This window comes from Ruminococcus sp. YRD2003 (assembly GCA_900109435.1).
GTDB lineage: Bacteria > Bacillota > Clostridia > Oscillospirales > Ruminococcaceae > Ruminococcus > Ruminococcus flavefaciens_G.
Map to the genome: position 1 here is coordinate 1 of FNZT01000008.1, position 57,671 is coordinate 57,671.

General features: G+C 52.4%; 52 protein-coding genes and 1 pseudogene. 13 read left to right on the top strand and 40 right to left on the bottom strand.

Translation table 11 applies throughout. From position 1 onward, the window contains the following. Positions 1–369 (top strand): hypothetical protein (locus tag BMX22_RS07210; RefSeq protein WP_074741810.1); only part of this gene is annotated, 369 nt, incomplete at its 5' end. Positions 370–627: 258 nt separating this feature from the next. On the opposite strand, the gene BMX22_RS07215 is transcribed toward BMX22_RS07210, so the two are convergent. Then, a complete protein-coding gene (locus BMX22_RS07215) occupies positions 628–1,809 on the bottom strand; it encodes a DUF6076 domain-containing protein (RefSeq protein ID WP_074741811.1) in 1,182 nt (393 codons plus the stop codon). Between the two features lie 261 nt (positions 1,810–2,070). Here BMX22_RS07215 and BMX22_RS07220 point away from each other — a divergent pair, with 261 nt between their 5' ends. Next, positions 2,071–2,298, top strand: coding sequence for a hypothetical protein (locus BMX22_RS07220; RefSeq protein WP_074741812.1), 228 nt, complete (start codon positions 2,071–2,073; stop codon positions 2,296–2,298). Continuing rightward, a complete protein-coding gene (locus tag BMX22_RS07225) occupies positions 2,255–3,625 on the top strand; it encodes a recombinase family protein (RefSeq protein ID WP_318259705.1) in 1,371 nt (456 codons plus the stop codon). Before BMX22_RS07220 ends, BMX22_RS07225 begins: the two co-directional genes overlap by 44 nt. A gap of 369 nt (positions 3,626–3,994) precedes the next feature. Here the strand turns inward: BMX22_RS07225 and BMX22_RS07230 are convergent, their stop codons facing one another. The 30 genes and pseudogenes from BMX22_RS07230 to BMX22_RS07375 form a co-directional block, all read right to left on the bottom strand. Then, positions 3,995–4,972 carry an ion transporter gene (locus BMX22_RS07230; RefSeq protein ID WP_074741814.1) on the bottom strand — a complete coding sequence of 326 codons (978 nt, stop codon included), beginning with the start codon at positions 4,970–4,972 and terminating at the stop codon, positions 3,995–3,997. 80 nt (positions 4,973–5,052) lie between these two features. Then, entirely contained in the window at positions 5,053–5,526 is a 474-nt protein-coding gene (locus BMX22_RS07235) for a CD1247 N-terminal domain-containing protein (protein ID WP_074741815.1), read from the bottom strand. A 39-nt stretch (positions 5,527–5,565) separates the two neighbouring features. Further along, a complete protein-coding gene (gene efp / locus BMX22_RS07240; protein WP_074741816.1) occupies positions 5,566–6,123 on the bottom strand; it encodes an elongation factor P in 558 nt (185 codons plus the stop codon). 87 nt (positions 6,124–6,210) lie between these two features. After that, complete coding sequence (locus tag BMX22_RS07245; protein ID WP_074741817.1) at positions 6,211–7,278, bottom strand: aminopeptidase P family protein; 1,068 nt, start codon at positions 7,276–7,278, stop codon at positions 6,211–6,213. Positions 7,279–7,287: 9 nt separating this feature from the next. Next, entirely contained in the window at positions 7,288–7,719 is a 432-nt protein-coding gene (gene aroQ / locus BMX22_RS07250) for a type II 3-dehydroquinate dehydratase (protein ID WP_074741818.1), read from the bottom strand. 2 nt (positions 7,720–7,721) lie between these two features. After that, entirely contained in the window at positions 7,722–8,270 is a 549-nt protein-coding gene (locus BMX22_RS07255; RefSeq protein ID WP_074741819.1) for a YqeG family HAD IIIA-type phosphatase, read from the bottom strand. A 151-nt stretch (positions 8,271–8,421) separates the two neighbouring features. Continuing rightward, positions 8,422–8,595: a 30S ribosomal protein S21 gene (rpsU, locus tag BMX22_RS07260; RefSeq protein ID WP_031561728.1), complete on the bottom strand. Its 174-nt coding sequence runs from the start codon at positions 8,593–8,595 to the stop codon at positions 8,422–8,424. Between the two features lie 186 nt (positions 8,596–8,781). After that, a complete protein-coding gene (gene leuS, locus BMX22_RS07265; protein ID WP_074741820.1) occupies positions 8,782–11,214 on the bottom strand; it encodes a leucine--tRNA ligase in 2,433 nt (810 codons plus the stop codon). Positions 11,215–11,241: 27 nt separating this feature from the next. Next, positions 11,242–11,625, bottom strand: coding sequence for a hypothetical protein (locus BMX22_RS07270; protein WP_074741821.1), 384 nt, complete (start codon positions 11,623–11,625; stop codon positions 11,242–11,244). Continuing rightward, entirely contained in the window at positions 11,612–11,989 is a 378-nt protein-coding gene (gene rsfS, locus BMX22_RS07275) for a ribosome silencing factor (RefSeq protein WP_074741822.1), read from the bottom strand. The genes BMX22_RS07270 and rsfS overlap by 14 nt, the downstream gene beginning before the upstream one ends. A 3-nt stretch (positions 11,990–11,992) precedes the next feature. Continuing rightward, a complete protein-coding gene (locus tag BMX22_RS07280; protein WP_074741823.1) occupies positions 11,993–13,579 on the bottom strand; it encodes an LCP family protein in 1,587 nt (528 codons plus the stop codon). Positions 13,580–13,621: 42 nt separating this feature from the next. After that, positions 13,622–14,221, bottom strand: a complete 600-nt coding sequence (yqeK, locus tag BMX22_RS16835; RefSeq protein WP_074741824.1) for a bis(5'-nucleosyl)-tetraphosphatase (symmetrical) YqeK — start codon at positions 14,219–14,221, stop codon at positions 13,622–13,624. 9 nt (positions 14,222–14,230) lie between these two features. Beyond that, entirely contained in the window at positions 14,231–14,827 is a 597-nt protein-coding gene (gene nadD / locus BMX22_RS16840; RefSeq protein WP_074741825.1) for a nicotinate (nicotinamide) nucleotide adenylyltransferase, read from the bottom strand. Positions 14,828–14,833: 6 nt separating this feature from the next. Next, complete coding sequence (locus BMX22_RS07295) at positions 14,834–15,529, bottom strand: NAD(P)H-dependent oxidoreductase (protein WP_074741826.1); 696 nt, start codon at positions 15,527–15,529, stop codon at positions 14,834–14,836. Beyond that, complete coding sequence (yhbY, locus tag BMX22_RS07300) at positions 15,529–15,831, bottom strand: ribosome assembly RNA-binding protein YhbY (RefSeq protein ID WP_074741827.1); 303 nt, start codon at positions 15,829–15,831, stop codon at positions 15,529–15,531. Before yhbY ends, BMX22_RS07295 begins: the two co-directional genes overlap by 1 nt. Beyond that, complete coding sequence (gene rdgB, locus BMX22_RS07305) at positions 15,831–16,415, bottom strand: RdgB/HAM1 family non-canonical purine NTP pyrophosphatase (RefSeq protein ID WP_074741828.1); 585 nt, start codon at positions 16,413–16,415, stop codon at positions 15,831–15,833. Before rdgB ends, yhbY begins: the two co-directional genes overlap by 1 nt. Positions 16,416–16,950: 535 nt before the next feature. Further along, positions 16,951–17,853: pseudogene (gene ftsY / locus BMX22_RS16845) on the bottom strand (signal recognition particle-docking protein FtsY); the annotation flags it as partial. Between the two features lie 22 nt (positions 17,854–17,875). Beyond that, positions 17,876–21,448, bottom strand: coding sequence for a chromosome segregation protein SMC (gene smc, locus BMX22_RS07315; protein ID WP_074741829.1), 3,573 nt, complete (start codon positions 21,446–21,448; stop codon positions 17,876–17,878). A gap of 4 nt (positions 21,449–21,452) precedes the next feature. Continuing rightward, positions 21,453–22,448: an elongator complex protein 3 gene (locus BMX22_RS07320; RefSeq protein WP_143055493.1), complete on the bottom strand. Its 996-nt coding sequence runs from the start codon at positions 22,446–22,448 to the stop codon at positions 21,453–21,455. Further along, positions 22,435–23,127, bottom strand: a complete 693-nt coding sequence (gene rnc / locus BMX22_RS07325) for a ribonuclease III (protein WP_177172985.1) — start codon at positions 23,125–23,127, stop codon at positions 22,435–22,437. The genes BMX22_RS07320 and rnc overlap by 14 nt, the downstream gene beginning before the upstream one ends. Continuing rightward, positions 23,120–24,139: a phosphate acyltransferase PlsX gene (gene plsX / locus BMX22_RS07330; RefSeq protein WP_074741830.1), complete on the bottom strand. Its 1,020-nt coding sequence runs from the start codon at positions 24,137–24,139 to the stop codon at positions 23,120–23,122. Before plsX ends, rnc begins: the two co-directional genes overlap by 8 nt. Next, a complete protein-coding gene (gene trmFO, locus BMX22_RS07335; RefSeq protein WP_074741831.1) occupies positions 24,117–25,442 on the bottom strand; it encodes a methylenetetrahydrofolate--tRNA-(uracil(54)-C(5))-methyltransferase (FADH(2)-oxidizing) TrmFO in 1,326 nt (441 codons plus the stop codon). The genes plsX and trmFO overlap by 23 nt, the downstream gene beginning before the upstream one ends. Next, on the bottom strand, positions 25,439–27,520 hold the full coding sequence (topA, locus tag BMX22_RS07340; RefSeq protein ID WP_074741832.1) for a type I DNA topoisomerase: 2,082 nt from the start codon (positions 27,518–27,520) through the stop codon (positions 25,439–25,441). The genes trmFO and topA overlap by 4 nt, the downstream gene beginning before the upstream one ends. Positions 27,521–27,538: 18 nt before the next feature. After that, complete coding sequence (dprA, locus tag BMX22_RS07345; protein WP_074741833.1) at positions 27,539–28,774, bottom strand: DNA-processing protein DprA; 1,236 nt, start codon at positions 28,772–28,774, stop codon at positions 27,539–27,541. Positions 28,775–28,797: 23 nt separating this feature from the next. After that, positions 28,798–29,595 (bottom strand): TrmH family RNA methyltransferase, encoded by a 798-nt coding sequence (locus BMX22_RS07350; protein WP_143055494.1) that lies wholly within the window; start codon positions 29,593–29,595, stop codon positions 28,798–28,800. 110 nt (positions 29,596–29,705) lie between these two features. After that, entirely contained in the window at positions 29,706–30,059 is a 354-nt protein-coding gene (rplT, locus tag BMX22_RS07355) for a 50S ribosomal protein L20 (protein ID WP_074741834.1), read from the bottom strand. Positions 30,060–30,118: 59 nt separating this feature from the next. After that, the gene (rpmI, locus tag BMX22_RS07360; protein ID WP_031561753.1) at positions 30,119–30,322 is read right to left on the bottom strand and encodes a 50S ribosomal protein L35; all 204 of its coding nucleotides are present in this window, start codon (positions 30,320–30,322) and stop codon (positions 30,119–30,121) included. Positions 30,323–30,358: 36 nt separating this feature from the next. Next, a complete protein-coding gene (gene infC / locus BMX22_RS07365) occupies positions 30,359–30,883 on the bottom strand; it encodes a translation initiation factor IF-3 (protein WP_074741835.1) in 525 nt (174 codons plus the stop codon). Between the two features lie 189 nt (positions 30,884–31,072). Further along, entirely contained in the window at positions 31,073–31,720 is a 648-nt protein-coding gene (locus BMX22_RS07370) for a stage II sporulation protein R (protein WP_074741836.1), read from the bottom strand. A gap of 158 nt (positions 31,721–31,878) precedes the next feature. Next, positions 31,879–32,109 carry a hypothetical protein gene (locus BMX22_RS07375; protein ID WP_074741837.1) on the bottom strand — a complete coding sequence of 77 codons (231 nt, stop codon included), beginning with the start codon at positions 32,107–32,109 and terminating at the stop codon, positions 31,879–31,881. Between the two features lie 273 nt (positions 32,110–32,382). Between BMX22_RS07375 and BMX22_RS07380 the strand changes: the two genes are divergently transcribed. Beyond that, entirely contained in the window at positions 32,383–33,297 is a 915-nt protein-coding gene (locus BMX22_RS07380) for a leucine-rich repeat domain-containing protein (RefSeq protein ID WP_074741838.1), read from the top strand. A 126-nt stretch (positions 33,298–33,423) separates the two neighbouring features. Beyond that, the gene (locus tag BMX22_RS07385; protein WP_177172986.1) at positions 33,424–36,069 is read left to right on the top strand and encodes a glycoside hydrolase family 9 protein; all 2,646 of its coding nucleotides are present in this window, start codon (positions 33,424–33,426) and stop codon (positions 36,067–36,069) included. A gap of 209 nt (positions 36,070–36,278) precedes the next feature. On the opposite strand, the gene BMX22_RS07390 is transcribed toward BMX22_RS07385, so the two are convergent. From BMX22_RS07390 to BMX22_RS07430, 9 genes are all read right to left on the bottom strand, one after another. Continuing rightward, on the bottom strand, positions 36,279–38,201 hold the full coding sequence (locus BMX22_RS07390; RefSeq protein WP_074741839.1) for a serine hydrolase domain-containing protein: 1,923 nt from the start codon (positions 38,199–38,201) through the stop codon (positions 36,279–36,281). 13 nt (positions 38,202–38,214) lie between these two features. Beyond that, positions 38,215–38,964 carry an ABC-2 transporter permease gene (locus BMX22_RS07395; protein ID WP_074741840.1) on the bottom strand — a complete coding sequence of 250 codons (750 nt, stop codon included), beginning with the start codon at positions 38,962–38,964 and terminating at the stop codon, positions 38,215–38,217. Between the two features lie 11 nt (positions 38,965–38,975). Then, a complete protein-coding gene (locus BMX22_RS07400) occupies positions 38,976–39,728 on the bottom strand; it encodes an ABC-2 transporter permease (protein WP_074741841.1) in 753 nt (250 codons plus the stop codon). Beyond that, positions 39,697–40,581, bottom strand: a complete 885-nt coding sequence (locus tag BMX22_RS07405) for an ABC transporter ATP-binding protein (protein WP_074741842.1) — start codon at positions 40,579–40,581, stop codon at positions 39,697–39,699. The genes BMX22_RS07400 and BMX22_RS07405 overlap by 32 nt, the downstream gene beginning before the upstream one ends. Before the next feature lies 1 nt (position 40,582). Then, positions 40,583–40,954 carry a GntR family transcriptional regulator gene (locus BMX22_RS07410; protein ID WP_074741843.1) on the bottom strand — a complete coding sequence of 124 codons (372 nt, stop codon included), beginning with the start codon at positions 40,952–40,954 and terminating at the stop codon, positions 40,583–40,585. A 308-nt stretch (positions 40,955–41,262) separates the two neighbouring features. Then, complete coding sequence (gene cysK, locus BMX22_RS07415; protein WP_074741844.1) at positions 41,263–42,192, bottom strand: cysteine synthase A; 930 nt, start codon at positions 42,190–42,192, stop codon at positions 41,263–41,265. A gap of 404 nt (positions 42,193–42,596) precedes the next feature. Beyond that, the gene (locus tag BMX22_RS07420; RefSeq protein WP_074741845.1) at positions 42,597–43,349 is read right to left on the bottom strand and encodes a tRNA threonylcarbamoyladenosine dehydratase; all 753 of its coding nucleotides are present in this window, start codon (positions 43,347–43,349) and stop codon (positions 42,597–42,599) included. Between the two features lie 10 nt (positions 43,350–43,359). After that, the gene (locus BMX22_RS07425) at positions 43,360–43,881 is read right to left on the bottom strand and encodes an ECF transporter S component (RefSeq protein ID WP_074741846.1); all 522 of its coding nucleotides are present in this window, start codon (positions 43,879–43,881) and stop codon (positions 43,360–43,362) included. A 436-nt stretch (positions 43,882–44,317) separates the two neighbouring features. Further along, positions 44,318–45,598, bottom strand: coding sequence for an O-acetylhomoserine aminocarboxypropyltransferase/cysteine synthase family protein (locus BMX22_RS07430; protein WP_074741847.1), 1,281 nt, complete (start codon positions 45,596–45,598; stop codon positions 44,318–44,320). Positions 45,599–45,854: 256 nt separating this feature from the next. On the opposite strand from BMX22_RS07430, the gene BMX22_RS07435 reads away from it, so the two are divergent. From BMX22_RS07435 to rlmD, 8 genes are all read left to right on the top strand, one after another. Beyond that, on the top strand, positions 45,855–47,582 hold the full coding sequence (locus tag BMX22_RS07435; protein ID WP_074741848.1) for a DEAD/DEAH box helicase: 1,728 nt from the start codon (positions 45,855–45,857) through the stop codon (positions 47,580–47,582). A gap of 499 nt (positions 47,583–48,081) precedes the next feature. Then, positions 48,082–48,864 carry a sigma-E processing peptidase SpoIIGA gene (locus BMX22_RS07440; RefSeq protein WP_074741849.1) on the top strand — a complete coding sequence of 261 codons (783 nt, stop codon included), beginning with the start codon at positions 48,082–48,084 and terminating at the stop codon, positions 48,862–48,864. Between the two features lie 13 nt (positions 48,865–48,877). Further along, the gene (sigE, locus tag BMX22_RS07445; RefSeq protein WP_074741850.1) at positions 48,878–49,576 is read left to right on the top strand and encodes an RNA polymerase sporulation sigma factor SigE; all 699 of its coding nucleotides are present in this window, start codon (positions 48,878–48,880) and stop codon (positions 49,574–49,576) included. A gap of 229 nt (positions 49,577–49,805) precedes the next feature. After that, positions 49,806–51,863 (top strand): single-stranded-DNA-specific exonuclease RecJ, encoded by a 2,058-nt coding sequence (gene recJ / locus BMX22_RS07450; RefSeq protein ID WP_074741851.1) that lies wholly within the window; start codon positions 49,806–49,808, stop codon positions 51,861–51,863. After that, positions 51,860–54,157 (top strand): RelA/SpoT family protein, encoded by a 2,298-nt coding sequence (locus tag BMX22_RS07455; protein WP_081349128.1) that lies wholly within the window; start codon positions 51,860–51,862, stop codon positions 54,155–54,157. Before recJ ends, BMX22_RS07455 begins: the two co-directional genes overlap by 4 nt. Positions 54,158–54,169: 12 nt before the next feature. Continuing rightward, on the top strand, positions 54,170–54,787 hold the full coding sequence (locus BMX22_RS07460; RefSeq protein WP_074741852.1) for an MBL fold metallo-hydrolase: 618 nt from the start codon (positions 54,170–54,172) through the stop codon (positions 54,785–54,787). Positions 54,788–54,791: 4 nt separating this feature from the next. Beyond that, positions 54,792–56,264 (top strand): coproporphyrinogen dehydrogenase HemZ, encoded by a 1,473-nt coding sequence (gene hemZ, locus BMX22_RS07465; RefSeq protein ID WP_318259708.1) that lies wholly within the window; start codon positions 54,792–54,794, stop codon positions 56,262–56,264. Beyond that, positions 56,228–57,586, top strand: a complete 1,359-nt coding sequence (rlmD, locus tag BMX22_RS07470; protein ID WP_074741853.1) for a 23S rRNA (uracil(1939)-C(5))-methyltransferase RlmD — start codon at positions 56,228–56,230, stop codon at positions 57,584–57,586. Before hemZ ends, rlmD begins: the two co-directional genes overlap by 37 nt. The last annotated feature ends 85 nt before the right edge of the window (positions 57,587–57,671 follow it).

A 57,671-nucleotide genomic window follows, 5' to 3' on the forward strand; every position in this document is an offset into this window, starting at 1 on the left:
TTCGTTTACTATAACCCGAGCGACGACAAGCAAAGCTGCGTTGTGCGGACTATGACTAAGCTCACGGGCAGGGAGTACGACGCGGTGAAGTCGGAGCTGACTGAGCTTGCGCAGGAGCTCGGCTGCGGGACGTACAACGATGAAGCTGTTTTCGAGCGGTATATGGAGAGTCATGGCATATCCAAGCTGAAAGAATATGATGAAATAAAGGTTGGCGCGCTCGAACTGAAAGGCGGCGTTTACTGCGTCCACTGCACGAATCGCGAGGGCTTTCACCACCTCCTGCCCGTCGTGGACAACGTGATATATGACAGGCGCGACGACAGCCGCGAGCTTTACGTCGTTGCTGTCTACAAAAAGCAGGAATAACATGAAAACGACGTCCATATGCGCTGTGCTTATACAGAAGTAATACGGATATTTACTTTGAAAAACCTTTCTGAGATTGGAGGTACATATGAAGCTTGTCTCGCGTTTTCTCACCCATATCACAAAGGGTGAACATTACACCAGCGATACTATATTTAAAGGTAGTTACTCATCGTCCTGCCGTCCTGAAGATATTAAGCGGATTGATTAGCTTCCATATTGTCTAGCAGATCATTATTAGATGAATATAATAATTAATTATACCCTGATCACCCTCTTATACTCTTCCACATCCAGCTCGCCATCAGCAGCCTTCTGCCGCAGCTCAATAGCGTAGTCGCCCCACTCAGCAAACTCAGACTTGCTCATTTTCTTTTTCATAAAACGAGCGTAGTGCTGCTTGTAGGCGCGGTTGTATATCTCCCACACAGGATCATTCTTGAGCTTGTCCTTAAAGGTGTGACGCATTGAGATGTCACGGCATGACTTCGGTGGATTGCTACTTATTAAGCGCTTGCAGTAGTGCGAAAACGTTGTATGCTTCATGATGAACCAGCGACCGCAGTTGCGGCACTTGACAGGCATGAACTTCTCCTCGATGCACTTGAACAGCTCAAAATACAGAAAGGCTCCCAGCGATGTGAAACGATAAGTCTCACAGAGTATGGGACCTTTTTTCGTTTCAATTACTGTATCTCCCATGCACATACTTCCGCTGGACTCCAGATTCATATACGAATTTCTGAGATTATGTGTTGCGGTAAACTTCTGAAATACTTCGATGACCTTTTCGGTTGAAGGATAGTTGTTGTGGTCGCAGAGTTCGTCTGCAAATGGCATAAAAACATTCTTTACTCGAATTATATCTTCGATAAAAATTGCAAACTCAGTTGTCATCTGCTCAATACAGGTTGTGAAGTCCGCAGCATCTTTTCTGTTCTCGTAGTTGCTGAAAACTTTTTTACTGTCGAATTCATAATCAGATAACGCTCGAAGTTCATTCAAATCTTCCGTGATATACATCTCCTCATAGGACACAGGAGTGCTCTCTGCATTGACAAAGTGTTCGTTGTAGTCATCAACTTCAAATTCTGAGTCCTCATAAAACGGTTCGTCAAAGATGTCATTGTAATACGCGAACAAGTTTCTCAGCAGACCGTGTCTGAAATGTTTTGTGTCGTAAGGCGGAAGCGACTTTGCAATATCCATGATACTGTCGTATGCAAATTCTATTTCCTGTGCGCGCTCACCTATGTTCGCAGGACAGAATAAGGAACTGATGTTCAACTCGGACTTCGCGCGCTCACATACGTCAAACAGTTCGCCCAAGTCATAAAAATTTATTGAAAAATAGCGCAGAAGTATCTCTCCGAGCGGATAGACTCTGCCGTCGGAAAGATATATTTTTCTGTCATGGTAGTGTGCTTCTATCTCAAACATAATAACTCCTTTCAGAAATAGTGTTCTATTTCGTCAGAGAGCATAACACTGCGGATTGCTTTGAAAACAGCTGTATAAATAGCTTGAAATCAAAAGTTTACAATTTGTTCATAAAAATAGATTATAGATTGAACTCGGTAGAGATAGTATACTATATCTATTGACTTTTGTCAAGCTGTCGTGTATACTGAATGCAGTTAAGACGTCCGGACAACTCTTGACATCACAAGTAAAAACTCGAAACGCGAAAGGAAGATGTAGATGAAAGATTTGAACGTTATCAACTGCACAGCGTACTCTAACGGCATCAACTCTCCGCTTGAGTATCTCAACATCACTACGCCTGCCGAGTTCAAGGTGGTGATGGACTTACTCTGTTACTACGACAGCAAAAAGAAAACCTCGACCATAAGTCGTACAGGTATCGAGACTCGGACGCGACCACTTGGAGACAGACAGGCTCATGGAGTTGGTGTTCCCTGCATATGATGTTCGCTTTATTGCGGTAACTGACAACGTTGATAGTGCGAACGGATTCAATGAGATGTCTGGTATCAAAAATCTGTTCAACGATATGTATGCGCGTGACTGCTCGAACAAGATACGTGCAGTTCTGAGAGCAAAGGGAGAGCGAGGAGAACGTCTTGCAGCCTGGATAGCATACGGTTATATGAGAGATCCAAGCAACCCGAAGCAAATCATACCCGATTCCGAGACTGCACCTGTTGTCAAGCATATCTTTGAGATGTATGCAAGTGGAATAGGTGTCAAACGAATCTGCGGAACGCTTGAACAGGAACAGGTGCTGTCACCCAGCGCTTACAATTACAGAAAAAACGGCAGCCGTTCAAGAAATCTCACACTCGACAAGCCATATGCCTGGGCGAAAAACACTATACGAAAAATGCTCTCCAATCGGATATACTGTGGAGATACGGTCAATTTCAAGACCTATTCAAAGTCCAACAAGCTGAAAAAGCGTATCAAGAACTCGCCTGAGAATATGAAGATATTTCTCAATACTCACGAACCGATCATCGACAGAGCGACATTTGATCTTGTACAGAAGCACTTTGAAGGGCGAAAGCGTGCAGACAAATGCGGCGAGCTGGACAAGTATGCAGGTTATCTTTACTGTGCTGAATGTGGTTCAAGGCTATATCGTAATCGAGATAAAGCTCACGGATACGATAGCTACCGCTGCGGACACTATGAAAGCCGCAAAAGCGACTGCACTTCGCATTACATTCGTGAAAGCGTGCTCGACGAGATAGTTTTAAGAGCAATGAAAAAGGTGACGAAATACGCAAGGGAGCACTCAGACGAGTTTTACAGCGATGCAATGAAGAACGGCGAAGCTGAAGCGGCAAAGAAGCTTAAAGAATCCGAGAGCCTTAGAGATGAATATGCGTCTAAAATCAAGCAGCTCGACAAAGCAATACAGCTTCTCTATATGGACAGGTCTAACGGAAAGATCACGGACGAGCGTTATGAACTTCTATCTGCAAGTTTTGAAAATGAGCAGACTGAACTGAAATCAAAGCTCAGAACCCTCAACTCGCAGCTTGATGAAGTGAAAGTGCGTGAGAAATGTATCCGTGACTTTATCACCAAGGCTAAGAGGTATGTAACAATTTCAAAGGTCACTCCGGAGCTCCTGAGAGCCTTTATAGAGCGAATTGAAGTCCACGAAAAGGCTGTAAAACGTTCAAGGACCTGCGGTAATCATATCGTCATCTACTTCGCTTTTCAGACTGATAAAGCATTCAGACTTGACGGTGAGATGAACGAGCTTGGCATGACTAAGTTTGCATAATAAAAATCTCCGAGGATGACCTCCTCGGAGAAACCATACATATTAACTGCGTTAAGAACACCATGCAGAAGAAAGGTTCTCCCCCGAGCCCCTTTCCAAAGACTTTTAGTCCAAATTTTGCCCCTATGGGGTACTCTCATTGAAAAGAAAGACTAACTCTTTTCATATCAGGAGAGTACCCCATAGGGGCAAAATTTAAATTGAAAGTTTTAGGAAGGGAGTTTGAGGGTGACTCCCCGCAGTGCGGGGAGATGTCGCGAAGCGACAGAGGGGACCGCCGCTGTTAGCGGAACCCTTTTTCAAAAGGGTTTCCCTCAATAAATACTCCGTATTACTTCCGTATAAGTACAATCCTTATGCCTCGGCTTTTTATTTCTTTTTCTTTTTCACTCTTTCGGAATTGATGAAAAGGATATCCTTTTCCCTAATCTCGACGTTATCGGTAGGAATGATCGTCAGCCCATCGCGCAGGATGATAAAAATCTGCAAATCGTACTCGCACTTGAGCTCTGATACCCTGCGTCCGCGGAATCTGCTTTTACTGTCGACGAGGATCTCCCCGACCTTGCTGATATCGTGGAGCTGCACCTCAGAGGCGGCGCGTTTAGAGTACTGCTCAACGAAGCCCGCACTGATGATACCTGTAGGTATAGCCACAACTCCGACGCCGAAGAAAGCGATACAAATAGCCATAATCTTGCCGACAATGGTCACGGGGTAGATATCACCGTAACCGACCGTGAGCAGAGTCGACATACTCCACCATATACCCGAGAAAGCGTTGCCGAAGACCTCGGGCTGAGCGTCGTGCTCCGCGCTGTACATTCCGAGCGACGAAGCGAACATGAGGATAATAATGATAAAAAGGGACGAAAGGATCTGATTGCGTTTTTCATAGAGTACGGTAGTGATGATATTGAACGAATCATACACCGAATTGATCCTGAAGAGGTGAAAGATACGCCCCACTCTCAGCATACGGAAAGCGATAAAGCCCGATAAATAGAAGAAAGGGAGAATAGTACAAAGGTCGATGATACCGTCGAACGAAACGAGGAACCTCAGGCGCGCCTTAGCGGGAGTCAGTTCGGGATAAAGGAGGTCTGCCGTCCATATGCGAAGGATGTACTCGGCGCAGAACAGCACAAGCGTCACCGCCTCGACAGTATCGAGCAGCCACATTATCGGCTCAAAGCAGTCGAAAGTCTGCATAAACATAGAGACGATGTTTATGATAATGACCACGGAAAGCCCCCAGTCGAAGAGGCGGCTCACGAGGTCATTTCTCTGACCTATCTGAATGATATCAAAGATCCTTTTCTTTATCGGATCGCACGAACTGCTCATAATGTCACCGCCTCTCAGTCACCGCAGATAAAAAAACAGACGGACAGCATTCCACCGTCCGTCCGCTGAATAGTATCAACTTACTTATTGTCCTCTTCGTTTTTGGACTCCTCGGAATCTTCCTCAAAGTCCTCGATAGTGAGGTCATCGACGTCAAACTCAAGGAGCTCATTGCAGTTCGGGCAGTTGATAGAGCCCTCCTCGATCATACCCTCATCTATAAGGATAGTATCGCCGCAGGTAGGACAAGTGACCTCATAAAGCTCATCGTCGTCCTCGTCAAAGTCGTAGTCGTCGTCATCGTCGAAGCACTCGTCGCAGTCGTCACAGCCGTCATCGTAGAAGTCGTCCTCTACCTGACCGAGGTCCTCGTCGAGGATATCGCAGAGCTCTGTGAGTTCATCTACCTGTGACTGAAGGTCCTCAACATAGAGCACCAGCTCGGACATGACCTCAGTCATCTGAGTGAGAGCCTTGCCCTCCTTAGTAGTTGTATCGATCTCGAGACCGTCGATAAGTCCCTGTAAATATGACATTTTCTCAGTAAGCTTCATAGCAGCTCCTCCTTCCGTATCAAAAACAGTTAAGAGAGATTATGCACGAGACATATACTCGCCTGTGCGGGTATCTACCTGTATCTTCTCGCCCTCGTTGATGAAAAGCGGTACCTTTATCTCAGCGCCTGTCTCAAGAGTAGCGGGCTTAGTAGCGTTAGTAGCGGTATCGCCCTTGAATCCGGGGTCTGTCTGAGTAACAACGAGCTCAACGAAGTTGGGGGGCTCAACGCCGAAAACAGTGCCCTTGTAGGAGAGGATCTTACAGATCATCTCTTCCTTGACGAACTTGAAGTTGTCGCCGAGGATAGAAGCGCTTATCGGGACCTGCTCATAGGTCTCCATATCCATGAAGTAATAGAGGTCTCCGTCGTTGTAGCTGTACTGCATATCCTTTCTCTCAACGAAAGCAGTAGGGAACTTAGCCGTAGGGTTGAAAGAAGTTTCAACAACGGAACCTGTGATAACGTTCTTATACTTTGTTCTTACAAAAGCAGCGCCCTTACCGGGTTTTACGTGCTGGAACTCGATGACCTGAACTACCTGACCGTCGAGCTCGAAAGTAACGCCGTTTCTGAAATCGCCTGCTGAAATCATTATAAATACCTCCGTATTTTTCAATATAATCAATATGTACTATTTTACCACATTTTCGGCAATTTGGCAATACCTAAACCGATAATATTATAAAGATATTATATTTTTTGCACTTTTTGTCAGATTAATACATCCATTTTCGGTCAAAATGACAAAATCCTCTATTCTCACGCCGAACTTTCCCGCAATGTAGATGCCGGGTTCGACAGTGACGACCGCTCCCTCGTTAAGCGGAAGCATATAATTCGGTGAAGCGTTGGGGCGCTCGTGTATCTCAAGTCCCACACCGTGACCGAGGGAATGCCCGAAGCAGTCGCCGTAACCCGCATCGTTGATGATACAGCGGGCAGTCTCATCGAGTTCATGCCCCGTCATGCCCGCATGAGCGGCATTTATGGCGGCAGTCTGAGCCTCGAGCACGATATTGTAGACCTTCTTCATCTCCTCGTCGGGCTCTCCTACGCAGACCGTGCGGGTCATATCGCTGTGGTAGCCGTTGTAGACGGCACCGTAATCCATGAGTACGAATTCGCCCTTGCGAACCTTCTTATCCGAGGGAACACCGTGCGGCATGGAGGTATTAGCGCCCGAAAGAGCGATAGTCTCGAAGGACAGGTCCTCAGCGCCATATTCAAACATCAGCCTGTTGAGCTCAAGAGCTATCTGCCTCTCGGTGACACCCTCGCGAATGAAGCCGAGAATGTCCTCAAAGGCACGCTCTGCTATCGCCTGAGCCTTCTTTATGCAGTCGAGCTCGTGCTCATCCTTGACGCATCTGAGCGCATTTACAGCGTTGCTGAGCACATCCGTGTCGATGACTTCGACGTCCTTGAGCTGAGAGCGCAGTGTATGCAGTCTGCTGACCGTCATAGTCTGCGACTCTATCGCCATATTGGCGGCGCCGTGTTCGCGAATAAGCTCGGCAAGCTGAACATTCAGCTTCTTCTGCTCAACGACCTCGGCAGCCGTGACCACAGCCCTCGCTTTCTCGATGTAGCGGAAGTCGATAATGAGGTAAGCCTTGTCACGGAAAGCGATGACAGTTCCGTCCGACGACTTCATACCTGTAAAATAACGTCTGTTGGTATCAGACGTTATCAGTACGCAGTCAATGCTATCGGGGAGCTGACCGAACAATCTCTCAAATCTTGTCATATCTGCTCCTTACAGCTCAGCCATAGCCTGTACGGCAAGGTAATAGCTAAGGAAGCCGAGTCCGCAGATACTTCCCCTGCAAACGGGAGCGATGACGGAATTAGCGCGGAACTCCTCACGTGCATCTATGTTGCTGATGTGTACTTCTATGACAGGTATCTTAATTGCTGCGATAGCGTCGCGGATAGCGTAGCTGTAGTGGGTATAAGCGCCTGCATTTATAATGACGCCGTCGAAAGCGGTGCGTGCAGCGTGGAGCTTGTCGATGATAGCTCCCTCGTGGTTGGACTGGAATATCTCGCATTCAAGTCCCTGTTCCCTTGCTCTGTCGATGATATTGCTGTTGAGCGTATCAATGCTCATATTACCGTACACTCCGGGCTCACGCTCGCCGAGCAGGTTGAGGTTAGGACCGTGGATGACAAGTATCTTTTTTATCATACTCAGTTCTCCTTATATGTAATCGCGTTCATCGGGCGGTGTTCGACCGTCCTCTGTCCGCCGCTGCAATAGATCTTCTTTGGTATGAACGGAGCCTCGATAGCTCTTATCAGTCTCAGCAGACGGTTGCTTTTTCTGCTTATTGGAAGAGTATACAGCATTTTTATTTTAAAAAGGTTAGCTCCGAGGACGTCGGTGAATATCTGATCGCCGACAGCCGCAAGCGCACGCTTTGGAAGACCGAGGCGCATAGCAGCGAGCTTATATCCTTTCTGGAAGGGCTTCTTGCTTTCTCTCACGCAGTCGATACCCACGAGCTCCGAGAACAGCTTCACGCGCAGATAGAAGTTGTTTGAGACGATTATCAGGCGGATACCGTTCTCCTTCATCTGCTCTATCCACTCGACGACGCCGTCGGCAGGCTGTGGGTCATTGTGGTAGGCAAGCGTATTGTCGATATCGAGGATAAGACCGCGGATGCCGAGGCTTGCGAGCATATCGGGTGAGATGTCGGTAACTGTGTTGAAAGCAGCAGTGATACTGAAAAGCATAGTGTCCTCCTCTCATATTGTATAGTAAAAGCGGCGCGAAGCGTGTCGAAAGCGCTCCCCCGCGGAAATTTTCTTGGGAAATACGGATAAGAACAAAATGAAAAAGCGGACATAACGCCCGCTTTTATCAACATTTTCTGTCATGCAAGGATCAATACTTGCGCTTGCGAGCAGCCTCGGATTTCTTCTTGCGCTTAACCGAAGGCTTTTCGTAGTGCTCTCTCTTGCGGACCTCAGCAATAACACCGTCCTTTGCGCACGCTCTCTTGAACTTCTTAAGAGCGTTCTCAAGAGACTCATTCTTGCCAACGCGAACTTCTGCCACTAATTTTCCCTCCCTTGTTCAGAGGTTGCACACGGAAGAACCGTGCTCTATACTAATCACTCTTGCGAGTGTCAGTCGGCTTTACCTCAACAATAAAACAGATTAAAAAATCATATACGAATATAATATTATTTTATCACTAAAACCATAATATGTCAAGCATTTTTTACAGATTGGAAAATTTCGTCATTTCGCAACAATATTAACAAGTTTATTTGGTACATATATCTGTTTTAGGATATTCTTGCCGTCGACAGCCTTCTTGACGTCCTCATTCTCCATAGCGAGAGCGATAACGCTGTCCTTGTCGGCGTCAACAGCGATATTGAGCTTGGCCTTGATCTTGCCGTTTATCTGGACAACTATCTCGATAGTGTCCTCGACGAGATGAGCCTCGTCATAGGTGGGCCAGCTCTCGAAGGCGATAGTGTCATTATGACCGAAAAGGCTCCATATCTCCTCGCCAACGTGGGGAGTGATGCACGAGAGCATCTTGATAAGCCCCTCAGCGTACTCCTTCGGGCACTTTCCGACCTTGTACACTTCGTTGACGAATATCATCATCTGACTGATAGCCGTATTGAAAGCAAGGTTCTCGAAATCATTGGTGACCTTCTTGACTGTCTGGTGGTACACCTTTGTGAGTGCGCCGTCGTTGTCGTCGGTGAGGTTAGCGGGCTCGGTGAAGAAGTTCCATACGCGGTTGATGAACTTTCTTGCACCCTCAACGCCGTTCTTGCTCCACGGCTTGCTGACCTCGAGAGGTCCCATGAACATCTCATAGAGACGGAGCGTATCTGCGCCGTAATCTCTGACGATATCTGACGGATTCACAACGAATTCGGGGAAACGCTTGCCCATCTTTATGCCGTTCTCACCGAGTATCATTCCCTGATGAACGAGCTTCTTAAAGGGCTCCTTAGTCGGAGCGAGGCCCTTGTCGTAGAGGTATCTGTTCCAGATACGCGAATACATAAGGTGACCTACAGCGTGCTCGGGACCGCCGATGTAGAGGTCGACAGGCATCCAGTGCTTGAGGAGCTCGGGGTCAGCGAACTGCTTGTCGTTGTGCGGGTCGATATAGCGGAAGTAATACCAGCTCGAACCCGCGCTTCCTGGCATAGTCGATGTCTCGCGGACGCCCTTGACGCCGTTTTTGTCGTACTGCTTCCACTCGGTCGCATTTTCGAGTGGAGCCTTGCCGTTCTTGCCCTTGTAGTCGTCGAGCTCGGGCAGTATGAGCGGGAGCTCCTCGTCGTCGAGCACGTGTATCTGACCGTCCTCGCCGTGAACAACGGGTACAGGCTCGCCCCAATAACGCTGACGAGCGAATATCCACTCGCGGAAGTGGTAATTGACAGTACGCTTTGCCCTGCCCATACCCTCGAGCTTCTGAGTGATAGCCTCCTTAGCCTCTTCAACAGTGAGCCCTGTGAACTCCTCGGAATTTATGAGCTTGTATCCCTTGCCGAGATACTCTGTCTTCTCCATAGCCGCCTCTGAAACATCAATATGACCGTCCTTGCCGTCGATGACCTGTATCATGTCGATGTTGTGAGCGACAGCGTACTCAAAGTCGCGCTGGTCGTGGCTCGGAACAGCCATAACAGCACCCGTACCGTAGCTTGCAAGCACGAAGTCGCCGATAAACATACGGACTTCCTTGCCGTTTACGGGATTTATGCAGGTAACGCCCTTGAGCTCGCAGCCCGACTTGGTCTTGTTGAGCTCAGTGCGGTCCATATCGTTTTTCTTCTTGGTCTCATTGATGTAAGCCTCGACCTCATCGCGGTTCTGAACGCGGTCGAGGAGGCTCGCGGTGATGTCGCCGTCGGGAGCGAGCACCATGAACGTGATACCGTAGATAGTCTCGATGCAGGTGGTGAATATCGAGAACTTGCCGCCGCCGACAATATCGAACTCGACCTCCACGCCTGTGGACTTGCCTATCCAGTTTCTCTGCATGGACTTAGTGGATTCGGGCCAGTCGATCTCGTCGAGCCCTTCAAGGAGCTTCTCGGCGAAAGCGGGCTGGTCGATGACCCACTGCTTCATATTCTTGCGGACAACGGGGAAGCCGCCGCGCTCGGACTTGCCGTCGATGACCTCATCGTTCGAGAGGACGGTACCGAGCTCCTCACACCAGTTTACTGGCATATCTATGTACTTTGCATAGCCGTCGAGGTAGAGCTGCTTGAATATCCACTGGGTCCACTTGTAGAACTCGGGGTCGGAGGTAGCTATCATCTTCGACCAGTCGTAATCGAAGCCGAGCTCCCTGAGCTGCTTCGAGAAGGTCTTGATGTTCTCCTGAGTGAAGCCGTTGGGGTGATTTCCTGTATTTACAGCATACTGCTCCGCGGGCAGACCGAACGAGTCATAGCCCATGGGGTGGAGGACGTTATAGCCCTGCATACGCTTCATGCGCGAAACAATATCCGTAGCCGTATAACCCTCGGGATGACCTGCATGGAGGCCCACACCCGACGGATAGGGGAACATATCGAGCGCGTAGAACTTAGGCTTGCTGAAGTCCCACACATCGGTCTTGAAGGTCTCGTGCTCCTCCCAGTATTTCTGCCATTTCTTTTCAATGGTGCTGAAATCGTATCTGCCCATTATCTTGTATCATTCCTTTATTAAAAATTATTTCTTGAACAAATCGGGGACCTCGCTCCACTTATTGGTGAAGTGTTCCTTTACGCACGGCAGTATCAGCAGAAGCAGCACGCAGCCGACGTCCACGAAGCCCTCGAGAAGGTAGAACCAGTTTGAGGTGATGTGGAGAATGTTGGTGGGAAGGTGAGTCATGAAGCCTATCGCGAGGTAACCCGCAACGCCGTAGTTGACATACTCCAGTCCCGAAAACAGCAGAATACCGATGAGCACAGCGAAGCCGATGCTCATGAAAGTGCTGACCATCCCGCCGAACGAGATACCGCCGATGAACATATTTATCACAGCCTTGGCGATCATATAGGCTGTAATTGCGAGACAAACAGACCTGCCCTGAGCGTTATTTGTTTTCATCTGCATTCTCCTTTACGAGCAGCGGACTTATATCTACCTGCTCACCGTCAGCCCACAGTCCTTCGAGCTGATAGAAGCTTCTTGTTTCCTTATAGAAAACGTGAACGATGATATCGCCGTAGTCGAGGATTATCCACGTGTTGCCTGTATCAGCCTCGCGGCGCTCGGGCTCGATGCCCTTCTGCGAGAGCACGAACTCCACCTCATCGGCGAGTGTGCGGGCGTGGGTATTGCTCGTACCGTTGACGATAACGAAATAGTCGGCGAGTATAGTGAGGTCGGCGATACGGAGCGCCTGTATATCCTCGCCTCTTTTGCTGTCGAGAGTTTTTACAATAAGTTCAAGCTTTTCCTGCTCGGTCATATATCAATCTACCTTCCAACTTGGTTTTTTATCGGGGTCTCGGAGCGGTTCAGTCGCAGTCTCGAGCTCCTCGAAGGTCATATTTGTGTCGTCGTATACATCATACTGATGGTCGAGAACGAGCTCGACGATAGTTGTGTCATAGGGAGTCATAGCAGTCTGATAAGGTCTGTAGTACTTGTTCAGCAGAGCGATCGTCGCCGCCTTGTGTACAGAGAACACCGCATATTCTTCGCCGTCCTCGCCGTAGAAAGTAGCGTCCTCGCCTGGAACCATATTGACACGGACATGATCCATATCAATAGTTGAAGCAAAGTCTGCGATCTTGCTCATATCGCCGATAGAGAGGTCGGTATATATGAGCTCCTCGTCCTTGATCTGCTTGATATAGCTGTAGAGCTTGAGTCTGCCCTCATTTTCAACGATATCGAAGAGCTTCATCATAGCCGCCGACATGAACCTGCGCTGATTCTGCATACGACCGATATCGCCCTGGAGCCACTCATTTCTGAAGCGAATGAACCACTCAGCCTGCTCGCCCGTCAGAGTGACGTCGCCCGCGGGGATAATCTTGTCAGCCTCATAGATGATCTCATTATCGAGGTGCATCGGTATACCGCCGACGATATCGACCATTCTCACGATATCGAAGCAAGCGGTAGTGATATAGGCGTCTATGGGGATGCCGAAGTTCTCCTGCACGGCATTAACCACGCGCTGAATGGGCGGATTGATGTTGGGGTCGCCCATGGAGTACACGCTGTTGAACTTCCTTGCGGGGCTCGTCGTATAGTCGGGCAGACAGCAGTCACGCGGTATCTGGAGTATATTAATCTCACCGTTGCCGATATCGAACTGCACTATCCACATTACGTCGGAGTTGAACTCATCCTCGTCAAAGCCGAGGAAAAGAACGCTGTACTGCCCCTCGATGAGCTGCGGGAGGTCGAGACCGTCGTTGTAATCCTCCTCGACCTTCTCGGTATCGATGTTCAGCTCGACGTTCTGCTTGTCGAGCAAGCCCTCCTTAGCCATAGGCTGAGCAGTCTTTATGAGATTTATGAGCGAGATGTTCCCGCCCGTCTTTTTGTCCATAAAAATGGGTACATTGACGATCAGTCCGACAATGAGTACGATGCTGGTGACCACAGCAAGCGTCTTTATAAGGAAGTCCTTGAATGAGAAGCGTTTTCTGCGGTGATCTTCCTCGAATTCGTAGTCATAGTCATCATATCCGCCGTCATCGGCATCATATCCGCGCTTTCCGTACGGAGGCGGAACAGCGCGAAGGCTGCTTGACGGCGCCTCATGCAGACCGTGGTACTCTCCCTCGGGCGCCTCATGCAGACCGTGGTACTCTCCCTCGGGCGCCTCATGCAAACCGTGGTACTCCCCTTCGGGCGCCTCATGCCTGCCGTGGTACTCCCCTTCGGGAGCCGCCTCATATCTGCCGTGATACTCCTCATTCACAGGAGGATAATTCTCAAAAGTGTCCCTGTTTTCTCTATTTACCTTCACGAGCTTCCTGAGCGGCTTGGGAGCGTTTTTTTCCGTGTCCGCACCGTTCAGATTGACTTCGTTATTGTCCATTTAGATCCTCTTTTCTGATTTCATTGACTCTTTGGTTTGATTCTACTTCTTGTCTGTTTTTATCTTTTCTTCATTGATGAGTCTTGTATAGAAGTTATATCCCTCTACGGTACATAGCGGGATCATACCGTTTTTCTTGACCTGATTCTTTATCGAAAAGGAAAAAGCCTCAAGCATAGCCTCATCGAGGCTGACATAAGTGATCTTGCGCATCTTGTCGACGTCCTTGTAGTCGCGCTCGGCTGAGATAAGGTCACCGAGGTAGACTATTTCCTCAAGGCGGGTCATCCCTGCCCTGCCGACGGTATGGAAGCGGATCGAATCGAGGATACCGATATCCTCGACACCGAATCTGGTCTTCACGTAAAACGCCCCCGCTATCGCGTGCCAGAGCGAACGTGTCTCGAGCTCCTCCCTGCAAACGGCGTAACCGCTGCTGAGCACGAGCTCCTTCTGCTCCTCAGCGGGAAGCTCCTTGCAGATATCGTGTAGCAGTCCCGCGAAATAAGCCTTATCGGGGTCCTCACCGTATTTTTCGGCAAGCTTCCTGCATTCCGCGGCAACGTTCAGCGAATGCTGATACCTTTTCTGCGAAAGCATAGATTTCAAAAGCTTTTTCTTATCGCCGATATCGTATAACAAAAGCTCACCTCATTGTTTGTATAGTTTCTTCATTCTAATATATTGTACTACATTTTCGTCGAGATAGCAAGAGTATTTCTGTTTTTTTGCAATTTTTTTTCTTATGTCCGACGACGACACCACAACGGGCTCGGCGCGGCAGATGACAATATTTCCGAATCCACGGAGCTCCCGAGCCTTTTTCTCGAGCTCGGGCATATCGCCCTCACATCTTGACACCACCGCGAGAGTACACTCGCGCAGAATATCCTCAAAGCGTTTCCACGTCTCGAATATCATCAGCATATCGCTCCCCACGAGGAGAAACAGCTCGGCGTCGGGGAAGCGTCTGCGGAACTCCTCGACCGTAAATATCGTATAGCTTACTCTTTCCGAGCGAAGCTCATAGTCGCAGACCTCCAGTTTATCGCTCACTCTGCACGCGAGCCTCAGCATCTCGAGCCTGTCCTCCTCCGAGACATATTCGTCAGAGGAGCGGTGCGGGCTTATTTTCGACGGCACGAGGAAAAGCCTGTCGAGCCCGAGCTCGCTGACGGCGGTCAGCGCGAGATGTATGTGTCCGTTATGGACGGGATTGAAGCTCCCGCCGTAAATACCTATACGCACAGCCTCTCACCTCCACGGACGCGTGCTGCCCGTCCAGCCCTTCGCCTTCCAGTAGTCGGCGTCTGCGGGATTCCAGCCGTTTTTCTGCATCAGGCTCATCATCTTGAAAAAGGCCTTTGTTTTGAGCGGAACAGAAACTTTCCCCTGTCTTTTCACGATCTTTTTCGCAATTTTATCGGCTTTTGCGCAGATACTCTCCTTCAGCTTCGGCTTTACGCCGTCCCAGTCGGCAGCCGCAATACCTTTTCCGAGCCTGTACGTCCGAGGGATGCCCCAGAAGAACGTGCTGTCCGCCATATCCTTCATCGCGGACTTCACACCTGCTCCCGCCGCAGTCGCGACAACGACAGCCTGCTTGCGGAACATCCTCTCATCGGGACGATGCACCATCCAGCGGTAGCCGTAGTGGTCGAGCAGAGTCTTCATCTGTCCCGTGACGTGGTAGCAGTACACGGGCGACGCGAGTATGACAACATCGGCATCGTCTATCATCTCGGTTATCGGGCGGAGCTTCTCATAGTGCGGACACCTGTCCTCGCCCTTTACGAAGCAGTTAGTGCAGCCGAGGCAGAACTCCCCGAAATCACGCGGCAGGAACACCTCGCCGATATTCTCGTCGGAAGTCACCTTATCCGCCAGCATACGCGCTATGCGGTAGGTCGAGCCCTTGTGTTCGGTGCCGCTGATAAGAACGACCTTCATCACTTAGCCTTCGGGATGCCCTCTATTACGGGCTCTTTCTCGTTGCGCTTGAAGAGCACGAATCTGCTTCCGATGACCTGCACAACGTCCGCGCCTGTCTGCTCGGCGATGGCGTCGGCAGCCTCACGTGCTGTCCAGCCCGAATTCTCGAGCACACGCAGCTTTATGAGTTCGCGCTTGTTGAGAGCGGCAGCGATATCCTTGCACATCGCCTCGGTAACACCGCCCTTGCCGACTTGGAAAATAGTCTCGTAAGTGGAGGCGATACCGCGCAGGTACGCCCTCTGTTTGCTTGTCAGCATTATATATCACCGTTTCTTTCTTTCAGGAAGCGGTACAGCTCACGCAGAGCCGCACCTCTGTGACTTATGGAATTTTTCTCGTCAGCGGAGAGCTCCGCCATAGTCCTGTCGCCGACCATGAACACAGGGTCGTAGCCGAAACCGTTCGAGCCGCGCTTTTCATATCCGATAGCGCCCTCGCACGAGCCCGTGAACTCGCTGTGACCGCTCGCGTCCATGAAGCAAACGGTACACCTGAACGCCGCACCGCGCTTATCGTCGGGGACGTCCTTCATCTCGCCGAGCAGCTTATCGCACTCCCCGCCCTTGGGAGCATATCTCGCGGAGTGTACCCCGGGTCTGCCGCCGAGGGCATCCACACAGAGACCGCTGTCGTCGGCGATAGTCGGCAGCCCCACAGCCTCGAACACTGCTTTTGCCTTGATTATGGCATTTTCCGCGAAAGTAGAGCCGTTCTCGTCGGGGTCGCAGTCGGCACCCGCCTCACGCTGAGACAGCACCTCTATCCCGAGCGGCGAGAGTATCTCTCTCGCCTCGCGGAGCTTGTTCGCGTTATTTGTCGCCATGACGAGCTTATTCGTCATCTTCATCCTCCTCGTCATCGTCCTTTCTGCCGAACAGTCTGCTGAAGAAGCCTTTCTTTTTCTTCTTTTCGGGCTCAGCGGGAGCTTCTTCCCGCACCTCATCCTCGCTGTCCTCATCGGCTTCATCATCGGCTTCATCATCGTCGAAGTCATAGTCATCGTCATCTACGTCGTCGGACTCCTCCGCCGCCTTCTCCTCAGCGAGTGCCTCCATGAAACTCTCGTCTATATCGAACTCGGTACGCGCGGTAAACTCGGCATTCTCGTCGAAGTTATCGACGTCGAATCCCTCTTCGTCATCATCGTCGGAGTCATCATCGTCGGACTCGTCCTCATCATCGCCGGACTCATCTTCATCATCGGACTCATCATCTTCGTCATCGTCCTCGTCATCCTCATCATCGTCCTCGTCGTACTCAGCGTCCTCATCTTCCTCGGACTCGTTGTCCGCCTCATACTCGGAACTCTCAGCCTCCTCGTCCTCAGATGCAGCAGCAGTCTCTTCCTCTTCCTCGTCCTCCTCGGGCTCGGGCATATCGAAGAGCGCGTCCACGAACATACGGCTGTCGAAGGGCTGGAGGTCGTCGATCTTCTCGCCGACGCCGATGAGCTTTACGGGTATGCCGAGCTCGTTCTTGATAGAGATAACGATGCCGCCCTTTGCCGTACCGTCGAGCTTTGTGAGCACAATACCCGTAATCGGAGCAGTTTCGCTGAACAGCTTAGCCTGACTGACGGCATTCTGACCCGTAGTCGCATCGAGCACGAGCAGCACCTCACGCGAGCAGTCCTCGGCCTTGCTGTCGATGATACGGTTTATTTTTTTGAGCTCCTCCATGAGGTTCTTCTTGTTGTGGAGCCTTCCCGCGGTGTCGATGATGACAACGTCGCAGCCGCGTGCCTTCGCCGCATCGAGAGCGTCATACACTACCGCACCTGGGTCACTGCCCTCAGCGTGCTTTACTATCTCGACACCCGCGCGCTCAGTCCACACCTGAAGCTGGTCGATAGCGGCAGCGCGGAAGGTATCCGCCGCCGCAACGAGGACTTTCTTGCCCTCATTCTTGAACTGGTGGCACATTTTGCCGATAGTGGTGGTCTTGCCCGCGCCGTTGACGCCTATTACCATGATAACCGCGGGAGACTTAGTGAGGTCAAGCCCCGTATCGTCGCCCATTATCTCGGAGATGACCTCGTGAATGAGTTCCATTATCTCCTGCGGGTCGGTGATACCGCGCTCCTTGACCTTTTTTCTTACGCGGTCGCATATCTCGACGGAAGTATCCACGCCGATATCGCTCATGATCATCTGTTCCTCGAGCTGCTCGAAGAGCTCCTCGTCTATCTTTGTGAAGGAGTTGAAGACCTTTTGCAGACCGCCTATGAAGCTGTCCTTGGTCTTTTTCAGTCCTTGTGCGATCTTAGAAAAAATACCCATATTATCCTCTTTTCATTCAGCTTTACTGTACATCGGCAACATCTTCCTGGAAGTCCACCTGCTCCATTTTGAGGAGCTTAGAGATACCGTCCTCCTGCATAGTCACGCCGTAGAGGACGTTTGCCTCCTCCATAGCGCTTCGTCTGTGAGTAACGAGCACGAACTGCGTAGTATCCGTAAACTTTTTCAGATACTGCGCATACTTTCTGACGTTCACCTCATCGAGAGCGGCGTCTATCTCATCGAGAATGCAGAACGGCGCGGGTCTGAGCTTGAGTATGGCGAAGTATATCGCTATAGCCACGAACGACTGCTCGCCGCCCGAGAGAGAGATAAGGTTCTTGATGACCTTACCTGGAGGAGCAACGCTAATCTCAATGCCCGATTCGAGCACATTCTCGGGGTCTGAGAGGATGAGCTCCGCCTTGCCGCCGCCGAAGAGCTCGACGAATATCTCCTTGAAATTGCTGTTTATCACGCGGAAGCTCTCGGAGAATATCCTGCACATCTCCTCAGTGAGGTCGGCGATTATCTTCTCGAGCTCGCTCTTGGACTTCTGCACATCCGCGAGCTGCCCCGACATGAACCCGTATCTCTCCGACACTTCCTTATACTCCTCGATAGCGGCAACGTTGACGCTTCCGAGTGCGCGTATCTTGTTCTTTATCGTGGTGAGCTCAGCCTGAGCGGCAGTGACGTCCTCGAGCTTTTCCGCGAGCTCCACAGCCTCGCTGCGGTTGAGCTGATACACCTCACGGAGCTGACCTATGATGTAATCGGAGTCACGCTCCACGGACTCGCGGCGCTCCTCGAGCCTTGTTACCTCGCCCGAGAGCTTTTCCTTCGCCTCGTTGAGTCCCTTCATACCGTTCTGTATCTCGTTGACGAGCCTGTTCTGCTCGGTATGCATCGACTGATACCGCGCGATATCCGCGAGGTAGGTGTCGGAATTCGACTTCATGCTGTCGAGCTCATTTCTGAGTTTAGCGATGTCGCCCTGCTTTTCGGCGATGAGCTTCTCCTGACGCTTTATCTCGTCCTCGAAGTGGCGGTTTCCCTGCCCGAGCTCCGCGAGCTGCTCATCCACGCGCTTTATCTCTTCCTGCTGGGCCTGGATATCCTTATCTATCTCGATACCGTGGATCTTCATATCGGAGAGCTTCTGCGAGAGCTCCGCGCGTTCCATTCTGAGCTTTTCGCGGCTGTCCTGCCCCTGTGCGAGCTTTTCCTCGGCATCTCTGATGAGCTTATCGGTCTCCGCGAGCGACAACTCCGCGTCCTTGATAGTCTGCTTTGCCGCAGCGATCCTCTGCTCGGACTCCGTAAGCAGTCTGTCGGAATCCCTGCTCTGCGAGGTGAGGTGCTCTTTCAGGGAATTAAGGCTTGAAAGTTCCGCCCTCAGACGCACAGCCTCAGCCTCCGCATCGGCGATCTCCGACTTGGCAGCATTGGTGTCGAATCTGAGCTTTTCGGACTCCGCACGCAGCTTCTCGGTCTTGGCACTGAGTTCATCGCGCTTAGCAGTCAGAGCCTCTATCTCGGAATCGAGCTTTTCGATCTCATTCTTGCGGGTGATCACGCCGCCCGACTTCACAGCCGAACCGCCCGTGAACGAACCTCCCGCATTAATGACCTGACCGTCAAGGGTAACGATACGGAACTTATAGCCGTACTTCTTGGCGATGAGGGTAGCGGCGTCGATATCCTCGGCAATGGCGATACGGCCGAGGAGCGAAGCGATAATGCCCGAGAATCTGTCATCGTAGCTGACTATCCTGCTCGCGAGCGAAACGAAGCCGTCGCAGTTATCGAGCCCCTGCTCACGGAGCTCATTGCCCTTTACGGAAGTCAGCGGCAGGAAAGTGGCACGTCCGCCGTGCTGCTCCTTGAGGAAGCGTATACATCTTTTTGCGATGTCCTCGTTCTCGACGATGATATTCTGCATCGCACCGCCGAGCGCAGTTTCCACCGCGACCGCATATTCGGGCTCGACGCTGATATTCTGCGCAACTGTACCGAGCACGCCGCGAATACGTCCCTGTTTAGAGGCTTTGAGCACCTGCCTGACGCTTCCTGCGAATCCCTCCATATTGTTTTCGAGGTCGCTGAGTATCTTCCTGCGCTGCTGCTTGTCCTTGAGCTCGAAGAGCACCTTCTCGAACTCCTCCTTAGTGCGCTCGAAGCCCTCTTTTCGGGAGCTGTATAGCCTTTCGAGACCGCTGAGCCTGTTTGTGAGCTCCGCGGAATGCTCTTCATTCTTCACCGAGAGCTTCTCATTCTCGGAAATTTTCGCGTCGTACTCGGCGAGAGCCTTTTCGGTATCGCCTGACTTCTCGCGCATCTCCGCGAGACGCGTCTCCTCGTCGGTGATAGACTGTCTTGCAGCCTCCGCCGCGAACTTGAACTCGCTCTGCTTTATGTAGAGCTCGTTAATCTCGCTGCCCGCCTTGTCGACGTTATCGCCGAGCTGATTGTTCTTCTCCTCGGCTTTCTCGAACTTAGCTTTAACATCAGCTATCTCAGCTCCGAGCCTCTCGCGCTCTGAGCGTAAATCTTCTATCTTCTTTTCAGTCTCAGCCCTTCTTTTTTCGAGGTCGGACTTCGTCTTCCCCGACTCCGCAATGCTCTGCTTAGCTGCTTCGATAGCGGACTCGCAGTGGCTGATATCGTTCTCAAAAACGGCGATATCCGCCTTCTTCTGCGACGAAGACTGCTCCTCCTCGAGCATCTTTCGTCTCAGCTCGTCCGACTTCATCGTACACTCCTGCATACGGCGGAATCCGTCCTGCAAGCGCTGCTCCTCTTTTTCGATGTCATTTTCGAGGTTCTCGTACTCACCCTTGCTGACGAGTATCTTCTCATCGAGCTTGGTGAGCTTCTCCTTCAGTTCATCGAGGCGCGCTATCCACACGGATATCTCGAGGCGTTTTCTCTCCTCAGCGAGCTTGATGAACTTCTCCGCCTTTTCCGACTGTATACGCAGCGGCTCTACGCGACCCTCGAGCTCGGCGAGGATATCCGTGAGACGCAGCATATTCTCATGCGCCGCAGTGAGCTTGCGCTCAGCCTCGAGCTTCTTATAGCGGAATTTTGAGATACCCGCAGCCTCCTCGAAGATATCGCGGCGCTCGCTGCTTTTGGCACCGACTATCTCTGCGATACGCCCCTGCCCGATAATGGAGTAGCCGTCGCGTCCGAGACCTGTATCCATGAAGAGCTCGTTTATGTCTTTAAGGCGGCAGGGTCTGCCATTTATGAGGTATTCGCTCTCGCCGCTCCTGTAGAGCTTTCGAGTGACCGCGACCTCGTCCTCCATATCGGCGAGAGTCCTGTCGGAGTTGTCGATATTCAGCGTAACGGCGGCAAACCCCATAGGCTTGCGCGCAACAGTACCGGAAAAAATAACGTCCTCCATCTTGTTTCCGCGGAGGGTCTTGGTCGACTGCTCTCCCAGTACCCAGCGCACGGAATCGCCGATATTACTTTTTCCGCTGCCGTTCGGACCTACTACCGCGGTAAGTCCCTTGTCGAAAGTAAGGCTTATCTTGTCGGGAAACGACTTGAATCCCTGAATTTCCAATGATTTAAGGTACACCCGCTCACCTCCTCAGCTCGCACTGATATTTCGGGACGCTCTCGTCCCCGATGACCTTTATGTCTATGCCCCTGCGGGCGAAAAAAACAATGTTGGACTTCTTCTGTCCGACCGCCTTGCTAATGCACGACGGAGCCACAGCAAAGACGAACCTGTCACCGCCCGCTGACTGCTCTATCTGAAAGCTCATATTGTACCGATATATCATGCCCTCGCAGAGTTCGCGGAAAGCAGGGTGGTAGAAACCTCCGACCATGTCCCGCTCGACGAATTCGCTGGCGTGCAGACCGCACTTTATCACGCGAATGCCGCTGCCCTCGAACATGACAAGTCCCGAAGCCGCAATATCCACGACCTCATCGAAGCTCATCGGCACGTACTCACCGTTTTCGAGCAGCTCCGCAAGACGTGTCCCGCGCAGTATGACCGTCGGGTAGATACGCACCGTATCGGGACGTATCTCCGCTATCCTGTGCATAGTGAGCAGCTCGTCCTCGCGCGTGCTGCCGTACAGACCTATCATCATCTGCAAGCCGAGCTCAAATCCCCACTGCTTTATCATCGCCGCAGCGTTCACAACGTCCTCTGCGGAGTGTCCGCGCTCGTTCATTCCGAGCACTCTGTCGCTCATCGACTGCGCACCGAGCTCTATGGCGGTCACGCCGCTCCTTGCGAGAATGCCGAGCACCTCAAAGTCAATACAGTCGGGACGCGTCGAGCAGCGAATGCCCCTGAACTTCCCCGCGCCGACGAAATCCTTCGCCGCGTCAAGAAGCTCGGTCATATAATCGCGCGGTATAGCCGTAAAGCTGCCCCCGAAGAACGCTATCTCGGTATCCTCGGGCGAACTAACCTCCGCGAGCGCCTTTTCGCACACTGCCCTCACCTCGTCCCCGTCGGGGAGGTGCTGAGCGCCGCTTATCGTCCGCTGGTCGCAGAAGCTGCACTGATGCGGACATCCGACGTGCGGAATGAATATCGAGATGTTACTGTGCTTCATAGCCCATAAGCTCGAGCGCTTCCTTAGCGGCAAGCTGTTCTGCTTCCTTTTTGCTTCTGCCCTTGCCCTTGCCTATCACCTGTGAATTGAGCATCACCTCGACCACGAAGCGCTTGTTGTGGTCGGGGCCCTCCTCACCGATGAGGACATATTCGACCTTCTCCTCGGGATTCTTCTGCACGACCTCCTGAAGCACGGTCTTAAAGTCACTGAAAGCCTTTTTGGCATCATGCTCGAGGTCGTCGGGTATGAAGCGGAGAATATGCTTTCTTGCAGCCTCCATGCCGCCGTCGAGATATATAGCCGCGATGACCGCCTCAAAGGCGTCAGCGAGAATGGAGGGACGCTCGCGCCCGCCCGTATTTTCCTCGCCCTTGCCGAGGAGGAGGAAATCTCCGAGGTCTATCTGCTTAGCGAAAATATGCAGGCTCTTCTCGCAGACGAGAGAAGCCCTCAGCTTGGTGAGGTCGCCCTCCGCAACGCTCGTGAGGTGCTTGTAGAGGTAGTCCGACACGACTATCGAGAGCACGCTGTCCCCGAGAAATTCGAGGCGTTCGTTGCTGCCGTTGGGGTGTTTTTTCTCGTTCGCGTATGACGAATGAGAGAGCGCCTGCCTGATGAGCTGCTTATCCTTGAACGTATATCCTATTATTTCCTCAAATTTAGCAATATCACACATTTTCCTGCTCCTTGTCAGCCGACGGCATACCGCTCACGTAATCCGCGATAGCCGCCGTGATGTTTTCCTCCGCGCACTTCTGAGCCTGTTTTATGGCGTTGAAGAACGCATATGCGTCCGAGCTGCCGTGTGCCTTGACGACGGGCTTTCTCACTCCGAGGAGCACCGACCCGCCCGTCTCGCGGTAGTCCATCTGCTTCTTGAAAAGCTTTATTTTTCCGAGCGAGAACAGCGCACCTATCCTGCCCGTACCCGAGTACAGCCACTTGACCTTGTTCCCGAAGAGCGAGGCAACGCCCTCGTAGAGCTTGAGTACGATATTGCCCGTAAAGCCGTCGGTCACAACGACCTGACAGTCGCCCTCGGGGACATCTCTCGCCTCGACGTTGCCGAGGAAGTTGAGTCCCGACTCCTTCAGCATTTTGTACGCCTCTATCTCGAGCTCTCTGCCCTTGGTGTCCTCCGCTCCGACATTCAGTAGTCCGACAGTCGGCGACTTCACGCCGACCACCTTCTCCATATAAGCGCTGCCCATGACCGCGAACTGCATCAGCATTTCGGGTCTGCACTCGACATTCGCGCCCGCGTCGAGAAGAATGAAGCTGCCCTTATTCGTCGGCAGCATAGGTGCGGGAGCGACCCGCTTGATACCTTTGATGCGCTTGACGATGAAGGTCGCGCCCATAACGAGAGCGCCCGTGCTGCCCGCTGAAACGAAAGCGTCTCCCCTGCCCTCGGCGAGGAGGCGCAGCCCGACAGCCATCGAGGAATCCTTCCCCGACTTGATTATCTCCTTCGGCTCGTCATGTATATCAAAAACATCATCGGTGTGCTCTATCTCCATCCCGCTGAGGCTTATCTTATGCGCAGCGGCACACTCTTTTATCTTCGCGGCGCTGCCTGTCAGGACTATTTTTGTCCCGAGCTCGCGCACTGCCTTCTCGCAGCCTTTCAGCACCTCGAGGGGAGCCCTGTCCCCTCCGAAAGCGTCAACTATTACTGTTACAGCCAATCCTATCAAGCTCCCTTTGCAGAGAATCAACGGCACGCCTTGCGTAAACGCCGTACTTTTCCTTCTTATCCTTTATTCTTTCGCCGATATCGGGAAGTATACCCATATTCGCCCCCATAGGCTGGAATTTTCCGTCATTGAACGGGTCGCTGATGTAAGCGCAGAGTGCCCCCGTCATGGTATCCTTCGGGAGCTGTATCGGCTCGAGCCCGAGCAGCCGTCTTGCGGCAGCCGTACCCGCGATGATACCGCTTGCTGCGGACTCCATATACCCCTCGACTCCCGTCATCTGTCCCGCGAAGTATATATCGGGGTGCTCCCTCATCGAGAAATCGGCATTGAGCAGAACGGGACTGTTGATGAACGTATTCCTGTGCATAACTCCGAACCGCATGAACTCGGCATTTTCGAGCCCGGGTATCATCGAGAACACACGCTTCTGCTCGCCGAATTTGAGGTTTGTCTGGAAGCCGACAAGGTTGAACAGCGTAGCCTCGCGGTTCTCGCGTCTGAGCTGCACCACCGCATACGGACGCCTGCCCGTGCGCTTGTCGGTGATACCGACGGGCTTCATCGGACCGAATCTCATCGTATCCTCGCCGCGGGAAGCAAGCTCCTCTATCGGCATACAGCCCTCATACACGCTGAACGGGTGAGTCTCGAAATCCTTGAGCTGAACGCGCTCCGCGCCGATAAGCGCCCTGTAGAACGCGAGGTATTCCTCCTTGTCCATGGGGCAGTTGATATAGTCGGCATCTCCGCGGTCATAGCGCGAAGCAAAGAACACCTTCTCCATGTCGAGGCTCTCATATGTGACTATCGGAGCCGCCGCGTCGTAGAAGCTGAGCCCCTCGCCGCAGAGCTTCCGTATCTCCTCTGCGAGAGCCCCCGACGTAAGCGGACCTGTAGCGATTATGGTAACGCCCTCGGGGAGCTCGGTGACCTCCTGCTCAATGACCTCAATGAGCTCACAGTTCCTTATCTTCTCGGTCACGCTGTCGGAGAACCTCTCACGGTCGACCGCAAGGGCACCTCCCGCCTCGACGGAATTCGCCTTCGCACAGGGAACAGTCAGCGAGCCGAGCATCTCCATTTCTGTTTTCAGAAGTCCCGCCGCCGATTCGAGCCTTGCGGCCTTCAGTGAATTCGAGCACACGAGCTCGGCAAACCCGCCGTATTTATGTGCGGGAGAGAACTTCTTCGGCTTCATCTCAAAGAGCCGCACGCCTATCCCGTACCTTGCAAGCGCCCACGCCGCCTCACAGCCCGCGAGCCCTGCTCCAATAACATTGACTTTCGTCATTTTTTCAGCTCTCTTTCATAGCCGCAGCCCTCATTCTCGCAGACGAGCCTGCCCGACTTGCCGCCCTTGTTGAACAGCGTCTTTCCGCAGTCGGGACAAACCTCTGCCGTCGGGACGTTCCACGTCATGAAGTTGCACTCGGGGAAGCCCTCACAGCCGTAGAAGCTTCTGCCCTTCTTTGATTTTTTGAGGAGCATCTTCTTGCCGCATCTCGGGCAGCTGCCCTCTGTCTCGGTGACTATCTTCTTTGTATTCGAGCACTCGGGGAACCCTGGGCACGCAAGGAACTTGCCGTACCTGCCGTACTTGATGACCATATTTCGTCCGCAGACCTCGCAGATGACATCGGTCTCCTCGTCGGGCACCTTGACGCGCTTGCCCTCCATAGCCTCCTCAGCCTTGCTGAGAGTAGAGGAGAACCCGTCATAGAACTCATGCAGTGTACTTACCCAGTCCTTGACGCCGTGCTCTATCTCGTCGAGGTTATTCTCCATCTCAGCGGTAAACTTCGCGTCTACGATCTCTTTGAAGTGCTCCTTCATCAGCTCTGTGATGACCTCGCCGAGGTTAGTGGGCTTCAGCGCCTTACCCTCGTGCTCGACGTACTGACGCGCCGTAATGGTCGTGATAGTCGGAGCGTAGGTACTCGGTCTGCCGATGCCGTTCTCCTCGAGCGCCTTTATGAGCGAAGCCTCGGTATAGCGCGGAGGCGGCTGAGTGAAGTGCTGATTGCCCGTTACAGATTTGAGCTTCACATTGTCTCCGACCGCAAGGGGCGGGAGCATTTTCTTGTTCTCGTCGGCACCGTCGGTCGACTCGACATACAGCTTCGTAAAGCCGTCGAACTTGACGGAATACCCCGACGCACGGAATGTACAGCCGTTCGCCTCGATATCCACCGACACCGTATCGAGCAGAGCATTAGCCATCTGACTTGCGATGAAGCGCTCCCAGATGAGCTTGTAGAGCTTGAACTGGTCGCTCGTCAGACCCGATTTCACGCGCTCGGGCGAGAGTTCGGGAGTAGAGGGACGTATTGCCTCATGCGCGTCCTGAGCATTGCTTTTTGTCTTGAAAACTCTTGGCTTCTCGGGGAGGTACTCGCTGCCGTAAACAGTGCTGATGTACTGAGCGGCAGCCGCCTTCGCCTCCTCGGAGATACGCAGACTGTCGGTTCTCATGTAAGTGATGAGACCTACCGCACCGATACCCTCGACGTCGACGCCTTCGTACAGCTCCTGCGCAGCCTTCATGGTACGCTTTGCGCTGAATCCGAGCTTGCGTGAAGCCTCCTGCTGCATCGTCGAAGTAATGAACGGCGGAGCGGGCTGCTTCTTGGTTATCTTCTTCTTAACGGACGTCACTTCATACTGTGCTCCCTCGAGCCTTGCAAGGAGGCGGTCTGCCTCTGCCTTATTGGGTATCTCGAGCTTGCTGCCGTCCACAGTGACAAGAGCCGCCTCGAACACCTTTCTCGAAGCGGGAGCGGTGAACTTCGCGTCCACAGACCAGTATTCCTTTGGCACGAACTTGCGTATCTCGTTCTCGCGGTCGACCACAAGGCGCACCGCGACCGACTGCACGCGTCCTGCCGACAGACCGCGCTTCACTTTTTTCCACAGGAACGGACTGAGCTTATAGCCCACGAGCCTGTCGAGTATACGTCTTGCCTGCTGAGCGTTGACGAGGTCGACATCTATCTTGTGCGGGTTGCTCATACCGTTCTGAACGCCCGTTTTTGTTATCTCGTTGAATGCAACGCGGTTGTTGTCGTTCATGTCGAGCTTCAGCATCTGCGCTATATGCCATGATATAGCCTCTCCCTCGCGGTCAGGGTCGGTCGCGAGATAGACTTTTCCGCTCTTCTTCGCGCACTTTTTGAGGTCGTTTATGACGTCCTCCTTGCCCTTCATATCCGTGTACTGCGGAGCGAAATCGTGCTCGGTGTCAACTCCGAGCTTCGACTTCGGCAGGTCGCGGACGTGACCCATCGAAGCTACCACCTTGTAGCCCTTGCCGAGATATTTCTGTATTGTTTTTGCCTTTGCAGGCGACTCAACTATTACTAAGTCTGACATTTGCCTTTGTACCCCTCATTAAAGTTTTTCATAAATCTTACCGGGCAGTGCTCTGACTGCACCGAGTATCTCCATTTCGGTGAGCTCGGTCATCAGCTCCGAGCTGTCCAGACCGAGTCTCTGCGCGAGGATATCCGCGTGCAGAGCCCCCTCCGCGAGAGCGTCGGCTATCTGCTTCTGAACGCCGTCGAGCTGCACATCAGGCTTTTTCGGCTCAGGCGAAGCTTCCTCCCCGCCGTCGATATCAGCAGCATTCCCCGCGATGTAAGTCTCCAGTGCAGAGACCTTCTTCATCATTCTGTGCCTGTGGACTTTCAGCGGTCGCTCGTCCTCATTGAGGATGCCGTAGGCTTCCGAGCGCACCTCTTCGTAAACGACAGACCCGTAGCCGAACACGGAAGCAATATCTGCGGAGCTGAAAAACGGCACAGCGCCCTCACCGAGCAGAGCCGCATTGCCCGAATAGGCATTGCTGAATATATCGGCAGGCGGGAGGCAGAATACTTCCCTGCCCTGTTCGGCGGCGAGTGAAGCCGTGATAAGCGAGCCGCTCTTCTCGGAAGCCTCGAAAACGACGGTCGCGCGTCCGAGAGCAGCCAATATCCTGTTTCTTTTCGGGAAGTTTCCCGCATGAGGCGAAGTACCGGGCGGATATTCGCTGATGAATACGCCGCCCGCCTCGAGTATCTCGTCGCGGTGGCTGAAATTCTCGCGCGGATAGTCCACATCAACGCCGCAGCCCAGTACCGCAGCGGTAGGTCTGCCCTGCGAAGCCGCCGCCAGGTGTGAAGTTATATCCACGCCCACAGCAAAACCGCTCACAATGACCACGCCTCTTGCCGCGAGCTCGGAGCATATCCTCTCCGTGACCCGCAGGCTGTAGCCGTCAGCCTTACGAGCTCCGACGGCAGTGACCGTCCGCGTGCCCGTCAGACAGCAGATATCGCCGATATAATAGAGTATTGCGGGCGGATTCATTATATGTCTGAGCTGCGGAGGATAGTCCTCCGAGCTGTAGCCGACCGTACGGATACCCTTCCTGTCGCATTCCGCAAGGACGCGCTCAGCCGCATCTATATCGGTTGCCGCCACAGCACAGCGCTCCTTCTCGCCGAGCCGCACCATGCAGCTCCCCGAGCGCAGTTCGCTGTAAGCCTCATCGGGAGTCTCATAGAGCGACATCAGCTCCCATATCCTGCGGCTGCCGATACCGAAGACCATAGTCAGCCACAGCCAGTATTTCTTATTATCCATAACAAGCCTCCCCGTATCCGCCGTTATCTGAACGGAGCCTGCTTTTTGAGCTCCCACATCAGGATACCCGCAGCCATAGCAGCGTTGAGCGAATTTATAGTGCCGTTCATAGGGATAGTCACGCGCCTGTCGCATCTTCGGGCGACCTCGTCTGGCAGACCGTTGCCCTCATTCCCGATGAAGACCGCCTGCCGCCTCTCAAAGCCGCATTCGGTGACCTTTTCCGCGTCGGTGTCAATGACCGCGGCAGAAGTCGCCACCCCGCCTTTTTTGAGCACATCGAAGAGCTCGTCCTCGTCGGCGGTGATATAGATATTCTCGCGGAACACCGACCCCATAGTCGAGCGTATGACCTTCGGGCTGTAGAGGTCGCAGCTCCCGCACATAAAGATGCCGTCGATACCGAGAGCGTCTGCGGTACGGATTATCATACCTGCATTTCCTGGGTCCTGCAAGCCGAAGAGCACGACATATCTGCCGTTGTCGGCAAAGACGGGAGTTCTCTCCGCGGGTATGCCGCAAATAGCGAACACGCCCTGAGTAGAACTTGTAGAAGCGATCTTATTGCCAAGCTCATTTGAAATGACAAGAGTTTTTGTATCTCTCAAATCAGCCTGCAAATGCACATCACCAAACTTATCAAAAGCCTGTCTTGTAAATATCAGGTGAGTCACCCTCGCCTTTTCCTTCAGAGCATCCTCAACGATGCGAAGCCCCTCCAACACGAATAAGCCGTACTGAAGCCTCTCTTTTTTTGATGAGGAGAGCTTCTGATACAGCTTGATAACGGGATTATCCTTAGAGGTAATGATATTCTCCAATCCTACACCTCCGCGCCATGGAAAATGACCTGTAAAAGGCAGGAACAACACCTGCCTTCTACAAGAAAACACGCTCTTTATAATGATAAGGAGCGTGTTGATATTCTTGATTAGAGAGCAGCCTTAGCCTTCTCAGCGATAGCAGAGAAGCCTGCTGCATCGGTGATAGCGATCTCGGAGAGCATCTTTCTGTTGAGAGTGATGCCAGCCTTCTTGCAGCCGTTCATGAAAGTAGAGTAGTTCATACCGTTGAGCTTAGCAGCAGCGGAGATTCTTGTTATCCAGAGCTGTCTGAACTGTCTCTTCTTCTGCTTTCTTCCGATGTAAGCGTAGTTGCCGGACTTCATAACGGCCTGCTTAGCCATCTTGAAGTGCTTGCTCTTAGCGCCCCAGTAGCCCTTAGCGAGCTTTAAAACTTTATTTCTTCTCTTGCGAGTCATCATTGCACCTTTGATACGTGCCATAGTCTTTTACCTCCAAATAAAAATTAAGTAAGCGTTTTTGAGAGCGTTGCTCCCGACAATTACATATAGGGAACGAGCTTCTTGATGGTAGGAGCGTTAGCGCTGCCTGCAACACCTGCTGTACGAGCGATTCTCTTGCGCTTGGTATCCTTCTGAGTAAGTCTGTGTCTCTTGTTGGTCTTCTGGTACTTTACTTTGCCAGTACCGGTGATCTTGAAGCGCTTCTTAGCGCCCGAGTGAGTTTTAACCTTAACCTTTGCCATTGTTAATATCCTCCTTGATTAAGAACTTTCGTGTTCTTACTTATTTGTTTTGGGACTGACGAACATAACGATGCTGCGTCCCTCCATTTTAGCCGGCTTATCAACAGTACCTGCATCTGAAAGAGCTTCCTTGAAGCGGTCGAGCAGCTCAGCGCCGAGCTCGGGGTGAGCGATAGCTCTCTTGCGGAATCTCACTGATACCTTGAGCTTATCTCCGCCCTGTAAGAATTTGACAGCCTGATTCACCTTTGTTTCAAAGTCGTGGGTATCTATCGTCGAGAACATACGGATCTCCTTGATAGAAACGATCTTCTGATTTTTTCTTGCTTCCTTTTCACGCTTAGCCTGCTCGAAGCAATACTTTCCGTAGTCCATGATACGGCACACGGGCGGTGTTGCCTGCGGAGCGATCTTCACGAGGTCAAGATCCTGATCAAAGGCTAATTTCTGGGCGTCCTTGGCGGACATCGTTCCAAGCTTAGTTCCGTCAGCGTCGATAACGAGAATTTCCTTATCCCGAATATCTTCGTTGATCTGCAGTTCCTGTTTGCTAATCTTCAAGCACCTCCGGTTATAAAATAAAACAAAAATGAGTGCGGAATTATCCGCACTCACACAATACACGTTTAAGACCGCACGGCGAGCCGCACGTTCCTACTCACATATTGACCGTTTAAGCATAGCCTGACGGTGAGAACGGGTAGTTCTGCTTTGTTCACCTAAATATTATACCCTCTTCCCACACACTTGTCAAGCGTCCCCGTCATTTTCATCACAATGCACAACAACAGCCTTCCCTATCTCCTTGATTTTATCCCATATAGCAAATCTGACCTCATATTTCTGAGGTTCATAGAGGATATCGAGCTCCTCGCCGTCAAAGCGTCCGAGCTCCTCCTGCTTGTTGTCCGTGACGTCACAAGCCGCAGGCACGCACAGCGACGGGTACATCACGCACCACCAGTTGTGCCCCCGAGCGGAGCCTATCTTCACTCTCAGAGCGCGGTAAGTCCCCGCAGGCATGGTTATGTCTCCGTAGGTACGTACATCGAACTCCGTGTCCGCGAGCTCCGCCTCCACGGGCAGTTCACAGCCGTTCGCGCGGAGAACTGTCTCGGCAATGCGCTCGATATCGGGCAGCCTGTCCGCAGCTATCGCCTCAGCCTCCGCAAGCGAGTCCGCCTCGCCGAGGATACCGCTTTCAAGGAGGGCATCCCGCACATAGAGTTTCAGCGTCTGGTCGCGTTCGCTGTCGGACTCGGCAAGGATATGCAGCCTCAGCACGCTCCCGCGCAGTCTGTCGAGAGCGAGACCGTCCCGCACGAAGCCGACCGTGTTCGATATAAGTATCGCGAGGACAAGTCCCGCCGCAGCAATGAGTTCATATTTTCTTCTCATCAATATCACCTCGCAGGTAAATATTGGCAGTGCGGGACGATTTATTCAATTGGAGCTGAAAAGTTTGAGCCTTTAGCTCGTGGTGTCCGCTGACGCGGACTTATTATAAAAATTATCGCCGCAGGCGATACCTTTAGCTAACGGCTAACGGCTAATAGCTATTCCACCTGCTTTATCTTTTTGCTCTTTCTGAGTCTTTCTATATCTCCTGTTCGTACAAAATGCTCGACATAGCCGCAGTTCCCGCAGATATATCGGTCGACATCCACCGCAGAGAATATCGTTGCACCGTACATTATATTGTTTCCCGAGCCGTAACTGCCCGTGTAGCCCTTAGCATAGAGAATATCCGTGCTTCCGCATTTCGGACACTTTTTAGTATATTTCATAAAACGACCTCCTTTCCGAAGTCAGCCATATGATACCACACCGCCGTGACAGTTTCAATACTTTCATTTTTCCGCAAACTGTGCAATATCTACAAATTCCGCCTCATCTCAAACGCCGCGGAACGTCATGCTCCGACAGCATTTTCGGGAACATTCCCGACTTTCTCCGCAAAACACGGCGAAACCGTGCTAAAGCTGTCGAAACTTGCAGATAACTTTTGCTTTACCCGCTGCCCCAAAAGGTATAAAATCATACAAAAAGGAGCTGATGAAATGAAAAAGTTCGTTTCCACCCTCGTAACCGTCTTTTCGGCAGTCTCTCTGCTGCTCCCCCTGCCCGCGGAAAGTGCCGAAGAGCCGCAGTACGAGTACACAATAATCAACAACGAAGCCACGATAACAGGCTACAAGGGCGAGCCCGTCTACATAGACATCCCCGAGACCATAGAGGGCTGTCAGGTCGTAGAACTGCGCGACAACGCCTTCTACGAGTGCTCAACTCTCAGGCACATCGACCTCCCCGACACTCTCATAAAGATAGGTCACCACTGCTTCTACGCGTGCTCGGCACTCGAGGAGATAAACGTCCCCGAGTCGGTCACCGACATAGGCATGGGCTGCTTCTGCGGCTGCACGGAGCTGAGCTCCGCCTCCCTGCCCGACACGCTGACCTCGCTGCCCGAGTCCTGCTTCCGAAGCTGCACCTCGCTCGGCGACTTCACCGTCCCCGCAGGCGTGACCCGCATAGGCGCATTCTGCTTTTCAAGCTGCACCTCACTGAAAAACGTCTCCCTGAGCAGCTCACTGAAAGGCGTCGGAGACTGCTCATTCTATATGTGCAGCTCGCTGAAGGGAGTCTATGTACCGCCCTCGGTCAGCGATATAGGGCTATGTGCTTTCGGATATGTCCCGACCGACAACGGCGCTGAGACAGCCCGTGACTTCGTCCTTCTCGGCGACGGCGGCTCTCCCGTCCGCGACTACGCCAGGGAGAACCACATCACATTCACCGACGCCTCCGACACCGTACACGCCTTCGCGATACAGCGTATCACAGGCGAACGCCGCCCCATAAACATCCCCTCGGTGCTCATCATAGCGGGAGCGGCGCTGCTCATAGCCGCCTTTATTTTTGTAAAACGAAAAAACAGTATAAGTTCAAAAGCTAAAATTAATAAAAATCGTTGAAAATGAGCAAAAAATAACTTGATTTCCTCCAAAAAATATGGTATCATGGTAGTAATTACAAATAGTTGATTTCCAACTTAATTTTTCACTTAATTTATGCACAAATTTTTTGGAGGGATAGAAAACATGAAAAAATTCAAAAAAGCCATGGCAGCCGTAACCTGTGCTGTCATGACGGCAGTCTCCGCTCCCGCTCCGTTCCTCACGGACGCGGCTGACGAGGCAGCAGAGGAGCAGCAGTTCTGTGCTCCCATCAGCGAAGTCGTCACAGACTCGGGTCTCGATATCGACTACGCACGTGCGCTCCAGTATTCGCTGTATTTCTATGACGCGAATATGTGCGGTGTATTCAAGGAAAACGAGAACAAGCTCTCATGGCGCGGAAGCTGCCACACCTACGACGCTCACGTACCCATGATAGAGTGGGACAAGGAGACCAACAAGCAGAGCAAGGGCGGTACAAACCTTTCGGCAGAGTTCATGGAAAAGTACAAGGACGTGCTCGACCCCGACGGCGACGGTACTATCGACGTTTCTGGCGGCTTCCACGATGCAGGTGACCACGTTGAGTTCGGTATGCCCGAGAACTACTCGGCAGCAACTCTCGGCTGGGGCTACTATGAGTACCGCGATGTATTCAAGAAGCTTGAGCAGGACGAACACATGGAGACCATTCTCCGCCACTTCAACGACTACCTGATGAGGTGTACCTTCCTCGACGAGAACGGTACGGTCATCGCGCACTGCTATCAGGTCGGCGACGGCGATATCGACCACGCTATCTGGAACAACCCCGAGGTCGACACCATGCCGCGTCCCGCATTCTTCCTCACGGCTGACAAGCCGCAGACAGACTATGTCGTATCCGCGTGTGCATCACTCGCTATCAACTACCTCAACTTCAAGGACACCGACGAGGAATACGCCGAGCAGTCGCTCAAATACGCAAAGGCGCTCTGGAAGTTTGCAAACGATAATGAGAAAGAGCTGTCCGATAACGCCGACGGTCCTGGACGCTTCTACGGCTCCTCGAAATGGGAGGACGACTATTGCTGGGCTGCTGCATGGATGTACAAAGCCACAGGCGACGAGTCATGCTTCGACTATGCGGTAAAGATATTCGATTACTACGCTCCCTCGGGCTGGTGCTACTGCTGGAACGATATGTGGGCAGGCGCAGGCGTAATGTGGGCAGTCGTAAATCAGGAGCACCCCGAGCTTGACCTTGTTCAGAAGATCAGAGACGCTCAGGGCAAGAATCAGTATGTATTCGACGATTTCTGGGACGATGACTGCGTAGGCAAGTGTCTGAAAACATGGAAGCAGGATGAGACAAAGCAGGGCTTCGCATGGCTCGATACATGGGGAAGCTGCCGCTACAATACCGCAATGCAGCTTATATGTCTCATGTACGACAAGTACAAGAACAACGGCAAGGCGAGCGAATGGAGCGAATGGTCAAAGAAGCAGATGGATTATATCCTCGGCGACAACGATATCAGATACAAGGAAGAGGCAAAATTCTCGGTCCTCGCAGGCAAAAACGGTACCCACGGTCCAAGATCGTTCATCGTAGGCTACAATGATACATCCGTAAAGAATCCCCACCACCGTGCAGCTTCAGGACTCCTCATGGCTGAGGACCCCCGCGAGCAGAGACACATTCTCTGGGGCGCACTCGCAGGCGGACCCGATTCCGATGACAGCCACGACGATGCTACAAAGGACTGGACGGAAAACGAGGTTACCATCGACTATAATGCCTGCCTCCCCGCAGCAGCAGCAGGTCTGTACGCCTTGTACGGCACCGAGGACATGGCTGTAACACCCAACTTCCCGCCCACGGACGAGAAGAGAGTATACGGCGGCGGTTCCGAGGGCTCTGGCGGAAGCGGCTACTGGGCAGAGGCGATCGCATACGACGTACTCAACGACGACGGCACAGGCTCTACGAATGTTTCATTCAAGGTACTCTCGGGCGAATCAAGCCCCTCCAAGAACCTCTCCGTAAGATATTATTTCAACGTATCCGAAAACAACAAGCCTGACATCTACGACGTAAAGGAGCTCTACGACCAGTCCAGCACAGAGGACGGCGCAGTCGGAGCTGACGGCGTGATCTCGGGTCCCCACAAGTACGACAAGGTCGCTGACACCTACTACGCCGAGATAAGCTGGGAGGACTACGTTATCGCCAATTCGGGCAAGAAATACCAGTTCAGCGTAGGCTTCTTCGGAAAGGGCTATACCGACTCCGCGACCAACAAATACATCTTCTACCAGTTCGACCCCAAGAACGACTGGAGCTACGACGGACTGAAAATGGGCAAGGACACCGACTTCTTCGCGGTTGACGACCCGCCCGAGGAGCGCTACGACCACATCTGCATCTACGCTGACGGCGTGCTCGTAGGCGGAATCGAGCCCGACGGCTCAGAGCCTGCCCCCAAGGAGACGGCAACTACTTCAAACAGCTCCTCAGCGAAGACGACCACGACATCAAAGGCTACAACCACGACAGCATCGGGCAAGAGCACAACAACAGACGGCAAATTGCTTCCAGGCGACGCCAACCTTGATGCAAAGGTAACGGTCGCTGACGCAGTAGCTATCCTTCAGGCGATCGCAAACAAGGACAAGTACGCGCTGAAACCGCAGGGAGCAAAGAATGCCGACGTCGCAGGAAACGGCGACGGTATCACGGCAGCCGATGCGCTCGCGATACAGAAGTACGACGCTAAGACGATCACCTCTCTCCCTGTAAAGGACTGATGAACGGACTCAGCGAATACAGTGACGAAGACAAATAAAGAAAGGGAACACTGCCTGTATGGCAGCGTTCCCTTTTCCTTTTATCCGACAAGGAGCAGTATAACAGTTTATCACATATTTCGGCGTTTTCCGATATATGCCTGCACGTCAGAATCCCCTCGTAAAACGAACAGTTTGCAGATAATGCTCCTGAAAATTCCCCGAAGCACTCAACTGAATTTGTACATTTCAAAGCAGACGATTGCAGAAATGACCGCAGAATTACATAAAACACTTATGACATATCGGCAGATTCCGTGCTTCTCTGTGAGAAGTCCGAGAACAGCCGCAAATGAAGCCGCTCCGCACACAGCCATACATATCATCTGTGATATTCCGATAGCTGCGGAAACTGCCCTGTTCACACCGCTCGAACTGCTCACAAAAACGACGTATGCAGTTATCATTACCAGCACAGAAACAAGCCACGCAGTCTGTCCTGCAATCATTACCGCAGAGCCTCTGCAAGGTCTGTAGGCATTGTGTTTTTTCAGCTTGCGGCGTATGAGCATCATGTAAACGGCAGCAACACCGAGCAGCAGATACACCACCAACAGGCAAAGCTCGGCAATGTAGTGCGGCTCAAGAACACCGCTGTGTGAAGGCATATTAACGAGCTGAGCATAAGAGAGGACCGATGTGCCGTCATTATAGTCCTTTATCCCCATAAGCAGAGCCCCCTCATCCACAGCATTGAAATCCACAGAATCCACGAGCCTTTTCTTGCTTTCTTTATTCACATCGGAAAGACCGTATTCATCCACGGCATCATATGTTATCTGATACGCACCGCTGCCGATGCTCTGAACATTCTCGACTCTGACAGCATTAAAGAACGCGATGGATTTGAATATCCCCCTGCGCGGAAGCTCTGCGGGCAGATAATACCTGCTCAGCCTTGTTTCTTTCGATGTACTGTCCGCATATTTTTGTGAAGAGAGCGTACCGAAGAACCATTCGGGGAAGTCAAGAAAGTAGTGATTGTCGTCGTCAGACTGATTTATCATCACCACAAGTCCGAGTTCAGACTCGGGGTCAAGCAGCATTTTCACACGGCTTGCCGCTGTTGCTCCCTCGTGACCGTATGTGCGGACGGCGAATTCCTGACACTGCAAACCGTGAGCGCACAGCGGTATATCAGACTCGCCATAGTATGAAGTAGCACCGAACAACTCAGCTTGCGTATCAGCGCTCTGAAACAGCGGAGAATCCTTATCCAGCAGAGCCTGAGAAAAAGTCATCAGGTCGGAAAGTGTGCTTACAGCGGAGCCTGACGGATAGAGGGCAAGATAGTTCAGACAGGTTCCTTTGTCGGTCAGAGCTGCGCCGTTTTCATATGTTTTCATTTTTCTGCGCTGTTCATACACCCACGGATTATCGCTGTGAGTCGCACCTACGGAAGTATGCTCCATTCCGAGAGGCTCAAGGATATGCTCGTGAACATAATCGCAGTAGTCCTGACCGGCGGCGCACTCAATGACATATCCTGCAACAGCCGCGCTGTAAAGCGAATCGACAGGCACCTCACCGGGACGATAGACCTGTACAGGCTCGGCTGCACGAAGCTCATCCGCGAGGGACAATACGGAAGCTTCGTCCTTTTTCCATATCCGAGACGAGCTTTCCTGCCAGCCTGCTGTGCCGTTCATAAGCTCGGTCATAGTGACAGGTTCATCATAAGTAAGATGCTTAAAAAAACCGTCAGGCAGGTAGTCTCTTATGTCACGGTCAAGGTCGAGCTTACCCTGTTCCCGCAGCTGCATAGCGCTGACCCATATCAGCGTCTGTGAGACCTCGCCCCATTCAAACACCGAGCTTTCATCGGTACGGGCATTCAGTCCGACATCGGTACAGGCATAATATCCCGTGCAGAGTACCTCGTCGGCATTGAATGCGCCAATTGCGGTAGCTCCCCATTTCTTTTCAGCCATATCTATATCGTTTTCCTGAAAATCGAGCAAATGCTCGAAATCGCTCTGACTAACACCCGAAGGAAAAATGATCTCGTCGGCGCTTGCAGCGAGAAAAGACGGATCCGCCGATATAGCTGCGGAGCAGAGAAGTGAAGCCGTAATTATGAGTAATTTTTTCATATAAAGCATCTCCTCACAGCTCCTTGTCTTCGTATTCGCAAACGCTGCATACATATCTGTACGCCACAGTCAGCGCGGCTAAGGTCAGGACAGCAGCCATCAGCATTATCCCGTCGGCAGCACTCCCAAGCACCCGCACAAGGTCAACGATGAATCCAAGTGCAGGGACAGACGGGAGCAGGTCTGCGAAAACAAGCAGGAAGAGAAAAATGAGCACTCCCGAAATGACCAGCGCCCGTATATATTCTTTCATTCCCGCCTTGCGGATACCGCCTGTTTTTGATGTTATCGACATTTTTCCGCCGCCCGAGAAGTACCTGCGCAGCTTGCCTGAGATGACCACAGCTCCTGCTGCAAATGCAGCGGCATAGGGTGCATTGAATGAGGAAAGGAAGAGTATGATGCCCTGATGCTGCTGATTTACGACTGCAAGGACCATAATTACATAGAACAGCAGACTAATCCCCGTATACAGCGAAATTGTCAGCAAAAACCGCGAATCCACAACATCCTTTCTGCATACGGGAAGGACAGAGTTCATTTTCTCGCTGTGGTATTTCATCTCGTTCCCGAACAGCATAGGCACAAAGAAAAAGCTCATGAGGGGCGGTACGAGTATCGCCATAAACGGCGCAATACAGGTCAATGCACCGAATGTGAGGCACATTATAAGCACAATCAGCTTCAGACTGTTTTTGCCGCCGTTCATCATGATAATGTCAGCGCGTATAAGTGAGAACAGTCTTTTTGATTCGTTTTTCATTTTTGCGCCTCCTAAATCTCACGCTCGGACACTATGCGTGCCGTTATCTCGCCGAATGCAAGACAGACCGCAAGCATTGCTGCATTTGCGGCAGCGCCGAAACCAACAGCTCCGCCGACGGAAACAGCTGCGCAGTTCTCTGCGATATGCGACAGATTAAACTGAGGTATCAGCGAGGTGTGCGCCGAGAGAAGATACGCTCCGCCGATCACAGCCGACACAGCAGCAACACCGATGATAACGGAACGGAAGAGATTTTCCCTTCCGTATATCAGGCTCATCAATTCCATATAAGCCTCAGCTATGCAGCAAAGCGCAGCCACAGCAAATACAGCAAGGTACACCACAGCAGGAGTGTCATATATATAGTGCATATAGTTCAGCATTTCCCTGCTGCGTTCGGCACTGCGATCAACACTGAAAATCAGCGCGTTAAGGTCAAGCACCGTTGAAAAAGCTGCAATTATGAGTTCTGTTATCTCACAGAACAGAAATGCAGCAAATATGTATATGAACCTTGCCCTTGTGACGTTTCTCCTGTCGACGGGAAGAGTACCGTAGAGCCTGTCAAATCCGTTCCTGTCCGCAATATCCTGCAAGGGATGTACAAAGCCGAAAACACAGAAGGTGACCATTACAGCGATCAGCGGAGACAGCATCATGCTCAGCACCATACAGAACAGTATGACGAAGATAAATTCCCCCATAGACACAGGGCGCATCGTAAGAAAGTCAAAGCGTATCACATTCAGTATGTCCCGCATTCTTAGCCTCCTTGGCAATATAAACCAGTATCTCGTCAATGCTTGCCTTTTCGCAAATCAAAGCGTCGGGCAGCCCCCTCATATCCTCAGTCCGAATCATAGCTTCAAAGCCGTTGCGATAGCTGTGAAAGCCTATCATACGTCCTTTCAGCCCGTCAGGAACAGCGCTCTCCGCACCCTTGACCACAGCGTAGCTCTCCGCAAGGTCGTCCTTGCTGCCTGTGAACCACACACTGCCATTGTTGAGGATAGTGACATAATCCGCGATCCTCTCCACATCAGCGGTTATATGTGTAGAGAAGAGTATCCCGCGGTTCTCGTCGAGAATATAGTCAGAGAGTATGTCGAGCAGTTCATCGCGGGCTACGGGGTCAAGACCGCTCGTAGGTTCATCGAGTATGAGAAGCTCGGGCTTATGAGCGAGGGCGATAGTCACCATCAGCTTCATCTTCATACCCTTGGAGAAATCGCCGACACAGCGGTCATCAGGAAGACTGAAACGTTTCAGGTATGCGAAAAAATCATCACTGTCCCACTTCGTATAAAAAGGACGGATCTGCTGTTCTATCTGCCTTGCGGTGAGGTGCTCGGCGAGGTACATACTGTCGAAAACCACGCCGAGACGCTGTTTTATCTCTATCGTATCCTTGACGCTGTCCAGACCGAACACACTGATGCTTCCGCTGTCAAACTTAGTCATATTCATTATCGAGCGGATAGTTGTTGTCTTGCCCGAGCCATTCTGCCCGACAAATCCCATAATATAGCCTTTCGGAAGTGCGAACGTGACATTCTTGAGCGAAAAGTCTCTGTAAGATTTGCATAGTCCGTTTATTTCGAGAATGTTTTCCATATCAGTCCTCCATAAATTTTCTCAGTGCAGCAGCGATCTCATCGTCGCTTAGTCCTGCATTGCGTCCGTTTTCGACCGCCTTCTGCAAACCGTCTTCCATCTCGAAGAGCATACGCTCCTTCAGCAGCTCGTTGTTCCGTGAAGCAACATAGTAGCCCTTGCCCGTGATAGACGTTATAAAGCCCTCGTCAAGGAGGTCATTATAAACCCTCGTAGTCGTGATAACGCTTATTTTCAGATCGCGAGCGAGCTGCCGTATTGACGGAAGCTGCTCGTCCTCTGCGAGTGTCCCGTCGAGTATCTGAGTCTTCATCTGCTGCTTGATCTGCTCGTAGATAGGCAGCTCTGATTTATTTTTTATTACAATTACCATAATCGTTCCTCTGTTATACTGCACATATGATGTTATATACAGTATAACAGAACGAGCAGATTTTGTCAAGGGGGAGCTGTCATAAAAAGCGGAATTATATGCAAAGAGAGTAATTTAACTAAAAAACAGTGCCATTCCCCGACAGCGGAGAGTGGCACTGTTTTTGCAAAATAGGCACACACTTAAGGGCTGTACTTATACGGAAGCATTGCGGGACATATATCGGGGGAACCCTTTTTCAAAAGGGTTTCCCTCAATTAATATCCGTATTGCTTCTGTATGAATACAGTCCTTAAAAGGGAGCCTATTTATTCGTCGAATAAAGGGGTCGAGAAGTAGCGTTCCGCAGTGTCGGGGAGGATAGTGACGACCGTCTTGCCCTTGCCGAGTTTCTCCGCCATTTTCAGTGCAGCAGCAACATTAGTTCCGCTCGAAATACCACACATTATGCCCTCCTTGGAGGCGAGGTCTTTCGCGGTCCTGATAGCCTCCTCATCGGTGACGATATAGATATCGTCGTAGATGTTCTGGTTCAGGATATCGGGGATTATTCCGTCGCCGATGCCCATTTGCAGGTGTGTACCGATGTTTCCGCCTGCAAGGATCGCCGCATTCTCGGGCTCGACAGCCCATATCAGCATATCGGGATACTGCGATTTCAGCGTCTCGCCGATGCCTGTGATAGTACCGCCCGTGCCTATTCCCGAACAGAATCCGTCTATCCTGCCCGCAGTCTGCTCCAGTATCTCCAGTGCGGTGTGGTACTTATGGGCGTAGATATTGTTCACATTTGCAAACTGCTGAGGGACGAAAACGTTCTTGTTCTCCTCAGCCATTCTGAGCGCGGTATCAAGGCACTCCTGAATACACTTGCCGATATCGCCGTCATCGTGTATGAGTATGACCTCGGCACCGTAATGGCGGACGAGTTTGCGGCGCTCCTCGCTGACGGAGTCGGGCATGATTATCACCGTTTTATAGCCGCGAACTGCTCCTACAAGAGCGAGACCGATGCCCTGATTTCCGCTTGTAGGCTCGACGATTATCGTATCCTTGGTTATCTTGCCCTCCTGCTCAGCATGAAGTATCATGTTGTAGGCTGTACGGGTCTTTATAGAGCCGCCGACGTTCAGTCCCTCGAACTTGACGAGAACTTCGGCGCTGTCAGGCTTGTTCATGCGGCTGAGCCTTATCATAGGTGTGTGTCCCATTGCCTCAATTATGTTGTTATATACCATTTGATGTTTCTCCTTAATGCGTTATGAGTTCTGAGCAATGTCTGCTCAGCGGCTAAAAATCGGCAATATTCAGCTTTTTAAAGCCGATCGCGAAATGTGACGCAAAGTCCCGATCATATGGAGATCCTGCACCACCACGAACTTGGTTCATGGCGATAACCGCCTGACGGCGGTTATCGCAGACAAATTAATTATAACACAGGTTATAAATAAAAGCAATAGCTAAAATTTTTCCGAGAGAAAAATAAGGCTGTTGCTTTAGTTATTTATATTAACTTTATAGTTGTTTTCAGGCTTAAAATGCTGTTTTTTCTTAAAAATCCGCCAAAAAAAGCCTTCACAGAACAGATGTTCCACGTGGAACAAGTGCCGCAAAAGAGTACATAGACAACTTGCTGATTAAATCATTTATCTGTCTTGGCCAAACTTCTTCTCGCTGAAGCATTAAAGCCTGTAAGGTCTTTTATTACCTCGCCTGCGATGATAAGTCCTGCGACTGACGGGACAAACGCGTTCGAGGCAGGAGTGCTCCTTCGCGAGCCGCTGTCCTCACAGAGTCCTGCTATCGGAGTGAGCGCCTCCTCCTTTGAATACACCACCTTTAATGCCTTAACACCGCGCTTTTTCATCTCCCGACGCATCACTCTCGCGAGCGGACAGACCGACGTCTTATATATATCCGCGACCTCAAAAGCTGTCGGGTCGACCTTGTTTCCCGCACCCATACTGCTGATAACGGGGACTCCCGCCGCCTTTGCGCGCATGATCAGCTCTATCTTGCCCGTTACCGTGTCGATAGCGTCCACAACATAGTCATACTGCGTGAAATCGAACATATCGGCAGTCTCGGGCATAAAGAATGCGGGGAAGATCCGCACCTCGCAGTCAGGGGAAATATCGTTCACACGCTCTTTCGCTGCCTCTACCTTCAGCTGACCGATAGTGCTGTGTACGGCGATTATCTGGCGGTTTATATTGCTCGGTGCGACCCTGTCGCTGTCGATGAGGTCGAGAGCTCCTATCCCCGAGCGTGCAAGGGCTTCAACTACGTGTCCGCCCACTCCCCCGACGCCGAAAACGGCTACTCTCGAAGCCGCAAGCTTCTTCATAGCCGTTTCACCGAATATCATTTCTGTGCGAATAAATTCCTCACGCATAATGCTTTCCTTACTTCTTGTCAAATCTCGGCACGCGCTTTATAACAAGCTCGTATACCGCTACGGATACTGCCGCTCCGAGAGCACCCTGCACTGCATTTGCGGGAACTCCGAGAAAGGCGGTTGTGAATGAGTGATAGAGCACCGCCTCAAACAGCGCATAGCCTATGACCATTACTGCCTCGGCGGAGGCTGCCGCTGCGATCCTCGGAAGAAGCGAGCCCTTGCTCCTGCCCGCTGCCCTGAGTATGAAGAATGACACTGCTGCCATTGCTGCCTTGATAACGAGTGTTGCGGGAGCGTATACAACGTAGCCGCTTATGATGTCGACAAGTGCCGAGCCTATGCCCGCTGCTGCGGCTCCGTATACGGGTCCGAGCACCCATGCAGCTATATTGACGATGCTGTCTCCGAGATTCACATAGCCCTTTGTCGGAGTGGGTATCTGTATCAGAAGCGTTGCAACAGCCGTCATCGCCGTGAAAAGAGCGGCGAGTGTCAGCGCCCTGAGCTTATCCCTGTTATTGTTCATCAGAAACACCTCTTTAGTGATGTAAGCCTTTCAGCTCATCTATTATACCACCCTTTGCAGGAAAATGCAATAGGGGCGAAAAAAACGTCCCGCCCCCTGCAATATGTTTATTTTATAACGTGCGCCCGCAAATACGGATATGTGACGGATACATCGTGTAGGGTTGCCCTTTGGGCGTCCGCAATCCCCTACAATTGACGTTGAACGCAATGTGTAGGGAACGCCGCCCTCGGCGTTCCGCCCATAACCGACGAATCAACGGTAAATCGCAATATGTAGGGGCTCATTACAGCAAAGCTGCATATAACATCACAATCCAAATCAAAGATTTGGTGTGCTGCTTATCCGTGCGCCCGTGTAACAAATACGTTATTCTGCGGGTCTATACTGTCATTGGCGGGTGAGCGGAACTCGCCCCTACAAGCTATGCGTGCTCTCAGACTGCATCAAAGCCCTGCTTGAGGTCGGCGATTATATCGTCGATGTGCTCTGTGCCGATGGAAAGTCTTACTGTTGTCGGCTTGATGCCCGAGAACAGTAACTCGTCCTCTGTCATCTGCGAGTGAGTGGTCGATGCGGGGTGGATAACGAGCGATTTTACGTCCGCTACGTTGGCAAGAAGCGAGAAGAGCTTGAGGCTCTCGGTGAACTTCTTTGCCCTTTCAGCATCGCCCTTTATCTCAAACGTGAATATGGAAGCTGCTCCGTTCGGGAAGTAGCGGTCGTAGAGCTCCTTTGCCCTGCCTGTCGCGAGCGAGGGGTGGTTGACCTTCTCTACGTCGGGGTGGTTTTTCAGGAATTCAACCACCTTCAGTGCGTTCTCTGTATGGCGCTCGAGACGGAGAGAGAGCGTTTCAAGTCCCTGCAAGAGCAGGAAGGAGTTGAACGGAGATATCGCCGCGCCCTGATCTCTCATGAGGGTTGTGCGAATTTTCAGAATGTATGCGAGATTGCCGCAAGCCTCTGTGAATACTACTCCGTGATAGGACGGGTTGGGCTTGGAAAGTCCGGGGAATTTGTCGTTCTGCGCCCAGTCGAACTTGCCGCCGTCGATGATGACGCCGCCCATTACCGTGCCGTGTCCGCCGATGAACTTGGTCGCGGAGTGTACAACTACGTCAGCGCCGTGCTCGAGAGGACGAAGCAGGAACGGCGTTGCAAAGGTGTTGTCCACGATGAGCGGGATGCCGTGCTTGTGGGCTATCTCCGCTACCGCCTCAATGTCAAGGACGTTGGAGTTGGGGTTGCCGAGCGTCTCTGCGTAGAGGAGCTTGGTGTTGGGCTTTATCGCCTTCTCGAAGTTTGCAGGGTCGGACGGGTCTACAAAGTCGGTGGTGAGCCCCTGCTCCTTTAATGTATGCGCGAGAAGATTGTATGTGCCGCCGTATACGTTAGTGGAGGCTACGATGTGGTCGCCTGCTGTGGCGATATTCTGTATCGCGTAGGTGATGGCTGCCGAGCCCGATGCCGTTGCGAGTGCTCCCGCACCGCCTTCAAGTGCTGCGATACGCTCCTCGAATACGCTTGATGTCGGGTTCATGAGGCGGGTATAGATGTTGCCCGGAACTGTAAGCCCGAATCTGCCCGCCGCGGTATCGGAGTCCTTGAATACGTAGGACGTTGTCGCGTATATCGGGACAGCACGTGCGTCAGTGGCGGGGTCGGGCTGCTCCTGACCTGCGTGTACCTGTAAAGTTTCAAATCTGTAATTGCTCATATCATTACTTCCTTTCAAAGGTTATTGTCTACCGTTCCTGTAGGTTATATATACTATAACACATATTTCCTACTTTGTCAATAGGTTAAGTCTATAACTTGGCAACACTTTTTCTATACCAAGTTATAGGATTTGCCTATATCGGTTGCCGTTCCGCTCTGACTTCCGCGTTCGCCCACTCCCCTCTTCCGACCCTTGACGAATGCTCTTTTTTGTGCTAATATATAATGTAATGTGATGAAGGAAAGGATATAATATGCAATTCAATGAACTTAACCTCTCCGAGGAGCTCCTGCGAGCCGTCGATAAGCTCGGATTCTCGGAAATGACCGAAATACAGGCTCAGAGTATCCCACTCCTGTTGCAGGGACGCGATGTTGTCGGCCGCTCAAATACGGGTACGGGCAAAACTGCTGCCTTCGGTATCCCCGCCGTCGAAAGCATCACCGAGGACGAGCGACGCTCTGTCGCTGTGCTGATACTCTGCCCGACGCGCGAGCTCGCTATGCAGGCCTGCGAGGAGATTCGCAAATTCGCCCAGTTCAAGCGCTCTGTGAAGGCGTGCGCTGTCTACGGAGGCGCAAGCATGGAGCGTCAGATCATCGAGCTCAAACGCGGCGCCAACATCGTCATCGGTACTCCGGGACGCGTTATGGACCATATCCGCAGACGTACTCTCAAACTCGAAAACCTCCGCACCGTTATCCTCGACGAGGCCGACGAGATGCTCAATATGGGCTTCCGCGAGGATATCGAGTCGATTCTCTCCGATGTGCCCGAGGACAGACAGACTGTTCTCTTCTCCGCTACCATGCCCCCAGAGATACTCTCTATCACCGAAAAATATCAGCGCGACCCCGTCCATATCAAGATAAAGTCCGCGCAGAAAACTGTCGAGCTCATCGAACAGTTCTACTTTCAAGTGGCTATGGGACGCAAGACCGATGCGCTCAAGCTCCTGCTCGCGGCTTATTCTCCCGACTCGGCAATGGTGTTCTGCAACACCAAGCGCATGGTCGATGAGCTCACCGAGGAACTCGCTAAGGGCGGTTTCCGCGCCGCTGGGCTACACGGTGATATGAAGCAGGCTCAGCGTACTCAGGTCATGAACAGCTTCAAGAACCGCACTACTGCCGTTCTCGTTGCCACCGACGTCGCCGCGCGAGGTATAGACGTCAGCGGCATCGACATGGTCTTTAACTATGACCTGCCGCAGGATAACGAATACTATATCCACCGCATAGGACGTACAGGGCGTGCGGGGCTCGCGGGCAAGGCCTACACCCTCATCACGGGCAGGAGACAGCTCCACGACCTGAAGGATATCGCCCGCTACACAAAGGCGGATATTTCGGAGCTGCCGCTCCCCGATAAGTCCTACATCGCCGACATGAAGAAGGAGGCTCTCGCGCTCGAGATAGCCGCTATCGACGAGCGTCCCGACTCAGGCGCTTATGATATCCTCGACGCCCTCGCGGCTAAGGGCATCGACGGCAGAGAAGCCGCCGCAAGACTCATAAGCTCGCGGCTTAAAACCGAACTCGCGGGGCTCCCCGAATTCGATATCCCAAAGCCCCTCAAAAAAGGCAGCAGAAGCGGCGCCAAAACTGTTAAGATAGACCTCAATATCGGTCGCAACAAGCGCATTGCTCCGAATTTCATCCTCGGCGCTCTCGTCGACGCGACGGGTATGTCGGGTCAGGACTTCGGGAAAATCGACATCTACGACACCCATACCACCGTCGAAGTACCCGAGGCTGAGTTCGACTACATAATCGACAGCACCAATCCAATGAAGATAAACGGTCACCCCGTAGAAGTAAAACTCTACAAGGGCGGTGCTTCAAAAGAACGCCCGCACAGGCTGTCCGCAGACAAGCGCGGCGGCGACAGGCGGCGCTCCGACCACGGTAAGAAAAAGAAAACCGATATCTTCGGCGACTATATCCCAGATCGCCGACACAGAACTAAAAAACGTCATTAAGAGGTGATATGTATGAATCAGCCTAAAAAGAAAATGTGGATGAGGATACTGATACTCGTCCTCGCAGGTATTATGATCCTCGGTGCGGTGCTTATGCCGTTCTTCGGCTGGATATAAGATAACAGGCTCCCTTAAAGGACTGTACCTATACGGAAGCATTACGGGACATTTATCGGGGGAAACCTTTCTGAAGAAAGGTTCTCCCCCGAGCCCCTTTCCAAAGACTTTTAGTCCAAATTTTGCCCCTATGGGGTACTCTCATTGAAAAGAAAGACTTACTCTTTTCATATCAGGAGAGTACCCCATAGGGGCAAAATTTAAATTTAAGGTTTTAGGAAGGGAGTTTGAGGAAGAACCCTTTTTCAAAAGGGTTTCCCTCAATTAATATCCGTATTGCTTCTGTATGAATACAGTCCTTAGGGAGCCTGTTTTTTTGTCGCCTTGAAGCGACATATTTTGCAGCCTCTCTGCATTATAATATTAACAGGAGGTGGTAAAAGTGACGATTTATCTGGACGTGCTCATTATCCTCAACGTTTACGTCAACTACTTCCTGCTGCGTATCTCCGCTGTACTCACCCACTCGCCGCTGAAGCTCCTTCGCTGCATTGCGGCTTCTTTCTACGGCAGCCTCTTCTCGCTGCTCATTCTTGTTCCGAGTCTGCCTGCTGCTCTCACTTTCGCGGTAAAGCTCGCGGCGGCTGTGACTATTACCATGGTCGCTTTCGGTGTGCGCTCGCCTGTTCGGACTGTCAAGAACACCGTCGCCTTCCTGTGTGCGAACTTCGTGCTCGCAGGTGCCGTCTACGCCGTGTATTCGTGGTTCAAGCCCAGTTCGTTACACTTCGCGAACTCCTTCTTCTACATAGATTTTTCGCTACTTCTGCTGCTGATAACGACAGCCGCACTCTACGGAGCTGTCAGCATCCTGCGGCACCTCACAGACAGGGAGCGCCCTCTCACGAGCCGTGTGCTGATACGCACAGGAAGCCGCACTATCGGGCTGGACGGGCTCGCCGACACGGGCAACGCTCTCGTCGACTGCTTCACGGGCAGACCTGTAATGATATGCGCGCGCGAGGACTTCGGCGAGGTCACGGCACGTATGAGGCTCATCCCCTGCGCGACTGTGTCCGACAGCGGGCTCATGCCCGTCTTCCGCCCCGATGAAGTCGTCGTCGTCAACTCCGCTACGGGTGAGCACAAGAGCGTTGATGTGATGATAGGGCTCGGCGAAACAGGCGGCAAGGCTATATTTAATCCGAAGATTATGAAATACTGAAAGGAGTATGATCATGAATATCGTGAAAAGACTTGTAAACAGGCTGAAAAGGCTCAGACGCGGGGAGGTGTTCTACGTGAACGGTCCCGATACGCTCCCGCCGCCCCTGACTCGCGACGAGGAGGAGGCGGTGTTCGCGGGACTGTCCGCGTGCGACCCTGCTGCCAGAAAAAAACTGATAGTACATAATCTCAGGCTCGTCGTCTATATAGCGAAAAAGTTTGAATCTACGGGCATCGGCATCGAGGACCTCGTGTCCATAGGTACTATAGGGCTGATAAAGGCGGTCAATACCTTCAATCCCGAGAAGAATATCAAGTTCGCGACCTATGCATCGCGCTGTATCGAAAATGAGATACTGATGTTCCTGCGGAAGTCCTCGCAGTACCGCAATGACCTCTCTATCGACGAGCCCCTCAACGTCGACTACGACGGCAATGAGCTCCTGCTGTCGGACGTTCTCGGCACCGACGACGATATCGTCAACAAGGGCATCGAGACCGAGGCTGAACGTGAGATACTGCGCGGCGCTGTGTCGGAGCTATGCGACCGCGAACGCGAGATAATGGAGATGAGGTTCGGGCTCATCAACGGCAAGGAAATGACCCAGAAAGAGGTCGCGGATACCATTGGCATCTCACAGTCGTATATATCCCGCCTCGAAAAGCGGATAATCAAGAAGCTCCGCGTCAAGCTCGAAAGTATTTGTTAAACGCATTTTGCAGGGGCGGACCAGTGTGTCCGCCCCTTTCGTTCGTTTTCCGAACTTTTGGCGTATAAATACGGACGCCCGATGGACGTCCTTTTGCTGTGGAAAAGGCTGTCAAATAATTTTCCACCTTTTCGGATAATATGACGATTTTTCCGCGCGCTATTGAAATCAGCCTATCCAAATGGTATAATATATCATGTATAGCTATATGTTAAAGGAGCACTTTTTTATGAAAAAATGGAGTATCAGCGTGCCGCAGAGAGAGCTCGTATCCAAGCTCATGCTCGGCTGCGGTGTCAGCTCGCTCACTGCCGCGGCTCTCGTTTCTAAGGGGTATTCCTCCCCCGAGCACGTCGCTGACAGCCTCAATACAGACTCGCTCTCCGACCCTTTTCTCATCAAGGATATGAAGGAGGCTGCGGATGCCATTAATTCCGCGATAGACGAGGGACTGCGCATCTGCGTCTACGGGGACTACGACTGCGACGGCGTTATGGCGACCGCTATACTCTTCTCCTACCTCACAGAGGCGGGAGCTGATGTCTCTTACTACATTCCCGAACGCTCCGAGGGATATGGTCTGAATAAAAATGCAATAGATAAGCTCTCCGACGACGGCGTGGACCTCATCGTCACCGTCGATAACGGTATTTCCGCCATTCCCGAGGCTGAGTACATATACGCTTCGGGTATGAGGCTGATAGTCACCGACCACCACCAGCAGGGCGACGCTCTCCCGCGTGCCGAGGCTGTCGTAGACCCGCACAGGCACGACTGCTTCTCCCCTTTCAAATTTGCGTGCGGTGCTGTTATCGCACTCAAGCTCGTGGCTGCTCTCGACGGCGGAGACTACACCATGGCTCTCGAACAGTTCGGCGACCTCGCGGCTATCGCTACAGTCGCAGACATTGTCAGCCTTACGGGTGAGAACCGCTTCATCGTCACTTACGGTATGGAGCTCATCGACAACTCCGACCGCCCTGCCCTCATCGCGCTGAAAGAGGTCAGCGGACTCGCGGACAAGCACTGCGATGCCCATTCTATCGGCTTCGGGCTCGCTCCGAGGATAAACGCTGCGGGTCGGTTCGGCTCGCCCAAAACTGCGCTCGAACTCTTCCTCTGCGAAGACGGGGAACGCGCAGCAGAGCTCGCTGCTGAACTCGACAGACTCAACTCCGAACGCAAACAAGCTGAAAATGACATCGTCGCGGACATATACTCGATGATAGAGCGGGAACCCGCTCTCGTGCGGGGGCGTACCATTTTCATTTGCGGCAAGGGCTGGCATCACGGCGTTATCGGTATCGTCGCCTCGCGCATTATGGAGCAGTTCGGCAAACCCACTTTCATCGCCTCCGAGGAGGACGGCGAGGTGCGCGGCTCGGCAAGGTCTTTCGGTGAATTCTCCGTTTTCGGCGCTCTTACCGCAGCGTCCGATGTGCTTGAAAAATTCGGCGGTCACCCAGGTGCGGGCGGATTCACCGTAAAACAGGGACAGACGGAGGAGTTCCGCAGACTGATAGAACAGTTCGCGGCTGATAATTTCCCGACTATGCCTCCCGCAGAACTCCACGCGGACGCTCCCGTCACTCCGCAGGAACTCACTGTGCAGAATATCGAGGGGCTTTCCGTGCTCGAACCGTTCGGAATGGGCAACGAAAAGCCGCTCTTCTATATGGAAAATGTCACCGTCACCGCTATCGTGCCGCTATCGGGCGGGGTACACTCCAAACTCAAGATAAAGTTCGGCTACACCACCGCCGACGCCCTCATCTTCAGAAAAAACCCCCAGGAGCTCACTGTGAAAGAGGGCGATGTCTGCGATATGATAGTAACGCTCGGTACTAACGAATATAAGGGAAATGTCTCGGTAAGCATTTTCGTGAGCGATATCCGCGTTCACGGTTTCGAGCAGAGCAGATACTTCAACGCGCTCGGCTCTTTCGAGGCATTCACCCGCGGGGAGAGGCTCCCCGATAATCACTACCCGTGGATGTACCCCTCACGCGAGGTGTTCACGAAGATATACAAGGCTGTCCCCGATGCGGGGATACCTATGGATACGCTGTATCTAAGGCTCGCGGATACTAAGCTCAACTACTGCTGCTTCTGCGTCGCTGCGGAGGCTCTGCGGGAGCTCGGGCTCGTGCGGATATCGCCCGCAGGCTCGGTGATAAGCAGGATAAAGGTCGAAAAGAAGGCGCAGCTCGATTCGGCGCCCGTACTCGTCAGACTAAGGGAAATTCTTGACGGGCTCAAAAGCAAAGTCAGAGGAGGAGAAAAATGATAGGCGACATCAAGAACAACGAACAGCATAAGGACTTGGCAGTCCCTATCCCGTCGACTGCCGATTCCGATTCGGCAAGGGAGGTCATTGACGCTATCCCCGACTACGACGATAACTTCACCATTGAGAAGATAATCCAGAAGATACTCAAGGACGACAAGCAGTATGACATGAGCAAGATAATCTCCGCTTATGAGTTCGCGGCTAAGGCTCATGAGGGACAGAAGCGCTCTTCTGGGCAGGACTATATCATCCACCCGCTCGCTGTTGCGTATATACTGCTTGAACTCGGTATGGACACCGATACTATCTGCGCGGCGCTCCTCCACGACGTTGTGGAGGATACGCCCGCGACCCTCGACGACCTCAAAAAGAGATTCGGTCAGGATGTGGCTATGCTCGTCGACGGCGTCACTAAGCTGAGCAAGATACCCACCAACACCAAAGAAGAACAGCAGGCTGAAAATATACGTAAGATACTCCTCGCTATGTCACAGGATATCCGCGTTATGATAATCAAGCTCGCCGACCGCCTCCACAATATGAGGACGCTCAAATACCGTCCCATTGAAAAGCAGAGGGCTACTGCGCTCGAGACTATGAACATCTATGCCCCTATCGCTCACAGGCTCGGTATCCGTGCGATACAAGAAGAGCTCGAGGACTTGTCCTTCCGCTTCCTTGACCCGTTCGCCTACTCCGAGATAGACCATATCCTCGAGACCAAAAAGGAGGAGCGCGAGGAGTTCATCGTCACTATAAAGGAGCGTATCGCTCGCCGCTTCAAACAGGAGGACTTCGCAGAGCCCCCCATGATAGAGGGACGCGTCAAGAGCATCTACAGCATTTACAAGAAAATATTCCTCAACCACAAGGATATCGACGAGATATACGACAAGTATGCCGTAAGAATTATCGTCACGACTATCGCCGAGTGCTATAACGTGCTCGGTCTCATACACGATATGTTCCGCCCCCTGCCCAACCGCTTCAAGGATTATATCTCCACGCCTAAGGCTAATATGTATCAGTCGCTGCACACGACCGTTCTCGGCAAGGAAGGCATCCCGTTCGAGGTGCAGATACGCACGTGGGATATGCACGAAACTGCCGAATACGGTATCGCTGCCCACTGGAAGTACAAGGAGGGCATTCGCGGCAAGGATAAAATGGAGAGCAGGCTCGCGTGGGTAAGACAGGTCATTGAGGCGCAGCAGACCTCCGATGACGTTGAGGAGATCGTCCGCATCATCAAGACAGACCTCGCCCCCGAAGACATCGTCGTTATGACCCCAAAGGGTATGTCGATTGACCTGCCGATGGGCTCGACCGTCATCGACTTCGCTTACCGCATCCACACCGAGATAGGTCACAAGACTATCGGTGCCAAGGTGGACGGCAAGATCGTCCCGCTCGATTATGAGTTGCAGACAGGTCAGATATGCGAGATAATCACTACCAAGGACCCCGATAAGGGTCCGAACAGAGCATGGCTCAATATCGTCCAGACCAACGACGCCCGCGCAAAGATACGCTCGTGGTTCAAGAAGGAACGCCGTGAGGAGAATATCGTCGAGGGCAAGGCGGAGCTCGAACGCACGTTCAAACGCTACCATATCCGTGTGCCAGAGGACAAGCTCGGCGAGTTCCTGCAGGACGACTTCAAGCGCCATAACTGCGAGACGCTCGACGATTTCTTCGCCTCGATAGGCTATGGCGGTGTCACGCTCGAAAAGATGATACCTCGCCTAAAGGACAGGTATAACAAGCTCTTCGGCGACCAGCCCGAACCCGAAAACAACAACCTCGTCCGCATTAAGCCGAACGGAGGCAGAAGCAGTATCGTCCTCGACCAGATAACCGATATGGCGGTCAAGTTCGCTCAGTGCTGCAACCCGCTCCCAGGAGACGAGATAGTCGGGTTCGTTACGCGCGGTTACGGGCTCTCCGTTCATACTACAAAATGCAGCAACTACCTCGCCGCCAAGCAGCGCAATGACCCCGAGGAAATGAACCGCTGGTACGATATCGTGTGGTCGGAGAACAGCAATACCCAGCTCCAGACAAGCTTTGAAGTCGTGGCGACCGACAGAGTCGGGCTCGTGTACGATATCTCAGCTGTGCTCATGGAGGCAAGGATTCCGATAGTCCATTCGTCGTCGCGTGTGCTCAAAAACGGCAACGCCCTGTTTGAATCCACTATCGTCATTTCAAGCACCGAACAGCTCAAAAATCTCTTCGACAAGATAAGAAGAATAAGCGGTGTCATCTCCGTCGACCGCTCTTCCATATGATAGGAGCCTGTTATGAGAATCAAAACTTTTCAGCTCGGTGAGCTGAACTCGAACTGCTATCTCGTGGAGACTGCTCCTGCGAGATGCGTTGCGATAGATATAGGCGGAAGTCCGCGCATACTGCTCGAATATATGCGTATGCAGAAGCTGCGCCTCACTAAGATACTCCTCACGCACGGTCACTTCGACCACATGGGCGGCGCCGAAGAGGTAAGAGCCGCTACTGGCGCCGAGATATACGTCCACGAGAGCGATGCCCCTATGCTGACAAGCTCGTCGGCGTCACTGCATTCGTCAATGTCCATTATGCCGTTCAAAGCTGTGACGGACTACACTGCTGTCCGCGGAGACTGCTATATCAACGACGGCGACTGCTCGTTCCGCGTGCTGCATACCCCCGGGCATACCCACGGGAGCGTCTGCTATATCACGGGGGATGTGATGTTCTCGGGCGATACGCTGTTCTGCTGCTCGGTCGGACGCACCGATTTCCCCGGCGGCGACGCTCACTGTATGCAGAACTCGATGAAGCTGCTCAGGGAGCTCGACGGCGACTATAAGGTCTGCCCCGGACACGGCGAGACCACTACTCTCGATTACGAGAGACTAAACAATCCTTTTATGAGATGATATTATGAATAACGATTCTAAAATGCCGATCGTGCTGATCGGCAATTCTTTTAAATATGAGATAGAGGCTACGCTGAAACTCTTCTTCAACACCGCACGCTTTGACTTCTGCTCGGACAGAAGCAGGATAGGCGGCGGGAGGTACGTAGTCGCCGAAGTGTGCGGAAACGGCAAGTTCAGGGTCGAGGTGTGTCTCGGGGGCGAGAGCGTTGTCTCCGAGGGGGAGGCTGCTCCCGATAAGCTCGAGCACGAGCTCTGCCGCTCGCTCGCGCACACACTCACCGACCTCACAGGCATTCGCCCGCCGTGGGGCATCATGACGGGGATACGCCCCGTGAAAAAGGTCACGGAGCTGATAGAGCGCGGTCTCAGCAAGGAACAGATACGCGCCGAGCTCACCGAGCGCTTCGAGCTCCTGCCAGATAAGTTCGAGCTCGCCTACGCTACGGCTGTGAATCAGCTGCCCATACTCGAAAAGATCGACCGCTCCGCCGCGAGCCTCTACGTGTCTATCCCCTTCTGTCCGACAAGATGCAGCTATTGCTCGTTCGTCTCGCACAGTATGGACTCCGCACGCAAGCTCATGCCCGAATACATTGACGCGCTTTGCCGAGAGCTCGCCATCGTGGGAGATATCGTCCGCGATACGGGCACGAAGATCGACACCATTTACTTCGGCGGCGGTACTCCGACTTCTATCTCTGCCGACGAGCTGCGCGCCGTCATGGAAGCCGTTGAACGTAATTTCGACCTTGGCAGTATCCGCGAATACAGCGTTGAGGCGGGACGTCCCGATACCATTACCGAGGACAAGCTTCGCGTGATAAAAGAGCTCGGTGCGTCGCGTATTTCAGTAAACCCGCAGACCCTCAACGACAATGTGCTCCGCGTCATCGGACGTCAGCATTCGGGTGAGGACGCGATCCGTGCTTTCGAGCTCGCACGGAAACTCGGCTTCGACAACATCAACACCGACCTCATCGCAGGGCTGCCGACGGAGTCAGCCGAGAGCTTCCGCTATACCCTCGACCGCATCTGCGAGCTTTCCCCCGAGAGCATCACCGTTCACACGCTCACGCTCAAACGCTCCGCAGACCTCTTTGAAAAGAGCTCCGCGAACATAAAGAATCCCGCTTCGGAAATGGTGGATTACAGCGTCGAAAAGCTCATTTCCTGCGGTTATCTGCCGTACTATATGTACAGACAGAAAAACACCGTCGATAACCTCGAGAACGTGGGCTACGCGAAAAAAGGCTTCGAGAGCTGGTACAATATCTTCATCATGGACGAGACACAGACTATCCTCGGCGCGGGCTGCGCTGCCTCGACCAAGCTCGTCTACCCCGACGGAAAAATCAGTCGGATACATAATTACAAGTTCCCGTATGAGTACATCAGCCGCTTTGATGAGCTCATGAAAAAGAAAACGGAGGTCACGGAATGCCTGAGAAAAATAAAGTCTATACCGCCGAGATAACGGGGCTCACCTCCGAGGGAAGCGGCGTCTGCCGAATCGAGGAAATGGCTGTTTTCGTGCCCGAAACCGCTGTCGGTGACGTCGCCGAGATCAAAGTCGTAAAGGTGCTGAGCAGCTATGCCTTCGGTATCGTGGACAGGCTCGTCACTCCCTCCCCCGACCGATGTGTGCGGCCGTGCGGTGCGTATAAAAAATGCGGCGGCTGCGTATACAGGCACATCAGCTATGACGCCGAATGCCGCGCTAAAGATGCCGTTGTCCGCGACGCTTTCGGGCGCATCGGCGGTCTTTCACCGCAGTTTGACCCCTTCCTCGCTGCCGAGGATACCGACCGCTACCGCAATAAGGCTCAGTATCCACTCGCAGTCATCGACGGGAAGGCTGTCTGCGGATTCTATGCTCCGCGCAGCCACAGGGTCGTCCCTATAGAAGATTGCCCGCTCCAGCCTGTTGCCTTCTCCGAGATCGCTGCGGCTGTGCTGGACTACATAAATTCCCGAAAAATAGCTGTATACAACGAGAAATCAGGCACAGGCATAATGCGCCATATCTATCTCCGCAGAGGGGCGCACTCGGGCGAGATCATGGTCTGTCTCGTAGCGCGGAAGGATATCTCGCGGCAGCTCGCTCCGCTGTGTCGGGTGCTCGCCGAGAAATTCACCGACGTCAAAAGTGTCATACTCAACATCAACCCCGCACACACCAATGTCATACTCGGCGAGAAGTGCCTGACACTCTTCGGCTCCGATACCATTACCGATGTGATGTGCGGCAATAAGGTCGAAATTTCGCCGCTTTCGTTCTATCAGGTCAACACCGCTCAGGCTGAGAGGCTCTACGCCAAGGCTCTCGATTATGCCGCTCCGACAGGCTCCGAAATCATTGCCGACCTCTACTGCGGCGCGGGCACGATTGGGCTGTCTATGGCGCACAGGGCGCGGCGTGTCGTCGGCGTCGAGATCGTCCCAGAGGCGGTCGAGAACGCTAAGCGCAACGCCGAGAATAACTCTGTCGCCAACGCCGAGTTCTACTGCGGAGATGCGGGAAAGGTGTTCGGTGAGCTCCGCGAGAGAGGCTGTGCTCCCGATATCATCGTCGTTGACCCGCCGCGCAAGGGCTGCTCCGAAGAGACCCTCGCGCACATCGTTGATGCCGCTCCCGAGAAGGTCGTCATGATCTCCTGCAATCCCTCTACTGCCGCGCGCGATGCGAAGTTTCTCTGCTCCCGCGGCTACACGGCGGAGCGTGTATGCGGTGCTGACCTCTTCCCTGCTACGAGACACGTTGAGTGCGTAGTTTTGATGTCAAGGCAGAAATCCTAAAACGCCGATTTATCGCGGATAATTGGCATTTTACAGTTCAGTAAACAACCAAAATAAGCACTCATTTTCTGTATGCGGGAACACG

Coding starts and splice junctions, on each gene's coding strand:
- BMX22_RS07390 (WP_074741839.1), bottom strand. CDS start 38,201: ATGAAAAAATTACTCATAATTACGGCTTCACTTCTCTGCTCCGCAGCT.
- BMX22_RS07385 (WP_177172986.1), top strand. CDS start 33,424: ATGAAAAAATTCAAAAAAGCCATGGCAGCCGTAACCTGTGCTGTCATG.
- BMX22_RS07435 (WP_074741848.1), top strand. CDS start 45,855: ATGCAATTCAATGAACTTAACCTCTCCGAGGAGCTCCTGCGAGCCGTC.
- rpmI (WP_031561753.1), bottom strand. CDS start 30,322: ATGGCAAAGGTTAAGGTTAAAACTCACTCGGGCGCTAAGAAGCGCTTC.
- BMX22_RS07410 (WP_074741843.1), bottom strand. CDS start 40,954: ATGGTAATTGTAATAAAAAATAAATCAGAGCTGCCTATCTACGAGCAG.
- BMX22_RS07375 (WP_074741837.1), bottom strand. CDS start 32,109: ATGAAATATACTAAAAAGTGTCCGAAATGCGGAAGCACGGATATTCTC.
- BMX22_RS07280 (WP_074741823.1), bottom strand. CDS start 13,579: ATGGACAATAACGAAGTCAATCTGAACGGTGCGGACACGGAAAAAAAC.
- BMX22_RS07295 (WP_074741826.1), bottom strand. CDS start 15,529: ATGAAGGTCGTTCTTATCAGCGGCACCGAACACAAGGGCTCGACCTAC.
- dprA (WP_074741833.1), bottom strand. CDS start 28,774: ATGGATAATAAGAAATACTGGCTGTGGCTGACTATGGTCTTCGGTATC.
- BMX22_RS07400 (WP_074741841.1), bottom strand. CDS start 39,728: ATGCGGGACATACTGAATGTGATACGCTTTGACTTTCTTACGATGCGC.
- BMX22_RS07215 (WP_074741811.1), bottom strand. CDS start 1,809: ATGTTTGAGATAGAAGCACACTACCATGACAGAAAAATATATCTTTCC.
- trmFO (WP_074741831.1), bottom strand. CDS start 25,442: ATGACGAAAGTCAATGTTATTGGAGCAGGGCTCGCGGGCTGTGAGGCG.
- aroQ (WP_074741818.1), bottom strand. CDS start 7,719: ATGATAAAAAAGATACTTGTCATCCACGGTCCTAACCTCAACCTGCTC.
- sigE (WP_074741850.1), top strand. CDS start 48,878: ATGAATATCGTGAAAAGACTTGTAAACAGGCTGAAAAGGCTCAGACGC.
- BMX22_RS07420 (WP_074741845.1), bottom strand. CDS start 43,349: ATGCGTGAGGAATTTATTCGCACAGAAATGATATTCGGTGAAACGGCT.
- BMX22_RS07380 (WP_074741838.1), top strand. CDS start 32,383: ATGAAAAAGTTCGTTTCCACCCTCGTAACCGTCTTTTCGGCAGTCTCT.
- BMX22_RS07235 (WP_074741815.1), bottom strand. CDS start 5,526: ATGAAGCTTACTGAGAAAATGTCATATTTACAGGGACTTATCGACGGT.
- rplT (WP_074741834.1), bottom strand. CDS start 30,059: ATGGCACGTATCAAAGGTGCAATGATGACTCGCAAGAGAAGAAATAAA.
- rdgB (WP_074741828.1), bottom strand. CDS start 16,415: ATGACGAATAAGCTCGTCATGGCGACAAATAACGCGAACAAGCTCCGC.
- BMX22_RS07255 (WP_074741819.1), bottom strand. CDS start 8,270: ATGCTTTTCAGTATCACTGCTGCTTTCAACACAGTTACCGACATCTCA.
- BMX22_RS07460 (WP_074741852.1), top strand. CDS start 54,170: ATGAGAATCAAAACTTTTCAGCTCGGTGAGCTGAACTCGAACTGCTAT.
- BMX22_RS07370 (WP_074741836.1), bottom strand. CDS start 31,720: ATGAGAAGAAAATATGAACTCATTGCTGCGGCGGGACTTGTCCTCGCG.
- BMX22_RS07430 (WP_074741847.1), bottom strand. CDS start 45,598: ATGAGCAATTACAGATTTGAAACTTTACAGGTACACGCAGGTCAGGAG.
- BMX22_RS07425 (WP_074741846.1), bottom strand. CDS start 43,881: ATGAACAATAACAGGGATAAGCTCAGGGCGCTGACACTCGCCGCTCTT.
- efp (WP_074741816.1), bottom strand. CDS start 6,123: ATGATTTCAGCAGGCGATTTCAGAAACGGCGTTACTTTCGAGCTCGAC.
- recJ (WP_074741851.1), top strand. CDS start 49,806: ATGAAAAAATGGAGTATCAGCGTGCCGCAGAGAGAGCTCGTATCCAAG.
- BMX22_RS07405 (WP_074741842.1), bottom strand. CDS start 40,581: ATGGAAAACATTCTCGAAATAAACGGACTATGCAAATCTTACAGAGAC.
- BMX22_RS07245 (WP_074741817.1), bottom strand. CDS start 7,278: ATGACAAGATTTGAGAGATTGTTCGGTCAGCTCCCCGATAGCATTGAC.
- yhbY (WP_074741827.1), bottom strand. CDS start 15,831: ATGCTGACAAGCAAACAGAGGGCGTACCTGCGCGGTATCGCCTCCACT.
- BMX22_RS07270 (WP_074741821.1), bottom strand. CDS start 11,625: ATGAAAACAAATAACGCTCAGGGCAGGTCTGTTTGTCTCGCAATTACA.
- cysK (WP_074741844.1), bottom strand. CDS start 42,192: ATGGTATATAACAACATAATTGAGGCAATGGGACACACACCTATGATA.
- BMX22_RS07395 (WP_074741840.1), bottom strand. CDS start 38,964: ATGAAAAACGAATCAAAAAGACTGTTCTCACTTATACGCGCTGACATT.
- topA (WP_074741832.1), bottom strand. CDS start 27,520: ATGTCAGACTTAGTAATAGTTGAGTCGCCTGCAAAGGCAAAAACAATA.
- hemZ (WP_318259708.1), top strand. CDS start 54,792: ATGAATAACGATTCTAAAATGCCGATCGTGCTGATCGGCAATTCTTTT.
- rlmD (WP_074741853.1), top strand. CDS start 56,228: ATGCCTGAGAAAAATAAAGTCTATACCGCCGAGATAACGGGGCTCACC.
- BMX22_RS07455 (WP_081349128.1), top strand. CDS start 51,860: ATGATAGGCGACATCAAGAACAACGAACAGCATAAGGACTTGGCAGTC.
- BMX22_RS07220 (WP_074741812.1), top strand. CDS start 2,071: ATGAAAGATTTGAACGTTATCAACTGCACAGCGTACTCTAACGGCATC.
- BMX22_RS07230 (WP_074741814.1), bottom strand. CDS start 4,972: ATGAGCAGTTCGTGCGATCCGATAAAGAAAAGGATCTTTGATATCATT.
- BMX22_RS07320 (WP_143055493.1), bottom strand. CDS start 22,448: ATGAAGCACAGTAACATCTCGATATTCATTCCGCACGTCGGATGTCCG.
- rnc (WP_177172985.1), bottom strand. CDS start 23,127: ATGTGTGATATTGCTAAATTTGAGGAAATAATAGGATATACGTTCAAG.
- leuS (WP_074741820.1), bottom strand. CDS start 11,214: ATGGGCAGATACGATTTCAGCACCATTGAAAAGAAATGGCAGAAATAC.
- rsfS (WP_074741822.1), bottom strand. CDS start 11,989: ATGACCGAGCAGGAAAAGCTTGAACTTATTGTAAAAACTCTCGACAGC.